The sequence below is a fragment of the Methylobacterium sp. TK26 genome (assembly GCF_055361565.1).
Window position 1 is genome coordinate 1707501 of sequence record NZ_CM143965.1, and the last position, 57103, is coordinate 1764603.

The 57103-nt window shown below is 70.8% G+C and carries 43 protein-coding genes (2 of these 43 only partly in view); 21 read left to right on the forward strand and 22 right to left on the reverse strand.

The genetic code is table 11. The features are described from left to right. Window positions 1-221: the start of a Crp/Fnr family transcriptional regulator gene (locus ACXJ1Y_RS08260; protein ID WP_463849571.1), read on the reverse strand. 517 nt of this gene lie to the left of the window's left edge; only the first 221 of its 738 coding nucleotides appear in the window; its start codon is at window positions 219-221; its stop codon lies beyond the left edge, outside the window. A gap of 251 nt (window positions 222-472) precedes the next feature. Between ACXJ1Y_RS08260 and ACXJ1Y_RS08265 the strand changes: the two genes are divergently transcribed. Both ACXJ1Y_RS08265 and ACXJ1Y_RS08270 read left to right on the forward strand, forming a co-directional pair. Further along, complete coding sequence (locus ACXJ1Y_RS08265; RefSeq protein ID WP_463849572.1) at window positions 473-1405, forward strand: AEC family transporter; 933 nt, start codon at window positions 473-475, stop codon at window positions 1403-1405. Between the two features lie 94 nt (window positions 1406-1499). Continuing rightward, window positions 1500-3404, forward strand: coding sequence for a TRAP transporter large permease (locus ACXJ1Y_RS08270; protein ID WP_463849573.1), 1905 nt, complete (start codon window positions 1500-1502; stop codon window positions 3402-3404). A 7-nt stretch (window positions 3405-3411) separates the two neighbouring features. Here ACXJ1Y_RS08270 and ACXJ1Y_RS08275 read toward each other — a convergent pair whose 3' ends face one another. Genes ACXJ1Y_RS08275 through ACXJ1Y_RS08285 form a run of 3 tightly spaced genes read right to left on the reverse strand, consistent with a single transcriptional unit; the run spans window position 3412 to window position 7219 of the window. Further along, window positions 3412-4173: a DUF1194 domain-containing protein gene (locus ACXJ1Y_RS08275; RefSeq protein WP_463849574.1), complete on the reverse strand. Its 762-nt coding sequence runs from the start codon at window positions 4171-4173 to the stop codon at window positions 3412-3414. Next, window positions 4170-5132 (reverse strand): FAD:protein FMN transferase, encoded by a 963-nt coding sequence (locus tag ACXJ1Y_RS08280; RefSeq protein WP_463849575.1) that lies wholly within the window; start codon window positions 5130-5132, stop codon window positions 4170-4172. The genes ACXJ1Y_RS08275 and ACXJ1Y_RS08280 overlap by 4 nt, the downstream gene beginning before the upstream one ends. Continuing rightward, window positions 5129-7219, reverse strand: coding sequence for a 4Fe-4S binding protein (locus tag ACXJ1Y_RS08285; RefSeq protein WP_463849576.1), 2091 nt, complete (start codon window positions 7217-7219; stop codon window positions 5129-5131). The genes ACXJ1Y_RS08280 and ACXJ1Y_RS08285 overlap by 4 nt, the downstream gene beginning before the upstream one ends. Before the next feature lie 544 nt (window positions 7220-7763). Between ACXJ1Y_RS08285 and ACXJ1Y_RS08290 the strand changes: the two genes are divergently transcribed. Further along, window positions 7764-9446 (forward strand): porin, encoded by a 1683-nt coding sequence (locus ACXJ1Y_RS08290; RefSeq protein ID WP_463849577.1) that lies wholly within the window; start codon window positions 7764-7766, stop codon window positions 9444-9446. A gap of 133 nt (window positions 9447-9579) precedes the next feature. On the opposite strand, the gene ACXJ1Y_RS08295 is transcribed toward ACXJ1Y_RS08290, so the two are convergent. From ACXJ1Y_RS08295 to pedF, 4 genes are all read right to left on the reverse strand, one after another. Beyond that, window positions 9580-10239, reverse strand: coding sequence for a response regulator (locus ACXJ1Y_RS08295; RefSeq protein ID WP_463850067.1), 660 nt, complete (start codon window positions 10237-10239; stop codon window positions 9580-9582). Window positions 10240-10471: 232 nt separating this feature from the next. After that, window positions 10472-12277, reverse strand: coding sequence for a PQQ-dependent methanol/ethanol family dehydrogenase (locus ACXJ1Y_RS08300; protein ID WP_463849578.1), 1806 nt, complete (start codon window positions 12275-12277; stop codon window positions 10472-10474). 222 nt (window positions 12278-12499) lie between these two features. After that, window positions 12500-13360: a substrate-binding periplasmic protein gene (locus ACXJ1Y_RS08305; protein ID WP_463849579.1), complete on the reverse strand. Its 861-nt coding sequence runs from the start codon at window positions 13358-13360 to the stop codon at window positions 12500-12502. Between the two features lie 10 nt (window positions 13361-13370). Continuing rightward, window positions 13371-13796 carry a cytochrome c-550 PedF gene (gene pedF, locus ACXJ1Y_RS08310; RefSeq protein ID WP_463849580.1) on the reverse strand — a complete coding sequence of 142 codons (426 nt, stop codon included), beginning with the start codon at window positions 13794-13796 and terminating at the stop codon, window positions 13371-13373. 230 nt (window positions 13797-14026) lie between these two features. On the opposite strand from pedF, the gene ACXJ1Y_RS08315 reads away from it, so the two are divergent. The 5 genes from ACXJ1Y_RS08315 to ACXJ1Y_RS08335 all read left to right on the forward strand — a co-directional run bounded on the left by ACXJ1Y_RS08315 (window position 14027) and on the right by ACXJ1Y_RS08335 (window position 19232). Then, window positions 14027-15244, forward strand: coding sequence for an ABC transporter substrate-binding protein (locus ACXJ1Y_RS08315; RefSeq protein WP_463849581.1), 1218 nt, complete (start codon window positions 14027-14029; stop codon window positions 15242-15244). 1 nt (window position 15245) lies between these two features. Continuing rightward, window positions 15246-16247: a PQQ-dependent catabolism-associated beta-propeller protein gene (locus tag ACXJ1Y_RS08320; protein WP_463849582.1), complete on the forward strand. Its 1002-nt coding sequence runs from the start codon at window positions 15246-15248 to the stop codon at window positions 16245-16247. Between the two features lie 120 nt (window positions 16248-16367). After that, window positions 16368-17537, forward strand: coding sequence for an FIST N-terminal domain-containing protein (locus ACXJ1Y_RS08325; RefSeq protein WP_463849583.1), 1170 nt, complete (start codon window positions 16368-16370; stop codon window positions 17535-17537). A gap of 11 nt (window positions 17538-17548) precedes the next feature. After that, on the forward strand, window positions 17549-18895 hold the full coding sequence (locus ACXJ1Y_RS08330; RefSeq protein ID WP_463850068.1) for an ATP-binding response regulator: 1347 nt from the start codon (window positions 17549-17551) through the stop codon (window positions 18893-18895). An 88-nt stretch (window positions 18896-18983) separates the two neighbouring features. After that, a complete protein-coding gene (locus ACXJ1Y_RS08335) occupies window positions 18984-19232 on the forward strand; it encodes a PilZ domain-containing protein (protein ID WP_463849584.1) in 249 nt (82 codons plus the stop codon). An 8-nt stretch (window positions 19233-19240) separates the two neighbouring features. On the opposite strand, the gene ACXJ1Y_RS08340 is transcribed toward ACXJ1Y_RS08335, so the two are convergent. Next, window positions 19241-22531 (reverse strand): TRCF domain-containing protein, encoded by a 3291-nt coding sequence (locus ACXJ1Y_RS08340; protein ID WP_463849585.1) that lies wholly within the window; start codon window positions 22529-22531, stop codon window positions 19241-19243. A gap of 152 nt (window positions 22532-22683) precedes the next feature. Between ACXJ1Y_RS08340 and pepN the strand changes: the two genes are divergently transcribed. Further along, window positions 22684-25293: an aminopeptidase N gene (gene pepN / locus ACXJ1Y_RS08345; protein ID WP_463849586.1), complete on the forward strand. Its 2610-nt coding sequence runs from the start codon at window positions 22684-22686 to the stop codon at window positions 25291-25293. 178 nt (window positions 25294-25471) lie between these two features. Further along, window positions 25472-27793: a PAS domain-containing sensor histidine kinase gene (locus ACXJ1Y_RS08350; RefSeq protein WP_463849587.1), complete on the forward strand. Its 2322-nt coding sequence runs from the start codon at window positions 25472-25474 to the stop codon at window positions 27791-27793. A gap of 114 nt (window positions 27794-27907) precedes the next feature. Here ACXJ1Y_RS08350 and ACXJ1Y_RS08355 read toward each other — a convergent pair whose 3' ends face one another. Then, window positions 27908-28708, reverse strand: a complete 801-nt coding sequence (locus ACXJ1Y_RS08355; RefSeq protein WP_463849588.1) for an SGNH/GDSL hydrolase family protein — start codon at window positions 28706-28708, stop codon at window positions 27908-27910. Beyond that, the gene (locus ACXJ1Y_RS08360) at window positions 28705-29799 is read right to left on the reverse strand and encodes an OpgC family protein (RefSeq protein ID WP_463849589.1); all 1095 of its coding nucleotides are present in this window, start codon (window positions 29797-29799) and stop codon (window positions 28705-28707) included. The genes ACXJ1Y_RS08355 and ACXJ1Y_RS08360 overlap by 4 nt, the downstream gene beginning before the upstream one ends. Before the next feature lie 172 nt (window positions 29800-29971). Between ACXJ1Y_RS08360 and ACXJ1Y_RS08365 the strand changes: the two genes are divergently transcribed. Next, complete coding sequence (locus ACXJ1Y_RS08365; RefSeq protein WP_463849590.1) at window positions 29972-30235, forward strand: hypothetical protein; 264 nt, start codon at window positions 29972-29974, stop codon at window positions 30233-30235. A gap of 9 nt (window positions 30236-30244) precedes the next feature. Here the strand turns inward: ACXJ1Y_RS08365 and rfbA are convergent, their stop codons facing one another. The 5 genes from rfbA to queE all read right to left on the reverse strand — a co-directional run bounded on the left by rfbA (window position 30245) and on the right by queE (window position 34463). Next, complete coding sequence (gene rfbA / locus ACXJ1Y_RS08370) at window positions 30245-31144, reverse strand: glucose-1-phosphate thymidylyltransferase RfbA (protein WP_463849591.1); 900 nt, start codon at window positions 31142-31144, stop codon at window positions 30245-30247. 26 nt (window positions 31145-31170) lie between these two features. Then, a complete protein-coding gene (gene rfbD / locus ACXJ1Y_RS08375) occupies window positions 31171-32061 on the reverse strand; it encodes a dTDP-4-dehydrorhamnose reductase (protein WP_463849592.1) in 891 nt (296 codons plus the stop codon). Beyond that, the gene (gene rfbB, locus ACXJ1Y_RS08380; protein ID WP_463849593.1) at window positions 32061-33110 is read right to left on the reverse strand and encodes a dTDP-glucose 4,6-dehydratase; all 1050 of its coding nucleotides are present in this window, start codon (window positions 33108-33110) and stop codon (window positions 32061-32063) included. The genes rfbD and rfbB overlap by 1 nt, the downstream gene beginning before the upstream one ends. Window positions 33111-33179: 69 nt before the next feature. Next, window positions 33180-33731 carry a dTDP-4-dehydrorhamnose 3,5-epimerase gene (rfbC, locus tag ACXJ1Y_RS08385; RefSeq protein WP_463850069.1) on the reverse strand — a complete coding sequence of 184 codons (552 nt, stop codon included), beginning with the start codon at window positions 33729-33731 and terminating at the stop codon, window positions 33180-33182. Window positions 33732-33830: 99 nt separating this feature from the next. Then, entirely contained in the window at window positions 33831-34463 is a 633-nt protein-coding gene (queE, locus tag ACXJ1Y_RS08390; protein ID WP_463849594.1) for a 7-carboxy-7-deazaguanine synthase, read from the reverse strand. Between the two features lie 269 nt (window positions 34464-34732). Between queE and ACXJ1Y_RS08395 the strand changes: the two genes are divergently transcribed. The 4 genes from ACXJ1Y_RS08395 to ACXJ1Y_RS08410 all read left to right on the forward strand — a co-directional run bounded on the left by ACXJ1Y_RS08395 (window position 34733) and on the right by ACXJ1Y_RS08410 (window position 38392). Next, window positions 34733-36211: a D-alanyl-D-alanine carboxypeptidase family protein gene (locus ACXJ1Y_RS08395; protein ID WP_463849595.1), complete on the forward strand. Its 1479-nt coding sequence runs from the start codon at window positions 34733-34735 to the stop codon at window positions 36209-36211. An 18-nt stretch (window positions 36212-36229) separates the two neighbouring features. Further along, complete coding sequence (locus ACXJ1Y_RS08400) at window positions 36230-37324, forward strand: CobW family GTP-binding protein (protein WP_463849596.1); 1095 nt, start codon at window positions 36230-36232, stop codon at window positions 37322-37324. Between the two features lie 96 nt (window positions 37325-37420). Then, window positions 37421-37657: a hypothetical protein gene (locus tag ACXJ1Y_RS08405; RefSeq protein ID WP_463849597.1), complete on the forward strand. Its 237-nt coding sequence runs from the start codon at window positions 37421-37423 to the stop codon at window positions 37655-37657. 33 nt (window positions 37658-37690) lie between these two features. Beyond that, entirely contained in the window at window positions 37691-38392 is a 702-nt protein-coding gene (locus tag ACXJ1Y_RS08410; RefSeq protein WP_463849598.1) for an endonuclease III domain-containing protein, read from the forward strand. Between the two features lie 198 nt (window positions 38393-38590). On the opposite strand, the gene ACXJ1Y_RS08415 is transcribed toward ACXJ1Y_RS08410, so the two are convergent. From ACXJ1Y_RS08415 to ACXJ1Y_RS08435, 5 genes are all read right to left on the reverse strand, one after another. Continuing rightward, the gene (locus ACXJ1Y_RS08415) at window positions 38591-38908 is read right to left on the reverse strand and encodes an HPr family phosphocarrier protein (RefSeq protein ID WP_463849599.1); all 318 of its coding nucleotides are present in this window, start codon (window positions 38906-38908) and stop codon (window positions 38591-38593) included. 90 nt (window positions 38909-38998) lie between these two features. Further along, the gene (locus ACXJ1Y_RS08420; RefSeq protein WP_463849600.1) at window positions 38999-43324 is read right to left on the reverse strand and encodes a translocation/assembly module TamB domain-containing protein; all 4326 of its coding nucleotides are present in this window, start codon (window positions 43322-43324) and stop codon (window positions 38999-39001) included. Continuing rightward, window positions 43324-45264: an autotransporter assembly complex protein TamA gene (locus tag ACXJ1Y_RS08425; protein WP_463850070.1), complete on the reverse strand. Its 1941-nt coding sequence runs from the start codon at window positions 45262-45264 to the stop codon at window positions 43324-43326. Before ACXJ1Y_RS08425 ends, ACXJ1Y_RS08420 begins: the two co-directional genes overlap by 1 nt. A gap of 245 nt (window positions 45265-45509) precedes the next feature. After that, window positions 45510-47567, reverse strand: a complete 2058-nt coding sequence (locus ACXJ1Y_RS08430; protein ID WP_463849601.1) for a methyl-accepting chemotaxis protein — start codon at window positions 47565-47567, stop codon at window positions 45510-45512. A 97-nt stretch (window positions 47568-47664) separates the two neighbouring features. After that, the gene (locus tag ACXJ1Y_RS08435; RefSeq protein ID WP_463849602.1) at window positions 47665-48024 is read right to left on the reverse strand and encodes a winged helix-turn-helix transcriptional regulator; all 360 of its coding nucleotides are present in this window, start codon (window positions 48022-48024) and stop codon (window positions 47665-47667) included. A 97-nt stretch (window positions 48025-48121) separates the two neighbouring features. Between ACXJ1Y_RS08435 and ACXJ1Y_RS08440 the strand changes: the two genes are divergently transcribed. Beyond that, window positions 48122-49141 carry a zinc-binding alcohol dehydrogenase family protein gene (locus ACXJ1Y_RS08440; RefSeq protein ID WP_463849603.1) on the forward strand — a complete coding sequence of 340 codons (1020 nt, stop codon included), beginning with the start codon at window positions 48122-48124 and terminating at the stop codon, window positions 49139-49141. 17 nt (window positions 49142-49158) lie between these two features. Here the strand turns inward: ACXJ1Y_RS08440 and ACXJ1Y_RS08445 are convergent, their stop codons facing one another. Further along, window positions 49159-50313, reverse strand: a complete 1155-nt coding sequence (locus ACXJ1Y_RS08445) for an MFS transporter (protein ID WP_463849604.1) — start codon at window positions 50311-50313, stop codon at window positions 49159-49161. Between the two features lie 265 nt (window positions 50314-50578). On the opposite strand from ACXJ1Y_RS08445, the gene uvrA reads away from it, so the two are divergent. The 5 genes from uvrA to ACXJ1Y_RS08470 all read left to right on the forward strand — a co-directional run. Beyond that, a complete protein-coding gene (uvrA, locus tag ACXJ1Y_RS08450) occupies window positions 50579-53665 on the forward strand; it encodes an excinuclease ABC subunit UvrA (protein WP_463849605.1) in 3087 nt (1028 codons plus the stop codon). A gap of 476 nt (window positions 53666-54141) precedes the next feature. Continuing rightward, window positions 54142-55125 (forward strand): transporter family protein, encoded by a 984-nt coding sequence (locus tag ACXJ1Y_RS08455; RefSeq protein WP_463849606.1) that lies wholly within the window; start codon window positions 54142-54144, stop codon window positions 55123-55125. Window positions 55126-55342: 217 nt separating this feature from the next. Further along, entirely contained in the window at window positions 55343-56311 is a 969-nt protein-coding gene (locus tag ACXJ1Y_RS08460) for a S1C family serine protease (protein WP_243951748.1), read from the forward strand. A 138-nt stretch (window positions 56312-56449) separates the two neighbouring features. Further along, window positions 56450-56737 carry a GCG_CRPN prefix-to-repeats domain-containing protein gene (locus ACXJ1Y_RS08465; protein WP_463849607.1) on the forward strand — a complete coding sequence of 96 codons (288 nt, stop codon included), beginning with the start codon at window positions 56450-56452 and terminating at the stop codon, window positions 56735-56737. Window positions 56738-57006: 269 nt separating this feature from the next. Further along, a protein-coding gene (locus tag ACXJ1Y_RS08470) for a DUF1127 domain-containing protein (RefSeq protein ID WP_243928606.1) crosses the window boundary here: on the forward strand, window positions 57007-57103 show its 5' portion. Its footprint extends 50 nt past the window's final position; the window shows 97 of its 147 coding nt (coding positions 1-97); its start codon is at window positions 57007-57009; its stop codon lies beyond the right edge, outside the window.

Below are 57103 nucleotides of genomic sequence, written 5' to 3' on the forward strand. Positions count from 1 at the left end.
AGCAGCGAGACGATCTGGCGGCGGCCGTCGGCCAATTGCCGCGAGCGGCAGGCCCAGCCTTCCAGGATGACGTTGACCGCATGCGGGTCGTCGCCCTCGCCGATGATGTCGGCGCGGGCCGCGATGCTCCGGGCGGGGCCGAGCGCCTCCGCCAACCACATCCGGTCGGCCACCGAAAGCGGTACATAGCGTGAAAGTTTTCCCGCTAGAGGATCGTGCATCGAACCCTATTGCGCCCGGATTTCAAACCCGGCCTACAGGATTCGCGGAACGCCGCACTCAAGTAGATCAGTCCTGCGCGGCCGGATTTTGAACGATTCTACTTTGCGCGCGCGAGAGGCGATTGGCCGCCGCGCGGTTTCCAGATCCCCTAGTAAGAAGGGCCGAAGCCTGACAGATCCGCGCCTCACGGTTTCCGGGGGCGGGAGGGTCGTGTAGGGGTCGGGGCTCCTCCTTCCTCCCCGGACAAGGCATGCAGGCGGTCCTGAACGCGGCGCTGCCGATCTTCGCGCTGATCCTGATCGGCTTCCTGTGCGGGCGCTTCGGCGTGTTCACCCGCGAGGCGACCGACAACATCAACCGCTTCGCCATCTACCTCGCCCTGCCGGCGCTGATCTTCACCACCATGGCGCGGATCACCCCGGCCGAGATCGGGCAGTTCGGCTTCTCGGCGGCCTTCGCCCTCGGCATCGCGGCGACATTCCTCCTCGCCTACGGGCTCGGGCGGCGGCGGGGCAGCTCCGTCGCCGATGCCAGCATCGAGGGGCTGGATGCGGGCTACAGCAATGTCGGCTTCATGGGCATTCCGCTCTGCCTGCTGGTCTTCGGGCCGGAGGGGCTGCCGGCGGCGGTGATCGCCACCCTGTTCACCGCCTGCGTCCTGTTCCTCACCGCCATCGTCATGGTGGAGTTCGACCTGCGGCGGGGCGTCGACCGGGGGAGCACCGTCAAGCGGGTGCTGCTCTCGCTGCTGCGCAACCCGCTCTTCCTCGCGCCCATCGCCGGGCTCGCGGTGGGGCTGACCGGCTTGGCCTTGCCCCTGCCCCTCGACACCTCCGCCAAGCTCCTCGGCGGCGCGGCCTCGCCCTGCGCGCTGATCTGCATCGGCCTGTTCCTGGCGCAGGAGAGCGGCGTGGCGGGCGACCGCAGGCTGATCTGGCTCCTCGTCGGGCTGAAGCTCGTCGTGCATCCAGCGCTGACGGCCCTCCTCGTCTATTACGTGTTCCCCGTGCCGCCCCTCTGGGCCCGGGCGGCGGTGCTGCTCAGCGCCCTGCCCATCGGCTCCGGGCCCTTCACCCTCGCCAAGCTCTACGGGCTGCAGGCGGGCGTCACCTCGGGAGCGATCCTCGTCTCGCACCTCGTTTCGGTCTTCACCGTGTCGGCCCTGGTGGCGTGGCTCGGCTGAGGCCGGTTCACTGGCCGGGCCGGCGCAAGTATGGGATGTGTTCGTACGGAGACCGGGACAACCCGGCTCCGGCCCCGCACAGGGCATTGGGAGGATGGCGATGGATATCGCGGCGGTGGAAGCTGCGGGCGCGGGCGGTCATGGGATCGGCCTGGACGGCCCGCCCCTGCGGGCCCGGGGCTGGCTGAAGAGCCTCGACACTGCCATTGGCTGGCTCGTCGAGATTCCCGCCGCCCTCCTCGTGCTCGCCGAGATCGGCGTGCTGCTCTCGGGCGTCGTCAGCCGCTACGTCTTCCACGAGCCGCTGATCTGGTCCGACGAACTCGCCGGCATCCTGTTCCTGTGGCTCGCCATGCTCGGCGCCGTCGTCGCCTTCCGCAGGGCCGAGCACATGCGCATGACGGCGCTGGTCGCCATGGCCGGGCCGCGCACCCGCGCCTTCCTCGAAACCCTCGCCCTCGTCGCGGGCCTCGTCTTCGTCAGCCTCGTCCTGCACCCGGCCTATGAGTTCGCCAGCGAGGAGGTCTTCGTCCAGACGCCGGCGCTGGAACTCAACAACGCGTGGCGGGCCGCCGCCCTGCCCGTCGGCTTCGGGCTGATGCTCCTCATCGCCCTGATCCGCCTCGCCGAGACCGCCGACTGGAAGGTGACGTTGGCGGCCCTCGCCACGGGCGCCGTCCTGGCCGGGGCGCTGGTGGCCGCGCAGCCGTTCCTGATGGACCTCGGCAACCTCAACCTGCTGCTGTTCTTCGTGCTCGGCGTCGGCGCGCTGGTCTTCTCCGGCGTGCCCATCGCCTTCGCCTTCGGCCTCTCGACCTTCGCCTATGTGACGCTGACCACCAACGCCCCGTCCATGGTGGTAGTCGGGCGGATGGACGAGGGCATGAGCCATCTCATCCTGCTCGCCGTGCCGCTGTTCGTGTTCCTCGGGCTGCTGATCGAGATGACCGGCATGGCCAAGGCGATGGTCGGCTTCCTGGCGAGCCTGCTCGGGCACGTGCGCGGCGGCCTGCACTTCGTGCTGGTGGGGGCGATGTACCTCGTCTCCGGCATCTCCGGCTCGAAGGCCGCCGACATGGCCGCCGTCGCCCCCGTGCTGTTCCCGGAGATGAAGGCGCGCGGCGCCAAGGAGGGCGACCTCGTGGCGCTCCTGGCCGCGACCGGCGCGCAGACCGAGACGATCCCGCCCTCCATCGTGCTGATCACCATCGGCTCGGTGACGGGCGTCTCGATCACCGCCCTGTTCACGGGCGGGCTGATGCCCGGCGTGGTGCTGGCGGTGACGCTGTGCGCGCTGGTCTGGTGGCGCTACCGGGGGGAGGATCTGAGCCATGTCGCCCGGCCCTCGGGTGCGGTGATCGGGCGCTCGTTCCTCGTGGCGCTGCCGGCGCTCGCCCTGCCCTTCGTGATCCGCTTCGCGGTGGTGGAGGGCATCGCCACGGCGACCGAAGTCTCGACCATCGGCATCGTCTACGCGGCGCTGGCGGGGCTCCTGATCTACCGGCAGTTCTCGTGGAGCCGCCTGTATCCGATGCTGGTGACGACGGCGGCCCTGTCGGGGGCGATCCTGCTCATCATCGGCGCGGCCACCGGCATGGCCTGGGCGCTGACGCAATCGGGCTTCTCGCAGACGCTGGCGGTGGCGATGAAGAGCCTGCCGGGCGGCCCGCTCGGCTTCCTCCTGGTCTCGGCGGTCGCGTTCATCATCCTGGGCTCGGTGCTGGAAGGCATCCCGGCGGTGGTGCTGTTCGGGCCTCTGCTGTTCCCCATCGCCCGGTCGGTGGGGGTGCACGAGGTGCATTACGCGATGGTGGTGATCCTCGCGATGGGCGTCGGGCTGTTCGCGCCGCCCTTCGGGGTCGGCTACTACGCCGCCTGCGCGATCAGCCGGATCCACCCGGACGCGGGGATGCGGCCCATCGTCGGCTACATTCTGGCGCTGCTGGCGGGCCTGCTCGCGGTGATCCTCGTGCCGTGGTTCTCCATCGGGTTCCTGTGAGGCTCCCTCAGGGGGCCTCCAGCGCGCTGATCTCGATCACGAACTTGCGCCGCATGGCGCGCGAGAAATCGCCGTAGCCCGCCGCCGCCAGGAGGAACGAGGTCGGCCCGCCGACCACATGGGCACGGTACCATTGTTCGAGGCTCGTCCGGTCCTGCGGTAGCGGGGTCGGGCGCAGGCCGTAGCCGGGGGCCCGGTAGGCGCCCGCGCCGACCACGTCGTTCTCCCCCGGCACGAGGATCGGCAGCCCGTTGATCGTCGCGCCGAGCGCCAGGACGTCCCTGCGCTCGGCTTCCATCGCGTCGGGGTCGGTGCAATTGTCGATCCCGTCCCCGGACACGTCCACGACGATCCGGTCGGCCGGTATCGGCATGGCCGGGATGACGCTGCCCGCCACGGTACGGAACATCTGCCCGATGCAGGTGAACTCCCCCGCCTGACGGGGCGTCGCGCGTACCGCCGCCGCGGCGGCGGCGGCTTCCTCCTTGTTGGTGATGCGCCGCCACGGCACCGGCATCCCCGCCCGGTCGGCCCACGTTACCATGGCGAAGAGGATGCCGCCGGCATTGCCGGTGATCGCCGCCAGAACGCCCGGATCCTCCAGCGCCTCGGCGATGCCCTCCATCTGCAGCGTGAAGCGGGCATCGTCCACCGATTGCGACACGTCCACCGAGACGATGAGCGCGGTGGCGACGGACTCGGCCGCCCGCGCCGGGGCGGCCCCTACGAGGAGGGCGGCGAGGGCCGCGCAGGCGATCCGCCGGCTCATGTCTTCTCCGTCATGCGCACGGTGCAGCCGGGATGCCCCGCGACGAGGGCGCGTCCGCGCTCCCGCCCGAGCACCATGCAGGCGGTCGACAACCCGTCCGCCAACAGCCCCGTCGGCGCCGTCACCGTGACCGAGGCGAGGCCGCGCGGCGAGAAGCCGGTGGCGGGATCGAAGATGTGGTGGTCCCTGAAATCGGCCGAGAAGGCCATGTTGTAATCGCCCGAGGTCGCCGCGAAGCCGGTGAACGGCGCGATCACCGCCGCGACCTCGCCCTTCCGGCGCGGGTCGGCGAGGCCGAGGCGCCAGGGCGAACCGTCCGCATGCGTCCCCACGGCGCCGAACTCGCCCGTATCGACGAAGGCATCCGCGACGCCCCGCGCGCGCAGCGCCGCCATCACGACATCGGCCGCGTAGCCCTGCACCACGGCGTTGAGCGTCACTCCGGTGCCCGTCTCCAGCACGATCGCCTCCGGCGCCAGGTTCACCCGCCGCCACCCGACCCGCGCGAGGCAGTGGCGCAGGGCCCCCGGGTCGGGCCGCCCTCCCCCCTCCGCCGCCCGCGACCAGAGCGGCCAGAGCGGCTGCACGGTGGGATCGAAGGCACCGCCGGTCGTCTCGGCGAGCGTCAGGGCGAAGCCGAGCATCGTCGCGAGATGATGGGGCGGCGCGTCGAGCCGGCCCTCACGGTTGAGGCGGGACAGGGCGCTGTCCGGCCGGAACAGGCTCGCCTCGTGCTCCACCGCGCGCATCGCGGCGATGCCCTCCGTGAGGGCCGCGTCCAGCGCGTCCGGATCGGGGCCGGCGGCGGTGAGGGAGATGGTGGTGCCGAAGGCGAGCCCGGCGCGGCTGCGCGCGGCGAGCCCCCGCGCGGCGGCATGGGCACGGAACCCCGCGATTCCGGCGGCGGCGAGGCCGCAGGCCCCGAGCACGGCCCGGCGGCGTGTGAGGCGGGCGCTCACCGGACCACCGCCACCGGGCGCGGGACGATCCGCTTGGCGTGGCGGCGGGCCACCACCTGCGGCACGCACTGCCCGGGATCGTGGATGATCGTCACGCAATCCATGCACTGGAAGCACTCGGGATAGTCGATCCGCCCGTCCTGGGCGATGGCGCCGTAGCGGCAGCGGACCTTGCAGAGCTGGCAGGGCGTGCCGCATTCCGCGCGGCGGGGGATCCAGTCCAGGATCCGCAGGCGCCCCACCACCGCGAGCCCCGCGCCCAGCGGGCAGAGATAGCGGCAGAAGCCCTTGTAGACGAACAGGTTGAATGCCAGCAGCCCGACCGCGTAGGCCACGAAGGGCCAGCTTCGCAGGAAGGACAGGGTGATCGCCGTCTTGAACGGCTCGACCTCGGCCATGGCGTCGGCGGCGGGCGAGTTCAGGGCGGTCGCGGCGAGGAGGCCGGCGAGCACGACGTATTTCACCTTGCGCAAATGCCGGTCGAGGCGCGGCGGCACGGTGAGTTGGCGGACCTTCAGGGGCCGCGCCATCCACGCGGCGAGTTCCTGCATCGCCCCGAACGGGCAGAGCCAGCCGCAGAAGGTGCCCCGGCCCCACAGGACGAGGCTCGCCAGCACGAAGGCCCAGAGCACCAGCGAGGGCGGATCGTAGAGCAGGAAGGCGAAATCGTGGGTGCGGAGCGCGGCCCGCACCAGCCCCATCAGGGTGACGATGGAGAGCTGCGCCTGCGCCGCGTAGCCCACGAAGCCCACCGTGACCGCGAGGAACGCGAGGCGGAAGGCGGGGAAGCGCCTCGCATCGGCCACCAGCGCCTTCTGCCGCGCCAGGACCGGCACGAGGAGCGCCAGCATCGCGCCGAGGCCGACCAGGGTGGGGACGCGGGCGCGCCAGGATTCCGTCCAGTCCGGCCCGTCCTGCGCGGCGACGCGCAGGAACAGGTCGGCGGGCAGCTTGGTCTCCACGCTGAAGTCGCGGGCGATTTTCTCGGAGAGGATCTGCCCGCGTTCGCGCACGATCTTCTCGGTGACGGTGAAGGGCGTGGACGGATCGAACCCGGCGGCGGCGTCGATCCGCAGGATCGTCCAGTCGCCGGCCGGCAAGCCCCGGTCGAGGCCGGCGCCGCGCCGTTCCACCGCCATGTCGCGGGCGTTGACCACGAGGCCCCCCTGCGAGACCGTCAGCCGCTCCGGCACCGCGCCGAGGACGAAGGTCTCGCCCAGCGGGTTCTCGGCGGCGTCGGCCGGGCCGGCGTTCAGCACCATCACCGCGTGGTTGCCGGGGCCGAGTTCGCGCATCAGCGCCTCGAACCGGGCGGGCCCGAGGAGGTTGCGGCCGATCGTCGGCACGTCGAGCAAGGCTGCATAGAGGTCGGTGATCACGTCCTCCGGCGCGCCCTCCCCCGCCTCCTCGACGCCCGTGCCCCGGAAGGCCTGGCTGGCCTGCGCCCGCGTGAGCGTCAGCCGCGTCACGAGGCCCCGCGCCAGGAGCGCGTCGAGGGTCAGGGGCTCGAACAGATCGGGTTTCGCCTCGACGCTCAGGCCGACATTGGCCGCACCGAAGCCGAGCTTGCCCCGCGCCACCGCCAGGGCGGAGGCGAGGATGGATTGGTTGATCGTCCGGGTCGAGGCCGTCGCCATGGCGATGCCGTCCACCGTGCTCTGCGGCGCGGCGCCGGAGCCCCGGGCGTTCGGCCGCCCGACGCGGATCGGCTGGCGGGCGGACAGGCCGACATATTGCTCCACGAAGGCGAAGAGCGGCTCCGAGCCGAGCCCTTCGAGGAAGACCGGCTCCTTGTGCGAGAGCACCGCCACGTCGCGAAAGGTGCCGTCCGGGGCGAGGGCGATCAGCAGGTCCGGGGGCGTGCCGCCGAAGCCGGGGATCGGCGCGAAATCGACGGATTCGAAGGCGTAGGCGAAGACCTCGTAGGAGCCCGCCTGCTGCTTGAGGATCGGCCAGACCGGGAGCGTGTCGTCCTTCTCGCCGACCACCAGCGGCGGCGGGAAATGGCGGGCGATCCCCGTGCGGTCGAGTTCGCCGGCCGAGGCGACGCCGCAGAGGCGCGCGACGACGAGGATCGCCACGAGCATGGCTATCCATCCGGTGCGCCGAACGCCGGACACTCGCATCCGCTGCCGTCTCCGGGACGGCGCCGCGCCGCCCCCCGCGTTTCCTCGATCGTTGCCGCCACGATAGGGCGCGCGCGCCTCGCCCCGATATTGGACCAAAGGCCAGAGCGGCCGATCCGGTCTTGGGCCTCGCCACGCGGCCGAAACTTGCGCATCAGGGGTCGTGAAACAATCGAAGGTTGTTTTTGCGTAGATCATCCAACTAATGATCTGTATTTGCATGTTTTAATTTTGCAACAACTGGCTTTTTCACGCTGATGGGCCGGGATTTTAGTTTTAGAATCGGATGTCGGTGCGCTTAGCTCTCTGACGTCGGATGCGTGCCGGACGTTCGGAGTTCCGAACACGGAGGCAGGCCGGCGACCGCATTCGCATGGCGCCGCTCGTGAAGGAGCACAGGCGTCGATGCCTTTGGCAGCCATGGTCGTGACCGAATGAGTTCTTCGCATTCCGGGACCAACAGCGGAATTCGAAGACTTCAGCGGCCGAAAAATTGGAGAAAGTGATGAGTCATCTGAAGACTTGGCTGCTCGGCTCGGCCGCAGCCTTGGCCTCTGTCGGCGCCGCCCAGGCCGCCGACCTGCCGGTGAAGAAGGCGGCACCGATCGAGTTCGTGCGCGTCTGCTCGGCTTACGGCGCCGGCTTCTTCTACATCCCCGGCACCGACACCTGCCTGCGCCTCTCGGGCCGCGCCCGCTTCGAATACGGCTACCAGGCCCCCCTCAGCCGGAACCAGGGCAACGGTGACTACAGCGGCTACCGTGGTCTTGCCCGCATCAACCTCGATGCCCGCACCCAGACCGGTTACGGCACCCTGCGCGCCTTCCTCCGCATCGAGGCCGCCAGCCGCACCGGCATCCCGACCCTGCATTCCGGCACGCAGATCCGTGGCGCTAACGCCTTCCCCGGCACCGGCATCGACCAGTACGGCCGCGTCGAGCAGTACTTCAACACCGACAAGGCCTTCGTGCAGTTCGCCGGCCTGACCGCCGGTCGCGCGTCCTCCTTCTTCGACTTCTACGCCCACGACTTCGAGTATGTCGGCGCGACGTCGGGCTCGGACGTGTCCTCCACGAACCTGCTCGCCTACACCGCCACGGCCGGCAACGGCTTCTCCGCGACGCTCTCGGTCGAAGACCCGAGCTTCCGCCGCACCCCGATCTACTCGCCGACTGCGGCTGCGGGCGCGTCCGTCGGCAACACGTCGACGCAGATCTTCGGCCAGTCGAACTCGCTGATCCCGGTCGTCCTCGGCGTCAACGCCGCCGGCCATCCGGTGGGCTTCGGCTTCACCGACGGCATCCAGCGCAACCGCATGCCCGACTTCGTCGGCGTGCTGCGCTTCGACCAGCCCTGGGGTTCGGCCCAGGTCTCCGGTGCCGTCCACGAGCTGAACACCGGCAACGTCATCCCGCAGGGCGGCTTCCTCGGCTTCAACAGCGCCGGCACCCCCCTCACCGCGACGACCGCCAGCGCCCAGCGCACCAAGAGCGAGTACGGCTGGGCCGTGCAGGGCGGCCTGAAGATCAACGCCCCGTTCATCGCGCCGGGCGACGTCTTCTACCTCCAGGGCGCCTATGCCGAGGGCGCTCAGTCCTACACCGGCAACTCGTCCTATCCGGGCGGCTATGTGAGCAACGCGACCTCGATCCAGGGCGCGTCGTTCAACCAGTACTTCGCCGACGCGACGATCAACCCGTTCACCAACCAGCTGCAGCTGTCGAAGAGCTTCTCGGTGGTGGGCTCGTACCTGCACTACTGGACGCCGGAATGGCGTTCGGCGGTGTTCGCCTCCTACGGCGAGAACACCTTCGGTGCCGGCGCCCGCGCCGCCCAGGGGGCCTATTACGGCTTCGTTCCCGCCGCCGGCGGCACCAATGCCGGCAGCACCGTCATCTCCGGCGCCGGCGTCGGCGTTCCGGGCACGCGGTATTACTCCCTTAACGGCGTCCTGCGGGACACCTACTCGGTCTATGCCGGCGCGAACCTGATCTGGTCGCCGGTCAAGGACCTCGATATCGGCGTCGAGGGTCTGTACGCCCAGTACGGCGTGAAGAGCGGCCGGGTGCTCGACACCCAGAAGTTCAACTACAGCGCGGCCTACGTGAACAATCCCGCGAACGCCGTGAAGACGGTCTCCAGCACCGACGTGTTCCAGGCGCGCTTCCGCGTGCAGCGCGACTTCTGATCGCGAACCGCCGCGCCCTCCGGCTCATCCGCCGGAGGGCGCGGCACAGCCGGCCTTTCCTTGCGACGAGACCGACTGGGACATTTCCCGCGATCCCAGGATCACAGGAAATGTCCCTTTTGCGTTCCGGGGGTCAGGCGGCGGGGAAGCCGTTCTGGCTCTTGTCGAAGTCGAGATAGGCGGTCTCGATCACGATCTGCGTCCGGCTGATCACTTCGAGCTTGCGCAGGATCTCGGAGACATGCGCCTTCACAGTGGAATCGCCGACCTGCAATTCGTGGGCGATCTGCTTGTTCAGCTTGCCCTGGCGGATCATCATCAGCACCCGCATCTGCTGCGGCGTCAGCCGGGCGATGCGTTCGGCGAGGGGCGACTTGCGGTTCGCCGCCGGTTCAGGCGCCACCGCGAGGTCGGGGGGCGTGAACAGCGCGCCGTTCATCACCTCGGAGATGGCCCGCGTCAGGGTCGCCTTGTCGACCGCCTTGGGCACGAAGCCGGAGGCCCCGCGCTGCAGCGCCTCGCGCATGATGCGCGGGTCCTCGATGCCGGAGACGATCAGCACGGGCACGCGGGGGAAGCGGGCGCGGATCGTCACGAGGCCGTCGAAACCGGAGACGCCCTGCATCGAGAGGTCGAGGAGGATCAGGTCGATGCCGGTCTCGCGGCCCAGCACCTCGCAGGCGCCGCGGATCCCGTCGGCCTCGTGCAGGGCGGCATCGGGAAAGGCGAGGGTGATGGCGCTGGCCAGCGCCTCGCGGAAGAGCGGATGGTCATCGACGATCAGCAACTGCATCCCAGCCACCCCATTCTGCGCCCCCTCGCCCTGGGAGGCGAGAACCATAGCGCCGGTCGCGGCGCGGACAGAAGCGGCAGGCGTATCGGCTTCCGGCGAGGGCGTCAGCATGGGTCTCGTCGCGATCATGCCGGGGGTGGAGGTCGTCGGATCTCGTCCCCGGCCGGCGTGAGAGCCGGCCGGGGCGCTGAGTCGGACGGGACCGGGGAGCGGTCCCGCCGCTGGCGTCGTCTTACCGCGACGCGACCTTCTTCGGCAGCTTGAACGCCCAGAAGCTGCCGCCCTGGTTGATGCCGGCCGTGGTCTTGGCGACTTCGCCGCCCCAGAGCGGCACCGCGCCGCCCCAGCCGGCGGTGACGCCGACCCACTGCTCGCCATCCTGCTCCCAGGTGATCGGGGAGGACACGACGCCCGTGCCGACCTGGAACTTCCACAGTTCCTCGCCGGTCTTGGCGTCGAACGCCTTCAGGAAGCCTTCGGGGGTGCCGGTGAAGACCAGCCCGCCACCCGTGGTGAGAATGCCGGCCCAGAGCGGGGCCTTGTTCTTGTATTCCCAGGCGACCTTGCCGGTGGCCGGGTCGATGGCCTTGAGGGAGCCGATATGGTCCTCGAAGGTCGGCTTGATGGTGAAGCCGGCGCCGAGATAGGCCGCGCCCTTCTTGTAGTTCACCGGCTCGTTCCAGATATCCATGCCCCATTCGTTGGAGGGGATGTAGAACAGCTTGGTCTCGGGGCTGTAGCCGATCGGGTTCCAGTTCTTGCCGCCGAGGAAGCCCGGCACGGCGAAGACGGGCTTGCCCTTCTTCTCGTCGCCGGTCGCCTGGCTCGGGTCGCCCGGCCGGTTCTCCGGGTTGTAGATCGGGCGGCCGTCCTTATCGATGCCGCTCGCCCAGTTGATCTTGTTCACGAAGGGCGTGGCCGAGATGAACTTCCCGTTGGTCCGGTCGAGGACGTAGAAGAACCCGTTCCGGTCGGCGGTGGCGCCGGCCTTCACGGTCTTGCCGTCCTTCTGCATGTCGAACGGCACGAACTCGTTCACGCCGTCGAAGTCCCAGCCGTCATGCGGCGTGGTCTGGAAGCCCCACACGATCTCGCCGTTGTCGGGGTTGATGGCGAGGCGCGAGGCCGACCACTTGTTGTCGCCCGGCCGCAGCCAGGAGTTCCACGGGCCCGGGTTGCCGGTGCCGACATAGATCATGTTCAGTTCGGGATCGTAGGTGCCGCCGAGCCAGGTGGCGCCGCCGCCGAACTTCCACATGTCGCCGGGCCAGGTCTCGTTGGTCTTGCCCGTCATGGTGGAGGGCTTGCCGTTCAGCTCGCCCATGTGGCCCTCGATGACGGGGCGCTTCCACACGATCTCGCCGGTCTCGGCATCACGGGCCTCGATGCGGCCGACCACGCCGAACTCGCCGCCCGACACGCCTGTGATGATCTTGCCCTTCACGATCATCGGCGCGGCGGTGTAGCTGTAGCCGGACTTGAAGTCGTCGATGTCCTTGCGCCACGCGACCTTGCCGGTCTTGGCGTTCAGCGCCACCAGCTTGGCGTCGAGGGTGCCGAAATAGATGTTGTCCTTGTAGAGGGCGGCGCCGCGGTTCACCACGTCACAGCAGGGCAGGATGCCTTCCGGCAGGCGGGCATTGTATTCCCACTTCTTCTCGCCGGTCCGGGAGTCGATCGCGTAGAGGCGCGAGTAGGAGCCGGTCACGTAGAGCGTGCCGTCCTTCACCAGCGCCTGGCTCTCCTGGCCGCGCTGCTTCTCGCCGCCGAAGGAGAACGACCACGCCGGGACGAGGGTCTTCACGGTCTCCTTGTCGATGGCCTTGAGCGGGCTGAAGCGCTGGCCCTGCGGCCCGAGCCCGTAGGTGACGACGTCGCCGGGGGTCTTGGCGTCGTTGATGATATCCTGCTCGCTCACCCCGCCACCCGAGGCGGCGGCGGCCTTCTCCGGCTCCTTGGCCGAGGCCGACAGGCTCGCCGCGCCGGCGGCGAGGGCGGCGAGCCCCACCGCCGCGAGAAACTGCGTGCGCATTCTCATGACATCTCCTCCGGTGAATTCCGATGGCCGATGGGGTTCGGACCCCTTTTGACGTGCGGCCTTTCGCGACGATCAGCGTAAGATGAGTCTCGGCGCCGGGTTATTGGCCATAAGTCTAATCTGAGAACCAATATTCCGAGCGCGGCTTCGGTCTGAAATGAATACGGTTTTCCCGCCGCCTCGCGGCGGTGGGTCGAAGCTTTCAGGCCGGGGTGGCGCCGGTCAGTAGCCGGCGGGCGGCTCGTAGCTCACGCCGTGCTTGCCGAAGATTGCCTTCATCGTGCCGTTGTCGATCATCGCGGTCATCGCATCGCCGACGGCGTAGCCGAGATCGCGCGAATCGCTTTTCACCGCGCCGCAGAGGTCCCACGACGTCTTGATCGGCCCGGCGAGCTTCACCTGCGTGAGGCCGATCCCCTCCTTCGCCGTGCCCGAGGCGGCGAGCGCCCCCTCGATCTCGGCGCGGGTGCCGGCCAGGATCGGGGCGTCCCCGGCGAGGAAGGCCTTCGCCGCCTCCTCGAAGCTCTTGAAGTGTTTCAGGTTCTTGCGAAGCTGCCCGCCGTTGGCGGTGAGCAGCATCGCGTCCGAGGCGCTGTTGCCCTCCACGTCGATGGGCGTCTCGCCGACATCGCCGAGGGTCTCGAAATCCTCCGTCGCGCCCTTGCGCCACGCCAGGGCGAGGCGCTGCTGCAGGTAGGGGCGCGTGGTGAAGATCTGCTCGTTGCGCTGGGCGAAGATGCGGTCCGCCGGCACGTGCAGCATCACGTCCGAGAGGGCCGAGCCCGCGAGGTCGCCGCGCCACAGGGCGAGGCGCAGGTCGCCGTCGGAATTCTCGCCCGCATCCACGAAGCGCAGGTCGAGCTTCAGCTTCAGTGCATCCGCCAGCGCCTGGGCGATGTCCACCTCGATGCCGGTGGGCTTGCCGTCCTTGCGGGCCGAGAACGGGGCGTTGTCGTCGTAGAGCGCGACCCGCAACGTCCCGTCCGTGCGCACGTCGTCGAGGGGGCGGGAGAGGGCCGGGCCGGCCGCCAGCAGCCAGGAGGCGGCCAGGAGCAGGGAGCGCCGTCGCAGCGAGGGGGTCATCCTGCCGCGCTCAATTGTCGACGTGCTGGGCTTCGATGTAGCTGCGGATCGCCCACAGCCCCTCCTGCGAGATCACCCCCGCGAAGACCGGCATCTTGGTCATGCCGTCGATGATCGCGCCGTGGGTGACGCGCTCCTTGAACCACTCGTCGCCCTCCTTGCCCTTCTCCAGGTAGCGGAGATCGGGGGCGAGGCCGCCGGAGATCACCTCCAGGCCGTGGCAGCGGGCGCAATTCTGGTTGTAGGCGGAGGAGCCGACCTTCACCGCGTGCTCGTTGCCGCGATAGGGGTTCTCGTCGCGCCACGTCTCGCCGAGGGGGGGCAGGCCGTCCGTGTTGACCGGCTGGGGCTGCACGTCCCCGTGACCGAGGACGGCGCCGCCCGACACCAGGAGCGCGGCCAGCATGCCGCCCGCGAGCGCAAGCCTTCTCGACATCGTTTCCCTCCGTAGCGGCCATCGGCCGTCATCCGCCGTCCATTCGGGCGGCTGTTTGAAGGAAGGCTATCAAGGCAGAGGACATGAACCCATTGTGCTTTGGTCCAAGGGCCGTCTTCCGGGCCTGGAAACCGTGTCGAGCCCACACCTTGGTCCTATTTCCCCAGGCGAATGCCGGCTCTATGCCAGGATTCAACAACGAACCGACGGGTGGAAACGAGAACAGCCGGATGCGGACGGCGACCGAGGCATGGGGCCGGGGACGGAGACTTGCGCGCTGGAGCGTGGGGTTCCTGGCGGCCGGCCTTCTTGCCACGTCGGCGGCGCTTGCGGCCGACCCTTTGGGCGTCGCCTATCTCGAACGGCGGATCGAGCGGCCGAACCCCCTGAACAACGAGGATCCGGTTCCCGCCGACGAGGGGCTGAAGGGCGCGGAACTCGGCCTGCGCGACTCGAACGCCACCGGGCGCTTCGTCGGCCTCTCCCTCACCCTGGCGAGCAGGGTGGTGGAGCCCGGCGGCGACATCCGCGCCGCCCTGGCCGAACTGCTCGCCGGCAAGGACCGGCCGAGATTCGTGGTCGTCAACGCCCCCGCCGCCGACCTTCTGGCCCTGGCCGACGCCCCCGAGGCGAAGGACCTCGTGCTCCTCAATGTCGGCGCCACCGACACCGCCCTGCGCGATGCCGAGTGCCGCAAGCGGGTGCTGCACGTCATCCCCTCGCGGGCGATGCTGACGGACGCCCTCGTCCAGTTGCTGGTGTTCAAGCGCTGGACACGCATCCTCCTCGTCTCCGGGCCGGACAAGGCGGACGGGCTCTACGCGGACTCCCTGAAGCGCAGCGCGCGGAAGTTCGGGGCACGGGTCGTCGCGGAGACCAAGTTCGACGCGCGGGGTGCGGATCTGCGCGACAGCGCGCTCCGGGAATTCGCCCTCGCCACGCGCGGGCCCGAGCACGACGTGGTCGCGGTGGCCGACGAGGCGGGCGAGTTCGGTACGAACCTCGTCTACAACACCGAATCCCCGCGCCCGGTGGTGGGCACGCAGGGCCTCTCCCCCGCCGCCTGGGGCCGGGCGGTGGAGGCTTGGGCCGCCGCACAATTGCAGCAGCGGTTCCGCAAGCTCGCCGGGCGAACCATGGGCCCCGTCGATTGGGCGGGCTGGATGGCCGTCCACGCGGTGGGCGAGGCGGCGGTGAAGCTCAAATCCGCCGATCCGGCCGCCATCGCCAAGCTGATGCTCGATCCCGCCTTCGAGGTCGGCGGCTTCAAGGGGCGGGCGCTCAGCTTCCGCGCCTGGAACGGGCAGTTGCGCCAACCCCTGTACCTGCTCTGGCCCGGGGCGGTGGTCGGCGCGGCGCCGGTCGAGGGCTTCCTCCACCGCGCCACCGAACTCGACACGCTGGGTCTCGACCGGCCCGAGAGCGCCTGCAAGGCCTTCGGAGGATGACATGACGCGCGGTCTTCCCGCCCTCGCCGCCCTGATGGCCCTCCTCGGTGCCGTGCCCGCGCGGGCCGCCGAGATCTACGTGACCAACGAGCGCGACAACACGGTCTCGGTGATCGACACCGGGACCTACGCGGTAACGCGCACCTTCCCCGTGGGCCGGCGCCCGCGCGGGGTGGTGTTCTCGAAGGACGGCACGCGCCTCTTCGTCTGCGCCAGCGATTCCGATTCCGTGCAGGTCATCGACCCCGACAGCGGCAAGCTCCTCGCCGACCTGCCCTCCGGCGAGGACCCGGAGCAATTCGCCCTCGCCCCCGATGGGCGCACACTGTTCATCGCCAACGAGAACAACGCCACGACGACGGTGGTCGATGTCGATTCCAAGCATGTGAAGGCGCAGATCGACGTCGGCATCGAACCCGAGGGCATGGCCGTCAGCCCGGACGGCAGGATCGCGGTGACGACCTCCGAGACCACGAACATGGTCCACTGGATCGACGTGGCGACGCTGACCGCCATCGACGCGACGCAGGTGGACCAGCGCCCGCGCCACGCGGAATTCTCGAAGGACGGCAAGACCCTGTGGGTGTCCTCCGAGATCGGCGGCACCGTCGCGGTGATCGACGTGGCGACCCGCAAGGTGGAGAAGACGATCTCCTTCGAGATCAAGGGGGTCGCTTCCGACCGGATCCAGCCGGTGGGGATCAGCCTCACCGACGACGGGCGCCTCGCCTTCGTGGCGCTCGGCCCCTCCGACCGGGTGGCGGTGGTGGATGCCAGGACCTTCGAGGTGAAGAGCTACATCCTCGTCGGGCGGCGGGTCTGGCACATCGCGATCACCCCGGAGCAGGACAGGCTCGTCACCACCAACGGCGTCTCGGGGGACGTGACGGTGATCGACGTGCCGTCGCTCAAGGCGATCAAGACCGTGAAGGTCGGGCGCTTCCCATGGGGGGCCGCCATCCGCCCCGCCCCCGCGCGCGGCGAGGCCGCCGCCGGCAAGTGAGCGGGTGTCGAAGGGGTGAAACGGCAAGGATGATGCGGTTTGCAACAATCCCCGTTGCGGACATATAGTTCCTCCCACGAGGGCCGCCGGGCGAGAGCGGCCCCGAGCGGGAGTGGCGCCGTGATCGATGGAACGCGGATGCGTTCGCATCTCTGCGGGATCCAGTCTGCCTGGACCGAGGCCTCCGACGTGCGCGAGGCCGTGGCCTCCGTCGCCGCGCTCCTCGACCGTGAGCCGATCGGCCATCTGCTCGTCTTCTTCTCGCCCGCCTACGACTCGCGGGATCTCGTCGCGGCGGTGGGCGCGCATTTCCCCGGCGTGACGCTGCTCGGCTGCAGCTCGTCGGGCGGGATCAGCCCGGCCGGCGCCATCGACCGGGGCCTCGTCGCCATCGCCTTTCCCCGCCGGGGCTTCCGCATCGTCAGCGACGTGCTCACCCGGATCGACTGCCTGGACGTCGCCCGCACCGCGACCGCCGTGCGCAGCCTGCGCCGGCAGCTCGACCAGATCCGGGTCGAGCCGGTGCCCGGCAGCCAGTTCGCGCTCTCGCTCATCGACGCGCTCTCCAACGCGGAGGAGACGGTGGTCTCCGCCGTGGCCTGGGCCCTCGACGGCATCCCCCTGGTCGGCGGCTCGGCGGGGGACGACCTCGCCTTCGCCGGCACGGTGCTCATCCATGATGGGGCGATCCACACCAACGCGGCGGTGCTGATCCTCGTGGAGACGGATTTCCCGATCCGCATCTTCAAGAGCGACAACTTCGCCCCGACCCAGCGCAAGTTCGTCGTGACCGCCGCCTCCGAGGAGCATCGGCGGGTCCACGAACTGAACGCCGAGCCGGCGGCGCGGGAATACGCCAAGGCGGTGGGGCTCGATCCCGAGCACCTGACGCCGATGAGCTTTGCCGCCTATCCCCTCGCGGTGAAGGTCGGGGGTGAATATTATTGCCGGTCGATCAGCCGGGTGGAGCCGGACGGGTCGCTCACCCTGTTCTGCGCCATCAGCGAGGGCGCGGTGCTGACGCTGGCCCAGCCGCACGACATCGTGGAGGCGACGCGGGCGGAACTCTCCGACCTCGACGAGACCCTGGGCGGCCTCGACCTCGTGATCGGCTTCGATTGCGTGCTGCGCCGCCTCGACGCCGAGAGCCGGCAATGCCGCCACCGCATCTCGGACCTCTACAGCCGCTACGGCGTGGTCGGGTTCGAGACCTATGGCGAGCAGTACCGCTCGATGCACCTGAACCAGACCTTCACCGGCATCGCCATCGGCCGGAACCATCCGGCGTGAGCGGGACGGCGATGGTCGCGGAGGCGGAGGGCGAGAGCCGCGAGGCCCTGGCGCGCCGGATCGAGAAGCTGGAGCGCATCAACGCCGCCCTCATGGCCCATGTCGAGCGGACCATGGACCAGCAGGGCGGGGCCTACGCCCTGTTCCAGACGGCGATCATGCTCGAAGGCCGCGTCCGCTCGCGCACGGAGGAACTGACCTCCCTGATGAAGAGCCTGGAGACCTCGAACTCGGCCCTCCAGGCGGCCAAGGACGAGGCCGAGACGGCCAACCGCTCGAAGACGCGCTTCCTCGCCGCCGCGAGCCACGACCTGCTCCAGCCGCTCAACGCGGCCCGGCTCTCCCTCTCGGCGCTGTCGGACCTCGCGCCCGGCCCGGAGGCGCAGACCGTCGCGAGGCAGGTGGAGCGCGGTCTCCAGACCATCGAGGACCTGATCAAGGCCCTCATCGACATCTCGAAGCTCGATGCGGGCGCCGTGCGGCCGGTGATCAAGCCGGTGCGGCTCGCGGACCTCGTGGCGCATATCGAGGCGAGCTTCCGGCCCTTCGCCGAGCGCAAGGGCCTGCGCCTCCTCACCCGCACCTGCGACGTGGTGGTGGCCACCGACGTGGCGCTGATGCAGCGGATCCTCCAGAACCTCGTCTCCAACGCCGTGCGCTACACGGAATCGGGCGGGGTGCTGATCGGCGTGCGCCGCCGGGGCGGCCTGTGCCGCATCGACGTGGTCGATTCCGGCCGGGGCATCCCGGAGGAGGAGCGCGACCTCGTCTTCGAGGAATTCTACCGGGGCACGGGCGACGGCGAGGATGCCGGCGGGCCGGGGCTGGGGCTGGGCCTCTCCATCGTCCAGCGCATGGCCTCGGCCCTGGGCCACCCGATCCAGCTCCATTCCCGGGTCGGGCGCGGCACGCGGATGAGCGTCGAGATCCCCCTCGCGCCCTCGGCGCCGGACGCGCCCGCGCATCCGGTGCCCGTGGCCACGACCCTGACCGGCGCGCGGGTCCTCGTGATCGAGAACGACGCCTCCACCGCCGAGGCGCTGGAACGGCTGCTGCGCGGCTGGGACGCCGAGGTGGAGAGCCACCGCGCCCTCTCCGGCGTGGTCGACTCCCTGCGCGCCGGGATGAGGCGACCGGACGTGATGATCATCGATTACCACCTGTCCGACGGCGCCACCGGCCTCGACGTGGTCGAGCACCTGCGTGAGGCACGGGGCTGGGTGACGCCGGTCATCGTCGCGACCGCCGATTACAGTGTCGAGGTCGGCCGCCGCGTCGCGGAGGCCCAGGCCGAGCTGATGCTGAAGCCGGTGAAGCCGGCGCAGTTGCGCGCGCTCCTGGCCTACCTGCTGGCCTGATCCGGCCCGATGCGGACAATTTGAACGAAGGGTCTTACGCGGCCTGTACGCGTCCGTGGGAGAGTGTGCTCCTCTGTCGAGGCTCGCAATGATCGAACGCCGCGCTCTTCCCCGTACCCGGCTCGATGTCCCGGGGCGCATCTGCCTGGACGAACACCGCTCCGTCTCCTGCCTCGTCTACGACCGGTCGGAACGCGGCGTCCGCGTCACCCTGCCGGAGGCGGACCTGATCCCCGACACGTTCCTGCTGGAGATCGAACAGGCGCCGACCTTCTACGTCTGCCGCCTCGTGTGGCGGAAGGGCGAGGAGATCGGCGCACAGTTGGAAGCGGCCTGAGCCGCCGTTCAGCGGCCCCTCTCCCGCGCCTCGCGGATCCGGTCCAGCAACTCGGCGGCCGACTCGGCACGCCGGGCCGCGTCCCCGCAGGCCCGCCGCAGGACGATCCGGTTCTCCTTGAGCACGAGGTCGTCGGCCGCCGCCATCGGCCCCGGCCGGCAACCGGGCCGGAACTCGGCGGCGATCCCCTGTGGGCCGCCGTTCAGCCGGGCGATGCCGAGCTGGCGGCAGGTGGCCCGCAGCCGGCCCAGGGCGAACAGGGCGGCGACCGGCTCCGGCGGTGCGCCGAACCGGTCCTCCACCTCCGCCGCCAGGGCCTCGATCGCCTCCGCATCCCGCAGCCGCAGGACGCGGGTGTAGAGATCGAGGCGGATCTCCGGCTCCGGCACGTAGGAATCCGGGATCGTCGCGGCGAGGCCGAGGACGAGGTCCGGCGTCCAATCCTCGGCCGGCTGACCCTTGGCCTGCATCAGCGCCAGTTCCAGCAGGTGCCGGTAGAGGCCGAGCCCGACGAGCTTGGCATGCCCGGCCTGATCCTCGCCGACGAGGTCGCCCGCCCCGCGCAGGTCGAGGTCGCGGGCGCTGATGGCGAAGCCGGCGCCGAGGCGGTCCATGGCCTCCAAGGCGCGCAGGCGCTGCTCGGCGGCCGGGTTCGGCGGCGCGGCCGGATCGCTGAGGAGATAGACCACGCCGCGGCGCTGGCCGCGCCCGACCCGCCCGCGCAACTGGTGCAATTGCGCGAGGCCGAACCGGGCGGCATCCCACACGAGCATCGTGTTGGCGCGGGGCACGTCGAGGCCGCTCTCGATGATCGCCGTGGCGAGGAGCACGTCCCCCGAGCCCTCCGCGAACCGGACCATGGTCTCGTCCATCGCGGCGGCCTTCAGGTCGCCGTGCGCGATGGCGATGTCGAGGTCGGGCACGAGCTTGGCGAGGCGGTCGCGCAAGGGCGCGATGTCCTCGATGCGCGGGCAGACGACGAAGCTCTGGCCGCCCCTCCGGTGCTCGCGCACCAGCGCCTCGCGCAGGGTCTCGTCCTCGAAGGCGGTGACGACGGTGCGCACCGGCTGGCGCAGGGCCGGCGGCGTCGCCAGCACGCTGAGGCTCTGCAGGCCGACCAAAGCCGATTGCAGGGTGCGCGGGATCGGCGTCGCCGTCAGGGTCAGGACATGGCCGCCGGCCGCGAGGCGGCGCAGGTCGGCCTTCATCTTGGCGCCGAAGCGCTGCTCCTCGTCGATCACCGTCAGCCCGAGATCGGCATAGGCGACGCTCTTGGCGGCCAGGGCATGGGTGCCGACCGCGAGGCGGATCGAGCCGTCCGCCAAGCCCTGCTTCACCCGCTTCGCCTCGGCGGGCGAGACGAGGCGCGAGAGATGCCCGACCTCGATGCCGAACCGGCTGAAGCGGCGCTCCAGCGTGGCGGCGTGCTGGCGTGCGAGCACGGTGGTCGGGGCGATCAGCACCGCCTGCTTGCCGGCGAAGATCGCGGCGGCGAGGGCGCGGAGGGCGACCTCGGTCTTGCCGAAGCCGACATCGCCGCAGACCAGCCGGTCCATCGGCTCGCCGGAGGCGAGGTCGGCGAGGATCGCCTCAACGGATTGCGCCTGATCCGGGGTCGGCGAGAAGCCGAAGCCCGCCGCGAAGCGCTCGAGTTCGCGCGCCGGGGGCACGAGCTTGGCCGCGCCGGCCTCCTTCCGCGCCTTGGCGGCTTCGAGCAGGGTGCGGGCGGTGCGGGCGAGGGTCGCCTCGGCCTCCAGGCGGCGGCGCGCCCAGGTGTTGCCGTCGAGCTTGTCGAGGGTGACGGCCTCCGGCTCCGAGCCGTAGCGCCAGATCCGCTCGGCCTGATCCACCGGCACCATCAGCACCGCGTCGTCCGCGAAGCGCAGGCGCAGGGCCTCCGTCGCGTCCGTGGCCGAGACCGGTTCCAGCCCCTCGAACACGCAGAGCCCCCGGTCGCGGTCGACGGCCACGTCGCCCGGCCGCAACTCGACATCGCCCAGCGGCAGGACCGGACCCGCCGTGCCGACCGGCGCCGCCGAAGGCCCGAGGAAATCCGCCGCCGCGACGACGGTGGTGCCGTCGAGGCGGAAGCCCGCCGAGAGGGGCGCCTCGAAGGCCAGCACCGCGCCGGGCTCGGCCTCCCCGGCCTCGGCCCAGGCGTCGATGAGGCGGATCGGCCGCTCGGCGGCCTCTGAGGCGCGGCGCACGAGGCGGCGCAGGGGCGATTTCGGGCCGGCGAGGACGATGCGGTCGCCCGCCTTAAGCCGCTCGCGCAGGAACTTCGCCAGGGCCGTGCCGGGGCGCTTGTCGCGGGCAAAGACCGGGACCATCACGTCCTGGGCGGCCTCCTCTGTCGCGCCGGCCAGCGCATGGCCCTTGGCGAGGGCCTTCCACTCCTTGGGCGTGAGATAGAGACCGTCCACGGCCTTGGCCGAGCGGCGCCCCCGGCTCGCGGCCTCCCGCCCCTCCTCGACCTGCTCGAAGAAGGCGCCGAGGCGGCTTTCCGTCCCCTCCTCCACCACGAGGCGGGCCTCGGGGAGGTAATCGATCAAGGTCACGAGGGATTTGTAGAAACGCGGAAGGCCGTGCTCCTGGCTCGTGAAGGGCACCAGCCGGTCCTGCGCGCCGGCCGTCAACAGGATCTCCGTGGCGGGGTCCACGAGGAGGTCGGGGACCTCGGCCACGGAGCGCTGCGAGACCGGATCGTAGGAGCGGATCGCGGTGACGCGGCCCTTGTCGTGCTCCACCCGGCAGGGGCGCGGGGCGGCGGCGGGGAAGACTTCGAGGGTCCGGCCACGCATGGCGACCTCGCCCGGCTCGTCCACCCGCTCGTCGAGGACGTAGCCGAGGCGCTGCAATTCGGCGGTGACGGCGGCGACGTCGATCGTGTCGCCCACGGCGAAGGTGACGCGCGCGCCGTCCCAGGTGTCCGGCGGCGGCACCCGCTGGACCATGGCCGGGCCGGTGGTGAGGATGATCGAGGGCCGCGCCCGCGCGTCGGTCAGCCAGCGCAGCAGCGCGGTGCGGGCGCCCATCGTGGCCCGCGACGGCGAGGCGTGGTCGAAGGGCAGGCAATCCCATTCGGGAAAGAGGCCGACCGCGAGGCCGGGCTGAAGCACGCGCAGCGTCGCGGCGAGTTCATCGAGGCGCCGCCCGTCGCGGGCGACATGGACGATGGGACCGCCCTCCTCCGCGAGTCCGAGGAGCGACACGGCGAGGGCCCCCGTGGGGACCAGCGGCACATCCTCCGGGCTCCGTTCCGCCGCCTTCGCCTGACGCCGCACCCCTGAACCTGCCATTCCGGACCCGCACTCATCACCCTTGTGCCCGGCAACGCGGCTGGGGCCCGCCGGGTCCCCTCCATCCACAGCGGGCGTGCCGTCGCAGGCGCGTTGCGCTTGGGCCACCGAGGCGCCAGAACGGGGGCCTGTCGATGCCGGGAGTGCTTCGTATGCGAACAGAGACGCCGCCGCTGATCCGCCTGGAGGATTACCGCCCGAGCGCCTTCCTGATCGACCGCGTCGACCTCGACATCCGGCTCGATCCGCACGCCACGCGGATCACGGCGGAACTCGCCCTGCGGCCAAATCCCGCCGGAGACCCGGAGGCGCCGCTCCATCTCGACGGCGACGACCTGACGCTCGTGGCCCTCGACCTCGACGGGGCGGGCGTGGCGCCGGAGGCCATGAGCGTCGGCCCGGCGGGCCTGACCCTGCACCGGCCGCCCCGGCGGCCCTTCGTCCTGCGGATCGTCACGCAGGTCGATCCCACCGCCAACACCAAGCTGATGGGCCTCTACCGGACGGACGGCGTCTACTGCACCCAGTGCGAGGCGGACGGGTTCCGGCGCATCACCTACTTCCTCGACCGCCCCGACGTGATGGCGGTCTACACCACGCGGATCGAGGCGAACCGCGCGGAGGCCCCGGTGCTGCTCGGCAACGGCAACCCGGTCGAATCCGGCCCGGTCGGCGAGGACCGGCACTACGCCGTCTGGCACGATCCGCACCTGAAGCCGGCCTATCTCTTCGCCATCGTCGGCGGGCGCCTCGGCAAGGTCGAGACCGCGTTCCGCACGATGGACGGGCGCGACGTCACCTGCGCCGTCTATGTCGAGCCCGGCAGGGAGGACCGCGCGGGCTACGCCCTCGATGCGGTCATCCGCTCGATGGAATGGGACGAGCGCGCCTTCGGCCGCGCCTACGACCTCGACGTCTTCAACGTGGTCGCCGTCTCCGCCTTCAACATGGGGGCGATGGAGAACAAGGGCCTCAACATCTTCAACGACAAGTACGTGCTCGCCGTCCCCGAGACGGCGACCGACGCGGACTATGCCAACATCGAGGCGATCATCGCCCATGAGTATTTCCACAATTGGTCCGGCAACAGAGTGACTTGCCGAGATTGGTTCCAGCTCTGCCTGAAGGAGGGCCTGACCGTCTTCCGCGATCAGGAATTCTCCTCCGACATGCGCTCCCGGCCGGTCCACCGGATCGGCGAGGTGCGCTCGCTGCGCGCCCGGCAATTCCCCGAGGATGCCGGCCCGCTGCGCCACCCCGTGCGGCCGAACGCCTATGCGGAGATCAACAACTTCTACACGGCGACGGTCTACGACAAGGGTGCCGAGATCGTGCGGATGCTGCGCACCCTGATCGGCGGCGATGCCTTCCGCGCCGGCATGGACCGCTACTTCGCGGACAATGACGGGCGCGCGGCCACCGTCGAGGATTTCCTCGCCGCCTTCGCCACCGTGACCGGGCGCGACCTCTCGGCCTTCGCCCGCTGGTACGAGCGCCCCGGCACGCCCCGCCTCGCAGCGAGCGGCACCTACGATGCCGCCGCCCGCACCTACACCCTGCGCCTCGCCCAGCACCTGCCGGAGGAGGGCCCGCCCCTCGTCATCCCCGTGGCCCTCGGCCTCGTCGGCGCCTCCGGCCCCCTGACCGGGGCGACCTGCAAGGCGGTGAAGGACGGCGTGTTCGTCCTCGACACCCGCGAGGCGGACCTCGTGTTCGAGGCGGTCGCCGAGGCGCCGGTGCCGTCGCTGCTGCGGGACTTCTCGGCGCCGGTGCGCCTCGACCTCGCCCTCACCGACGAGGAGCGCCTGCGGCTGCTCGCCCGCGACAGCGATCCGTTCAACCGCTGGCAGGCGGCGCAGGACGTCGCGATGCGGCTGATCCTCGACCCCGATCCCGCCCGCGCGGAGGCCTTCGCGGAAGCGCTGGGCACCTTCCTCGACGGAGAGGCGCTGTCCGATCCGGCCTTCGCCGCCCTCGTCCTCGCCCTGCCGACCGAGGGTGAGGCGGCCGACCAGCTCGCCGCCGACGTCGATCCCGATGCGATCCACACGGCCCGGCACGCCCTGCGCGCCCATCTCGGCCGGGTGCTGCGCCCGCGCCTCGACCGGATCGACGCGGCCCTCGCCCCGGCGGACGGGGCCGCCTACAGCCCCGACGCCGCCTCGGCGGGCCGTCGGTCGCTCCGCAACGCCGCCCTCGACCTGATCGCGGCGGGCGATCCGCAAACCGGCGCCGCCCTCGCCACGCGCCGCCTCGACGAGGCCGGCAACATGACCGACCGGCTCGCCGCCCTCGCCATCCTCGCGCAGATCCCCGGCCCGGCGCGGGAGGCCGCCCTCGACGGGTTCGGGGCGCGCTACGCCCACGAACCCCTCGTCCTCGACAAGTGGTTCGCCATCCAGGCGACCATCCCCGAACCCGAGACCCTGGCGCGAATCGAACGGCTGAAGGGCCACCCGGCCTTCTCCATGACCAACCCGAATCGGGTCCGCGCGCTGGTCGGCAGCTTCAGCATGGCGAACCCGACGCAGTTCGCCCGGGCCGACGGAGCGGGTTTCGCTCTCGTTGCGGACACCGTGAAGTCGCTCGATTCCGCCAATCCTCAGGTTGCAGCCAGGCTTCTGACGGCCTTCGGATCGTGGCGTCGGCTGGAAAAAAACCGCCGTGTTGCAGCCGCCGAAATGCTGAACCGGATCAAGGCCGTTCCCGGTTTGTCCAGGGATGTCGCGGACATCCTGAGCCGGACTCTGAAAGACGGCTAACCACTTGTTAAGATTGTACAAAACCGATTCTATCGGCCACCGTCCGGGGGGATTCGCGTCAAGGTGGAATGGTAAAAAAGCGGTGGACAAACACCCTGCGCAGGTGATTGTATTCACTCAGATTCGCAGGGCGCCAGCGCCCCGGCCGGATCGATTCTCCGAGGGGTGAGGTTCGGCCATGCCGGAGGCGGTTTCCGCTTCCCTCTCCGCGCGTGCGGACTCGACTCTGTCGGCGGTTTGGCCCGTCCGCAGCCGGGATCCGCGTTTGCAGAGAGCGGAGCGCTGGTTGCGCTATGCCGTGCCCGGCGCGCTCTCGATCTTCCTCGCCTGCCTCGTCGCCCTGGCCGCGATCCACATCCGCGGCCAGCGGGCCGAGATCCTGTCCGGCGCCGAGGCCGAGGTGGAGAGCTTCGCCCGCCTCGCCGCCCATGCCCTGCGCTCGGTCGAGGGCGGCCGCGCCGACCTCCATGCCCTGCTCCCCGAGGACGGGCGCCATCCCGGCCGCCGCCTCGTGCTCCTCACACCCAATTCCCGGATCGCCGTCGCCCATCCGCCGCTGCCGGCGGACATGCAGACGCTGCCAGACATCCTCGGGCCCAGCGAACCGCTCTCGGCGCTGGGCGAGCGCGCCGGGGCGGTGCTGCTCGACCTGCCCGGCGGCGAGCGGGTGCTCGCGGCCGTGCACAACCTCCCCACGGGGAAGGGGCAGGTCGCGGTGCTCCAACCCGTCGACCCGCTGATGGTTGGCTGGGGCGCGCGGACCCGCGACCAGATCGTCCTCGTCGGCGCGGCGATCCTCGTGATCGTCGGGGTCGGCGTCGCCTACGGGTTGCAGACGCGGCAGGCGACCCTCGCCGACCGGGCCTGCGAGCAGATCCGCCTCCGGCTGGAGACGGCGCTCCGCCGCAGCGATTGCGGCCTGTGGGACTGGGACATCGCCAGGGGGCGGATCTACTGGTCCGACTCGATGTACACGCTGCTCGGCTACCGCCGGGAGCAGCCCTACCTCGCCTTCGGCACGGTCAACGGCCTCGTCCACCCGGATGACGGGGACCTCTACAGCCTCGCCCGCGCGGTCGCCGCCAACCAGACCCATGTGGACCACGCCTTCCGCGTGCGCGGTGCGGACGGGGCCTATGTCTGGCTGCGCGCCCGCGCCGAGGTGGTGACGGACGGGTTCGATGGCGGGCGCCATCTCGTCGGCATCGCCGTCGACATCAGCCACCAGCGCGCCCTTGAAGAAACCAACGCCGCCAACGACATGCGCCTGCGCGACGCGGTGGAGGCGATCTCCGAGGCCTTCGTCGTGTGGGACCAGGGCAACCGCCTCGTCCTGTGCAATTCGAAGTTCCGCCATCTCCATGCGCTCAGCGCCGAGGATGCGCAGCCGGGTCGTCGCTACATCGACGTGATGAGCCGGGGCGCCCTGCCCCAGATCCGCCGGGAGACGCCGGAGATCGGCATGGCGACCGCCCGCACCTTCGAGGCGGAACTGGCCGACGGGCGATGGCTGCAGATCAGCGAGCGCCGCACGCGAGACGGGGGCTACGTCTCCGTCGGCACCGACATCACCAGCCTCAAGCGCCAGCAGGAACAGCTCGTCGCCTCGGAGCGCGAGTTGATCGACACCGTCACCGACCTCAAGCGGTCGCGACGGACCCTCGAGGTGCAGACGCAGCAGCTCGCCGACCTCGCCGAGCGCTACCTCGACCAGAAGGCGGTGGCCGAATCGGCCAACCAGTCGAAATCCGAGTTCCTGGCCAACATGAGCCACGAACTGCGCACCCCGCTCAACGCCATCATCGGCTTCGCGGATGTGATGGAGAACGAGGTTCTCGGACCCGTCGGTGTGCCGCGCTACAGCGAATATGCCCGCGACATCCGCCTGAGCGGCGGCCATCTGCTCGCGATGATCGACGACATCCTCGACATGGCCCGCCTGGAGGCCCGCCGCGTGCGGCTCCAGCCCCGCGCCCTACCCGCCGAACGGGCCCTGGCCGACGCCGTCGAGGCGATCGCCCCCGAGGCCGAGCGCAAGGACCTGCAGATCCACGTCGATGTCCGGGCCGGCACGGACCTGCTCGCCGACGTGCGCGGCATCCACCGCATCCTCGTCGGCATCCTCGAGAACGCGGTGAAGTTCACCGGCTCCGGCGGGCGGATCGAGGTCCGCGTCCGCCCGGCGGGCGAGCATGTCCACGTCTTCGTGGCCGATAGCGGCATGGGCATCCCCCGCGCCGCGCTGCCCCGGCTCGGCCAGCCCTTCACCAAGGTCGAGACGCAGATCACCAGCCGCCACAAGGGCTCGGGCCTCGGCCTCGCCATCGCCCGCTCCACCGCCGAACTCCACGGCGGCGGCCTGCGGATCCGGTCGGAGGAGAATGTCGGCACGGTGGTGCTGCTGCGTCTCCCGGCCCCGACCCCGCAGCGGTTGGAAAAGGTCGCCGAGACGGCGGGCCGCGAGGCCGCCGCCAAGACCCTCCGGCGGAACGCGGCCTGAGCCGCCCCGCTTCGGCAGTGACGCACTTGCGCCGTTCATGCGCGTCTGCCCTAGCTTCTTGTTATTGCACCAATTTTTCCAGACACGGCTGACGCCTTCGTCTGGATCGATGCCCTAGCCCGGCGCGCGCTGCGGCTCGGTGAGGGCGGGTGTCTCCTTCGGCGGAACGGGTGTCGGCGGCGGGGACGGCGTCCGGGCGAGGGAGGCCGAGATCGTCAGGGCGACATGCTCGGCCATGCAGCGCAGGCCGAGGTCGTTCAGGCGGAACTGCCGCCCCAGGATATGCCCCTCGCCCTTCTCGGTACGGCCCGCGAGATAGCGCAGGGCCTCGAAGCGGCGCACCAGCGGGACGCCCTCGCGGGTGGCGACGTCGCGCACCCCATCCACGATCCGGTTGTAATCCGTGTCGGTCGCAACGCTCGCCGTGTAGAGCGGATCGACCAGCACCACGTCGATCCCGTGGGATTTGAGCCACGCCACGGACTCGTCCAGGGCCTCGGCGAAGGCGGTGGGATCGACCCGCGCGATGGCATCGTGGGTGCCGACCTGCCACACGACGAGGTCCGGCTCGGCATCGGCCACGAGGCTGCGCAGCCGCTCGGCGGCGCCGGAGGCGATCTCGCCGGGCAGGCCGCGATGGTCGATCACCACGTCGACATGCGGCATGGCCTGTTCGAGCGCCGCCTCGAGCTTGACGGGATAGGAGGCGGAGGCGCCGGGGGCCGACGAGCCGCCGATGGCCAGGATGCGCAGCACATGCCGCGCCTCCAGCGCCGCCTTCGCGGCCGCGAGGCCCGCGACGCTGTAGAGTTGCGAGCCCGGCACCCGGCATTCGAGCGAGGGCGCCGGCATGCCCGCTTCCTGCGCGGCGGCAGGGACGATGCCCAGGCAGAGGGCGACGACGATGCCCCTCATGCGCGCGGCTTCGGAGGTCTGCGGGAACGCCATTCGACGAACCATGCGGTGATTCCCAACGCGACGAGACCGCAGCCGGCAACTGTCATGTCGACCAGCAATCCGCCTCCGGTCTGGAAACGGACGAGCTGGCCGATCAGGCTCAACAGCGACCCCATCGAGAAGACGGCCAGGGAGTTCCTGCCCAGGCCCGACAGGAATCCGACGATCCAGCCGATTCGCGGCGCGATCAATGCGTAGATCGGCGAAAACGCCAACAATACCCCGAGGAAATGTACGAGCCGGGCCGGGGTCAGGTAGCTTTTCTCGAACGTGAACAACAAACGCGGTTCAGGGACCATGAGCGGGTCGGGCCGGATGTCGAGCACCGACAGGGTGATGCCGACGATCACGATGACGACGCCCACCGGCATTAGCCTCCGCGTCCAGCGCCCGAAGGCGGGGGAGGTCCGGTTCCAGTCCTGCAGCACGAAGCCCAGCGTCAGCAGCAATTGCCAGCAATACGGGTCGAAGAACCACGTCCCCTCCCCCGGCCATGAGGGCAGGTTCCAATCGAGGATCAGGCTCGCGAGATAGAGCGCGAAGGACAGGCCGAGCGCCAGGACGCGGCTGACCCGGGCGATCACCACGATGATTGGGGCGATGCCGATCAGTACCACGTAGAGCGGCAGGATGTTGAAGAAGCCGAGCTGGTAGGTGAGCAGCGCCATGCCGCAGACCGACTGGATCGGGTCCGCGAAGAAGTTGCCCGCGTTGTGCCATTCGAGGATCAGCGGGTTGTCGAGGAGCAGCGCCGCCCCGGCGATGATCGAGAGGGCGAGCAGCATCACCGTGATCTGCGCCCGGTAGACCTCGACGGTGCGCGCCAGCATCCGCACGACACTGCGCCAGCGCGGCTCCGGCGCCCCGTCGCGGGTGCGCGTGGCGATCCCGATCGACCACCCCGCCAGGAACACGAACAGCTCGGCCGCGTCCGAGATGCCGTATTGCGAGAAGGTGTAGCGCTCGAACGTGTTGCCGGGGATGTGGTTGATGAAGATCGTGATCAGGGCGAAGCCACGCCAGAAATCGATCGCATTGGGCTCCCGCATGGGGGCGGCGGCTCCGGGGCTGGTCGGCGAACCGGGTCTCTGTAAGGCGCGCGAGCGCCGCTGGAAACCCGGACCTGAGGGGGGATGGGCGTGAATTCCGGCGGCGAATTTCCATCGCGCGCCATCGAACCGGGGGGCAAACGTCGCGTTACAGACGCGAAGGAGCCTCCCCATGCGTCACGCTGTTTTGATCTCTCTCGCGCTCTGGGCGGGTGGCTCGGCCGCCGCCCTCGCTCAGGCGACGACCGGCACGGGCGGCGGGCCGACGAGCACCGTGACCGCCCCGCACACGAGCGCGGTCGGACGGACCATGCCCCCGGCCGGCGGCGATGCCGGCGCGGCGACCGCCGGGGACGACCGCGAGCGGCGGACCAAGGTGCAGAAGACCGACGACAAGATCACCGACGGCATCTGCATCGGCTGCGGACCCAAGTGAGGTCGAGGATCACAGGTTGAGGGTCGCGTCGTCCCGCGCCTGCGGCTCGTCGGCGAGGCGCAGCAGGTTCCGGCCATAGGCGGTCTTGGAGAAGAGTTGGCCGCGGGCGACCAGTTGCTCGCGGTCGATGAAGCCCTGCACGTAGGCAATCTCCTCCAGGCAGGCGACCTGGAGCCCCTGCCGGTGCTGGATCGTGCGCACGAATTCCGACGCTTCGAGCAGGCTGTCGTGGGTACCCGTGTCGAGCCACGCATAGCCCCGGCTCATCTTCTCCACGTAGAGCTCGCCGCGTTCGAGATACGCTTCGTTCACGCTGGTGATCTCCAGTTCGCCGCGCGGTGAGGGCTTCACGGCGGCGGCGATGTCCAGCACCTGATTGTCGTAGAAGTAGAGGCCCGTCACGGCCCAGGTCGATTCCGGGTGCTCCGGCTTCTCGACGATCTTCGTCGCCTTGCCCTGCGCGTCGAGGCTCACCACACCGTAGGCCTGCGGATTCTCCACGTGGTAGGCGAAGACCGTCGCGCCCTCTTTACGCGCCACGGCGCTCTTCAGCAGGTCGGCCATGCCGGCGCCGAAGAACAGGTTGTCGCCGAGGATCAGCGCCACGTCGTCGTCGCCGACGAAGTCGCGCCCGATGACGAAGGCCTGGGCGAGGCCCTCGGGTCGCGGCTGCACCGCGTAGGAGAACGACAGGCCGAACTGCTCGCCGGTTCCGAACAGGCGCTTGTAATTGTCCAGGTGCTCCGGCGACGAGATGATCAGGATCTCGCGGATGCCGGCCAGCATCAGCACCGAGACCGGGTAGTAGATCATCGGCTTGTCGTAGACGGGCAGCAGCTGCTTGTTGATCGACAGGGTCGCCGGGTGGAGCCGTGTGCCGGAGCCTCCGGCGAGGATGATGCCCTTCATCGGGTGGTTCCTTGCTCTCTGGCGGCTCAGGCCCGGACGGTTCCGGCCAGCCTGTCCAGGATGTCGTCGAGGGCATCCTGCCACGGACGGGGGAGGATGCCGTAGGCCTCGCGCAGGCTGTCGGTGGACAGGCGCGAATTGGACGGGCGCCGGGCCGGTGTCGGGTAGGCGGCGGTCGGAATGCCCTCCACCGGCACCGCGCGTCCGCCGCGCTTGGCGCCGCCGGCCACGATGGCCCGCGCGAAGCCGCACCATGTGGTCGAGCCGTCGTTGACGCAGTGGAACGTGCCCGTCGGCGCGGCGGGGTCTTCCGCCATGCGCAGGGCCACGGTCGCCAGGGCGGCGGCGAGGTCGGTGGCGCTGGTCGGGCAGCCGTGCTGGTCGTCCACCACGGTGAGCCTGTCGCGTTCGGCCGCGAGGCGCAGCATCGTCTTCACGAAGTTGCCCCGGTGCGGGCTCACCACCCAGGCGGTGCGCAGGATCGCGTGGCGCGGGTTGCCCGTGCGCACCGCGATCTCGCCCGCCGCCTTGCTGGCCCCGTAGACGCTGCGCGGATCGACCGGCTCTTCCGGGCCATAGGCGCCCTCGGCCTTGGTGCCCGCGAAGACGTAATCGGTCGAGACGTGGACGAGGGGGATGCCGCGTGCCTTCGTCGCCGCCGCGAGGATCGCCGGGGCGAGCGCGTTCAGCCGCCACGCGGCGGCCACGTCGGCTTCGGCCTTGTCCACCGCGGTGTAGGCGGCGGTGTTGATCACCGCCGCGTAGCCGCGCCCGTCGAGGGCGGCCTCGATCGCGGCCGGGTCGGTGATGTCGAGGGCATCGCGGGCCGGAGCATGGACCCGCACGCCCTCCGGCCAGGAATGGGCCTGAAGCTCCGTGCCGACCTGGCCGGCGCCGCCGAGGACGAGGATGTCCATCAGCCGGCGAGCCCGAGGCGTTCGCCCTGGTAGCGGCCCTCGCGGATCGGGCGCCACCATGCCTCGTTGGCGAGGTACCACGCCACGGTCTCTTCCAGGGCCGCCTCGAAGGTCTTTTGCGGAGCCCAGCCAAGTTCGGCCTCGGCCTTGGTGCAGTCGATGGCGTAGCGCCGGTCATGGCCGGGCCGGTCGGCGACGAAGGTGATCAGCCGCTCGTGCGGCCCGGCCTCGGGGCGCAGCCGGTCGAAGGCGGCGCACAAGCCCTTCACCACGGCGAGGTTGTTGCGCACGGCGCGGCCGCCGAGGAGGTAGGTCTCCCCGATCCGCCCCCGCTCCAGCACGGCGACGAGGCCCTTGGCGTGGTCCTCGACATGGATCCAGTCGCGCTCGTTCATGCCGTCGCCGTAGACGGGCAGGCTCCTGCCCTCCAATGCGTTGAGGATCATCAACGGGATCAGCTTCTCGGGGAAGTGACGCGGCCCGTAATTGTTCGAGCAGTTCGTCACCAGCACCGGCAGGCCGTAGGTCTCGTGCCACGCGCGGGCGAGGTGGTCGGAGGCGGCCTTCGAGGCCGAGTAGGGCGAGCGCGGGTCGTAGCGGCTCTCCTCGGTGAAGAAGCCGCCCGGCGGCAGGGAGCCGTAGACCTCGTCGGTGGAGACGTGGAGGAAGCGGAAACCCTCGCGCTCCGTGCCGGTCAGGCCCTCGTAGAGCTCGCGCGCCGCGTCGAGCATGGTCTGCGTGCCGAGGACGTTGGTGCGCACGAAGGCGCCGGGATCGGTGATCGAGCGGTCGACATGGCTCTCGGCGGCCAGATGCATCACCGCCTGCGGCTTGAACTCCGCGAAGGCGGCCCGCACCGCGTCACGGTCGCAGATGTCGGCCTCCACCAGCCGGTGGCGTCCGCTGCTCTCCAGGGGCTTCAGGGAGATCGGGTTGGCCGCGTAGGTCAGGGCGTCGAGGGTGACGACCTCGTGCCCGAGATCCTGCACGAGGTGCAGGACGAGGGCGGACCCGATGAAGCCGCAGCCGCCGGTGACTAGGATCCGCATCACATATCCCCTTCGGATCGACTCCGCGCCGGACCCAATCCACATTGCATGGCAAAACGGCGGCGACGGTCAGAAGAGCTTGCCGGCCTCGCCAAGAGTTGGGGCCTTCCGGTCCTTGTCCGAGAGCACCGCCTCGGCCTCGCCGACCGGCCAGTCGATCCCGATCTCGGGGTCGTTCCACCGGATGGCCCGGTCATGGGCCGGGCTGTAGTAGGAATCCACCTTGTAGGCGACCATCACGTCCGGCGTGAGGGTGCAGAAGCCGTGCGCGAAGCCGTGCGGGATGAACAATTGCTCCCCGCCCTCGGCGTCCAGGCGCACCGCGACGTATTGCCGGTAGGTCGGCGAATCCGGCCGGATGTCGACGGCGACGTCGAGGATCGCGCCCGACAGTACGCGGACCAGTTTGACCTGGGGCTGGGGCGGGATCTGGAAATGCAGCCCGCGCACCGTGCCCTTAGGCGCGGAGAAGGACTGGTTGTCCTGGACGAACGAGACCGCGATGCCGGCGCGTTCCAAAGCATCCGCCCTGAACGTCTCCGAGAACCAGCCGCGCGCGTCGCCAAACCGTTTCGGAACGATGCGCTTCACGTCCGGAATATGCGTGTCGATCACGTCCACGGAGAGCCTCGGCATGGAAAATGTCGTCTGGGCCGGGCGATGCCGTCCATTGTCCGCCCGTGTCAAGCCTCTGGCGGCCTGCAAGCAGATAATGACCCTTCAAGGGATCCCGATCATCTTGTGGGTCTGGAGGGACAGGCGCCAGCGCGCGTCGGCCCGGCAATAGGCGATGGCCGCTTGCGTGTTCGCGGCGGCGTCCGGCCCGTCCATCGGCTGCAAGAACCGGTGACGGAACGGCAGGTCCGCGAAGGTCTCCGGCCGGGCATCGGCCTGGGGAAAGACCAGCTTCAATTCGTCGCCCCCGGCCTGGGCGAGGGCGTTCCCGCCCTTGGGGCTGACGCAGATCCAGTCGATCCCCGCCGGGGCGGGCAGGGTGCCGTTGGTCTCGATGGCGATCTCGAACCCATGCCCGTGGACCGCCGCGATCAGGGCGGCGTCGAGCTGGAGTAGGGGCTCGCCGCCCGTGAACACCACGTAGCGGTTGTGCGGGCCGCCCTCCCACGTCGCGGCGATGGCGGCGGCGAGCGCCGCCGCATCGGGGAAGCGTCCGCCGCCCTCCCCGTCCATGCCGACGAAATCCGTGTCGCAGAAGCGGCAGGCGGCGGCGGCGCGGTCCTCTTCGCGCCCCGACCAGAGATTGCACCCGCTGAAACGGCAGAAGACCGAGGCGCGCCCGGCCTGGGCGCCCTCCCCCTGCAGCGTGTGGAAGATTTCCTTGACCGCGTAAGACACCCGCGTCCCCGAACCCTGCCGATTGCCGAATGTTTGACAGGCGCCGATCCGGCGCCAGATCCGTGTTGCGCCACGGCGACGGGCGCGCGCAACCCCGCGCCCCGCGCGGCAGCGTTTCCTTCACCCTACGCCTGCTTCGACCTTCCCCCGGTTCACACAGGTGAGTCCGCCGCCATCGTATCGCCATGGAGCGTGCGTTGAAGGCATGTTCGACGCGCGTTTTCCTCCGGTGTGAGCGGCCAAGGCCGCCTCACGACGAGACAGGTCCGATGCTCAATCACACAATTGGCCGTCTCCTGGCCCGCGCCGCCGGCACCGTCGCCCTCCTCGCCGGTCTCGGCGGGGCGGCGGGGGCCGTGACGGTGCCGATCCTGGTGGCGGATGTCGATTCCGGTCGGGTGATCTACGCCCAGGCGCCGACCGATCCCTGGTATCCCGCCTCGATCACCAAGCTGATGACGACCTATGTGGCCCTCGACCTCGTCCGCCAGGGGCGGGCCTCGATGGACACGCTGATCACCATCTCGCCGAACGCGGCGGCCGAGCCTCCCTCCAAGATGGGCTTCAAGCCTGGCACGCAGCTGACCCTGGGCAACGCCCTCAAGATCATCATGGTGAAGTCGGCCAACGACGTGGCCTATGCCGTCGGCGAGAGCCTCGGCGGCTCGGTCGACGGCTTCTCCTCGATGATGAACGACACCGCCCGCCGGATCGGGATGTCGGACAGTCGCTGGACCAATCCGAACGGCCTGCCCGATCCGCGCCAATGGACCTCGGCCCGCGACATGGCGGTGCTCGCCCGCGCCCTGATCCGCGATTTCCCCGACGACCACGACCTGTTCTCGATCTCGGCCATCCAGTTCGGCGGGGCGGTGATCCCGAACCATAACGGCCTGCTCGGCCGCTATCCCGGCACGGATGGAATGAAGACCGGCTTCATCTGCTCCGGCGGCTTCAACGTGGTGGCCACCGCGACGCGGGGCGGACGGCGCATCGTCGCCATCGTCATGGGCCAGCCGAGCGCCCGCGAGCGCGACGTGAAGACCGCCGACCTGTTCGATTACGGCTTCGCCCAGGATGGCGGCGGCGGGCCGGGGCTCGACGCCCTGCCGGCCTCGGGGGTCGGCGCCCCGCCGGACATGCGGCCCTACGTCTGCGGCGGCAAGAAGGTGCCGGCGATCGACGAGGGCCCCGGCGCGGTGACGGCCTCCCCCGGCGCCACCACCGCCGCCCAGCTCGTCGGCGGTTCGGCAGCCTCCTCGCCGTCCCTGGCGCTGGCGGCCTTCTCCAGCCCCGCCATGCGCGCCCGCACCCTGCCGCCCCGCGCGCCGTTGCAGCCCGTCGCCGTCTGGATCGGCCGCGATCCGGCCGAGGGCCAGCAGATCCTCGCCCAGCAGGCTGCCGAGGCCCAGGCCGCCGCCGCGAATGTCCGCGCCGCGCGGCTCGAAGCCGCCAAGGCCAAGCGCGAGGCGGCACTCGCCAAGCGCCAGGCCGCCAAGGAGGCCGCCGCTCAGGCCCGCGCCGCCAAGGGTACGACCAAGGCCGCGTCGGGCGCCTCGCTCCCGCATGCGGCGAGCGCCTACACCGCCTCCGAGTCGGCGGGGATGCCGGAGGCCAAGCCCGGCAAGGGGCTCGTGAAGGCGAAGGGCGCCGGCAAGCCAGCCGCCCATAAGCCGGTCCCGGCCAAGCCCGCCGCCAAGCCGGCCGGCAAACCCGCCAAGAAAGCCTCCGCCAAAGCCGACGAGTAGGCCCGAAACCCACCCACCATGTCGCTACCCGCCCCGCCGCCGCCCGATCCTCGGCGCCCCGAGCCGATCCCGCTCACGGTGCTCACAGGCTTCCTCGGGGCGGGGAAGACGACCCTGCTCAACCGCTGGCTTGGCGATCCGTCGCTCGCCGACACGGTGGTGATCGTCAACGAGTTCGGCGAGATCGGCCTCGACCACCTGCTCATCGAGACGGTGGACGAGGACATGGTGCTCCTCGGCGCGGGCTGCCTGTGCTGCACCGTGCGCGGCGACCTGATCGCGACCCTCGAAGACCTGCTGCGCCAGCGCGACAACGGCCGCATCACGCCGTTCCGCCGGGTGGTGATCGAAACCACCGGCCTCGCCGACCCCGCGCCGATCCTGCACGCGCTGATCTACCACCCATATCTGGTGATGCGGTACCGGCTGCAGGCGGTGGTGACGGTGGTGGATGCCGTCCACGGCACTGCGACCCTCGACGCCCACCCCGAGGCCATGCGGCAGGCGGCGGTGGCCGACCGGCTGGTGCTCACCAAGGAAGACCTTGCCCCCGATACGGCGGACTTGCGCGCCCGGCTCGCCGCACTCAACCCGGCCGCGCCGGTCCTGCCGGCCGACACGCCCCCCGACGACCTGCTCGGCGGCCTGTTCGGGCTCGACGGCAAGAATGAGGACGTGAAGGTGTGGCTCGGCGCGGCGGCGCTGGCGGACGAGCCGGAATCCGGCCTCGACGTGAACCGGCACGACGCCGCGATCCGCGCGATCTGCCTCACGAGCGAGAAGCCGATACCGCGCCCGGCCTTCGAGATGTTCCTCGACCTGCTGCGCTCGGGCCACGGGCCGAAGATCCTGCGCATGAAGGGCCTCGTCGCGCTGGCCGACGATCCCGAGCGGCCCCTCGTCGTGCACGGGGTGCAGCACGTGGTCCACGCCCCCGTGACCCTGCCCGCCTGGCCCGATCCCGACCGGACCTCGCGGCTCGTCCTGATCCTCGCCGATCTCGACCCGGCCTTCGTCCAGCGCCTGTGGGACGCCTTCCTCGGGCGGCCCCGCCTCGATGCCCCGGACGCCGCCGCCCTGACCGACAACCCCCTCGCCATCCCCGGCGGCTGAGCGCGGCACCGTCCTTGAACCGCGCGGGGCACGAGGCGCCCCGCGGGCGCCGGCTCGTCCCGAACCGGGACGGAACGCTTCAGAGCGGGACAGACGATGGCGCGACGTTTCACCGTGATCCAGGGCGGCCTCGGCGAGCTGGCCCCCCGTGCCAAGCCCGGCCGGGCGCGGCTGGAAGCGGTCGGCGCGGTCCTGCGGCGCCGTCTCGCCGCCCTGCGGGACGCGAGTGCGCCGGAGCGTCCCACGGCGAGCACGCCCACCCGCCGCCCGATTCCCGATGGCGCCTTCCTCGGCGTGCGCCCGGAGGGCTGGAGCCCCGACGTCGCAGCCTGAGCGGCCCGCGCCAGGGCGCCCTACCTCCGCCCCATGGCGAGCGACATCATCCATGGCCTCAAGCGGGCCCGCGCCCCGCGTTCCCACGAGACGGGGCCGGCCGGCGAGGCCGGGCGCGTCGAGGCGGTGATGGCCCGCCTCGCGCGGGCCGATCCCGACCCGAAGGCCGGTCTCGCGGTCGAGGACCCGTTCCGCCTGCTGGTGAGCGTGCTGCTTTCGGCGCAATCCACCGGCCCGACCGTCGCCCGCGTCTCGGACGAGTTGTTCGCGAAGGCCGCCACGCCAGACGCGCTCCTGGCGCTCGGTGAGGATGCGATCCTGACGATCGTCCGCCCGGTCGGCCTCGGGCCGTCGAAGACACGAGCGATCCTGAAGTTCTGCGCGGCGCTTGCCGCCGAGTTCGGCGGGCAGGTGCCCCGCAACGCCGCCGACCTGCAGCGCCTGCCGGGGATCGGCCGGAAATCCGCCGAGGTCACGGCCAACTTCGCCTTCGGGGAGAAGGTGATCGCCGTCGACACCCATGTCTTCCGGGTTTCGAACCGCATCCCCCTGGCGCCCGGCCGCACCGTCGATGCGGTGGCGGACGGCCTCGCCGCCCTGGTCCCCGACGCCTACAAGGACGGCGCCCACATCTGGTTGTTCCGCCACGGACGCGACACCTGCACGGCGCGCAAACCCGCCTGCCCGCGCTGCCCGGTCGCCGAGATCTGCACTTGGCCGGAGAAGACGGCCTGAGCGGCGAACCGGAAAGTCGTTTCTATCCCACTCGAAGCCTCATCCTGAGGTGCCCGCGTCAGTGGGCCTCGAAGGAGGGCTCCAGAAGTCTCCGCGATCCCTGGAGCCCTCCTTCGAGGCCGCCGCTGCGCGCCGGCACCTCAGGATGAGGGGGGCGAAAGGGACGAGTGCCGCTGTCCAGCCGGGCTCTGACGGGCGCTACTCGTCCTCGCCGAACTTGTTGGCGAGAAGCGCCTCGATGGCGTCCAGGCATTCCTGCGCGTCCTCGCCCACGGCGGTGACGGCGATGCGGGTGCCCATGGCCGCGCCCAGCGTCAGCAGCCCCATGATCGAGCGCCCGCCCACGGTCTCGCCCGCGCGGGTGACGGTGACGATGGAATCGTACCGCTCGACCGTCTGCACGAATTTCGCGGAGGCCCGCGCATGCAGGCCGCGCCGGTTGATGATCGGCAGCTTCCGCAGGAAGCCGCCCTCCGGCACCGGAGGGTTGTCGTCGCTCTCGTAGAGGTCGTCCATCGGTCTCGCTGGGGTGGTCCGGCCGGGGAGAAGACTAGATCATGAGCCGACCAAGTCGATCCCGGCGCCCGCAAAACACCGGGGGAAGGGCTACCATTCGTATTCCGCGCCGACCCCGAGGCTGGTCCGGCCGTCGCTGCCCGCCTCGCCCTTGAGCTTGATCCGGCGGGTGACGTCGACATCGACGCCCACGGCGGTGTCGGCGGGCTTGGCGCCGGCCTTCACGCCGATGCTCACCCGGTCGGAGATGTAGCGCGAGGCGCCGAGCGCCGGGCCGCCGCTCGCCCCCGTCGAGACGTCGAGGCTGTCGAGGCCGAGCCCCTTGCGGGCCTGCTCGAACACGTCGGGCCCGGCCGAGCCGCCGGAGAGCTGCGCCACGGCCTGGGCGAGCTGCAGCGCCTGGAATGGCGAGAGCCCGCCCGCCGCCTTCTTGAACAGCAGGCGCGACAGGATCTCGTCCTGCGGCAGGGACGGGTCCGAGGTCAGGGCGAATTGCGGGGCGTCGGCCGGGCCGGAGACGGCCACGCGGGCGGTGACGTCGCCAGCCTTGGTCTGGGCCGAGAAGTCGAGATCGGGGGTCGTCAGGCTCCCGGCGAAGGTGATCCGCCCCCGGTCGAAATCGAGACGCTGGCCCACGAGGTCGAACCGGCCCCGGCGCATGGAGAATTCGCCGTTGGCGCGGGGATCGCGCGAGGAGCCCGTCACCCGCAGCGAGCCGCCGAGTTCGGCATCGATGCCCCGGCCGCGCACGAAGATGTGGCTCGGTGCATCGACCGAGACGTCGAGGGTGGCGTCGAAGGGCGCGGCCGCCTTGCCGCGCCCCCGTCCCCGGACGGCCTTCGCCTCGGCGCGCTTGGCGAGGCGGGCGCGCAGCTCCGGCGGGGTGTTGACGTGGCGCACGCCCGGAAGCGGCCGGGCCGTGGCGGGCAGCCGGTCGGGCACCGCGACGTCGATGGAGGCGACATCGACCCGGCCGGTGATCTTCGGCGTGCGGGCGAGCGGGCCGGAGAGCGACAGGTCGAGCCCGGCCACCGCCGTCATGAGGGAACTCGAGACCAGTTCCGCCCGCTCGGCGGTGAGGCGGAAGGCGCCGGGGAAGCCGCCGGCCGGGTCGAGGTTGACCTTGCCCGAGGTGGCGACCCGCCCGCCGTTGCGGGTCGAGGCGGTGAGGCGTTCCACCACGAGGCTGTCGCCCCGCCCGGTCACGCGGCCCTCGATGGCGGTGAAGCGGATGCCGTTCAGCGGATCGGTGAAGCTGCCCCCCGACAGGGTGGCGCTGCCCTCGGCGCGGGGCGCGGCGAGGGTGCCGGTGACGCCGCCGTCGATGGCGACCCGGCCGCCGACGCTCTGGCCGGTGGCGCTGAGCACGGAGTTCGCCAGCGCCGCGTCCAGGGTGCCCTTGCCGCGCAGGTTGAGGGGGCCGCCGGGCTCGACGGGGAGCGAGCCCGACAGGGTCAGCGCCATGCCCCGCCCGGCGCTCACCCGCCCGTCGAGGCTGGCCTGTCCGTCCGAGAGCGTGCCGCGCGCCTCGGCCTCGATGGGCGGCAGGCCGGCGCTGCGGGTCTGCGGTGCGACGAGGCGCGCGACCTTGAGGGCGTAGCGCCCCTCCGGCCGGCTCGCCGGGCCATGCACGTCCGCCTCGCCGTCGAGGGTGCCCGACAGGGCGAAGTCGGGCGAGGCGATCCGGGCGAGGGACAGGGGCAGCGCGCGGATCGCGACCTTCAGGTCGAGGTTCTGTCCGGCCCGGCCGGAGACCTGCACCCGGCCCGAACCGGCGGCGATGGAGAGGCCGTCGATCACCGCCCCGCCCTCGGCGAGGGTGATCGTGGCCGGACCCGTCAGGGCGAAGCGGTCGGCGCCGCGCGCGGCCGAGAGCCGGGCGATCTCGATCCGCGTCGCCTCGGCGGGGATCAGCCAGGCGGCGCCGTCGAGGGCGAAGCCCCGGGCGCGGGCGGTGAGCACCACGTCGCTGGCGCTCGCGGTGCCGGTGGCGGCGAGGCGCAGCGTGTCGATGATCTGGCCGGCGGCCACGATCCGGTCGGCGTCGAGATGCCCGTCCAGGACCGGCCGGGCGCGGATGTCGGCGCCGCGCAGGTCGGCATCGAGCCGGGCCAGCGCCGTGTCGCCGTAGCGGAGGTTCGCGCCGGTCGCGCGGATCACCGCGCCCTGGCGCCCGCCGTCGCGGGTGAGCGTGACGGTGGCGTCGAGGCGCCCGGCGAGGGCTTCCGGGCTCAGCGGCGAGAGGTCGTCGAGGTTTCCCGCCCGCACGGCGAGGGTCCCGGCGGCGAGCTGCGTCGCCTCGGCGAGCGCCGCGTTGCCCTCGATCGCCACCGAGCCGAGGGTGAGGGCGAGCCGGTCGAGCACCCAGTCGGTGCCGGCCGGCAGCGCGGCGCGGGCGACATGCGCCCCGCCGGAGAGGGGCTTGCCGCCGACGTCGCCTGAGAGCTTCACGGTGCCGTCCGCCGCGCCGGTCGCGTCTTGCAGGGCGGCCTCGACGGCGAGGTTACGGATCGGCCGCCCGTCGGCGGTCGCCGAGGGGGCGGTGAGCGTCGCGGCGAGGTCGGGCTTTTCCAGGGAGCCGGTCAGCCGCGCGTCGAGGGCGGCGCGGCCGGTGAAGCGCGCATCGAGGTCGGTGAGGCTCTTGAGGTCGACGCGGGCGGCGACGTCGGCGGCGGCGGCCGTCGCCTGCCCCTGCAGCGTGGCGAGCAGGCCCGCGCCTTCGAGGCGCAGATGATCGAAGCCGTAGCCGTCATAGGTCCGCGAGACCCGGCCGGTGAGGGTCGGCCCCCGGCCGAGGAGGCGGTCGGCCGGGCCGCTGCCGGTGGCGAGGCCGGAGCCGGTGACGGTGAGGTCGGCGGCGAGCGCCTTGCGCGCCGGATCGCCCGAGAGCCGCGCCTTGGCCTCGACGCTCCCCGAGAGGCCCCGCCCGGCGAGGCCGGAGAAGGCGGCGAGGTCGGGCAGCGAGGCCTGGAGAGTCCCGGCCAGCACGTTCTGGCCGAGCCGCCCGACATAAGACGCCTGCGCGGTGTCGGAGATGGCGGAAAGGCGCGACACGTCGATCACCCCGTCCGGGCCGGCGCTGGCGCGCAGGGTGAGCTTCGCCGCCGAGCCGATGGCGCGGCGCAGCGCCGGATCGGCGAGGCGCAGCCCCTCGGCGTCGCCGTCCGCCATGATGGCGAAGCGCCCCGCCTTCGGGTCGCCCTCCGGCTCGACGGAGAGGGTCGCGGCGACCTTGCCAAGGTCGGAATCGCGGCTGCGGATGCCGGCGGCATCGAGCTTGCCGCGCACGGTCGGGGTGGTGAGCGGACCCCTGAGGCTGCCGTCGAAGACGAGCTTGGCGATCTCGGATTCACCCGCCTTCGTCACCTCGCCCTCGGTCGGCAGGGCACGGGCCTGAAGGGTCAGGTCGGCGACCCGGTCGGCAGTGATGCCGCCGGCGGCCGACAGCCGCGCCGTGCGGGAGGCCAGTTCCAGCCGGTCGATGCGGAAGGCGCCGCTGTCGGCGAAGGAGAGTCCGCCGTCGAGCTTGGTCGTGCCGGCAAAGATCGACGCGGCCGGGCCGGGCACCAAACCTTCGATCCGCGCGGCGAGATCGAGGGAGAGCCGCCGCTCGGCGCCGATGCGGGAGATCTTCGCGCCGCCCTTGGCGCCGATCTCCGGGCCGGCGGTGAAATCGAGGGTGGCGTTCCAGGCGTCCAGGGTGCCCTTGCCGTCGAGGTCGAAGGCGATGGGCGGCGCGCCGGGGATCGAGGCGGCCTTCGAGAGCAGGCCGCCCGCCTCCTCAAGCAGGTTGGCCTTCAGTTCGAGCTTGTCGCCTTTCGGCACATAGGCGAGCGTCAGGCGGAAGAACCCGGCCGCGTCGAGGCGCTTGGCCTCGGCGCGCAGGTCCAGGCCCTCGCTCGCCGCGCCGAGCTTGGCGCTGCCCTGGGCCGAGAGCCGGGCCGGCTGGCCGGCGATCTCCTCGCCGAGCACCAGCTCCGCGAGCTTGAAGCCCTTGATCTCGACCTTCACCGGAAGGTCCGGCAGCAACTTGCCGTCGGGCTTGGCTTCCTCCGGCGTCGGGCCGGGCAGCGGGCGCCGCAGCACCTCCAGCCGGCCGACCTCCAGGGTGTCGACCTCCAGCCGGCCTGACAGGAGCGCGAGGCGCCGCCACGAGATCCGCGCCTTGTCGAGCTTCAGCCAGATGCCCGCGCGGTCGCTCACGGCCACGTCGCGGATGGTCGCGTCCGCGGAGAGGGCACCGTCCACGGCGCCGATGGTGACACGGGAGGCGGGGGTGGAGAGCGCCTTCGACAGGAGCCCGCCGAGGACGGATTTGTCGCCGTCCTCCGCGCGGGGCGCGAGCGGCGCGAGGGTGACGAGGCAGAGGAGCGCGGCGAGCAGGGCCGCCCCGGTCTTGTGCGTGAAGAAGGCCATCAGAACGCCTGCCCGAGGCTGAGATACAGGACGGCGGGGCGGACATGGCCGCCCTTGTAGGCGTCGAGGGGGAAGGCGAGGTCGGCGCGGATCGGGCCGATGCCGGTATAGTAGCGCAGGCCGATGCCCACCGACTTGCGGATGGTCTCATCGAAGTTCGGCAGGGACGAGGCGAAGGCCGTGCCCGCGTCGAAGAACGGCACCACGCCGATCGTGTCCGTCACCTTGATCCGCGCCTCGATGGAGGCTTCGAGCAGGCTGCGCCCGCCGATGGGCAGGTTGAACGGACCGATGGGGCCGAGCGTCCGGTAGGGGTAGCCGCGCACCGAGCCGCCGCCGCCCGCGAAGAAGCGGAAATTGTCCGGGATCTCGCCGAGCTTCGCCCCCGAGACCGAGCCGAAGCCGACGCGGCCGGCGAGGATGAAGCGGGATTCGTCGTCCAGCGAATAATAGGTCGAGCCTTGCGCCTTCGCGACGACGATGCCGGGATCGGAGAGGCCGCCGGGATAGGCGGCGAGCGACGCGATGGCGCGGAAGCCCTTGGTGGGGTCGAGGAGGCTGTCGGTGGAATCGTAGGTGACGGAGGCCGGCACGCCGATCAGCCGGTAGTTCACCGTGCCCAGCGCGTCCTGCGAGCGGCCCGCCTGCGCGTCGAGACCGATCTGCGCCGAGAACGTGTCCGAGAAGCGATGGCGGATCGCGCCGGAGATGCCGCCGCCGTCCACGAGGTAGCTCTGCTGCACCTCGCGGGTGATGAAGGCGTTCGCCAGGAAGTCGTTGCGGGTACCCCAGAGGGCGGGCTGCACGTAGGTCGCCGAGAGGCGCCCGCCGAGGCCGTTGGTGCCGATGCCCGCCTGCTTGCGCTGCTGGGCGAAGGGATCGTAGCCGAGGCCGAGATAGTAGAGATCGGCGTCGAGGCGGAAGGTCTCGCCGCCGCCGAACAGGTTGCGGTTGGCGTAGTAGGCCCGCACCCCCGGCCCATCGACCGTCGAGTAGCGCGCCGAGACGCCGATCAGGTTCTTCTCGCGCTCGCTCACCTCCACGAAGAGCGGCAGGTTGCCGTCCGCGTCGAGTTCGGTCCCCTCGCGCACCCGCACGGCGCCGATGCCTTCCAGGCGCGCCACCGAGCGGCGGATCGCCGACACCGCCTGCGGCGAGTACGGATCGCCCGGCTCCGCATAGATGAAGGAGCGGATCGTGGCCGGGTCCATGCCCTCCGCGCCCCGGACGCTCACCGCGCCGATCCCGGCCTTCGGCCCCGGATCGAGGGTGAAGGTCACGTCCATGACGTGGGCGGAATCGTCCACGACGGGGTCGCGGTCCACAACCTTGGCGAAGGGGTGCCCCTGCGCGCGGAAATTATCGACGATGGCCGCCTCGCGGGCGAGCACCGTCGCGGAGCGGGCCGGCACGTCGTCATCGACGCGGGTGAGGCGCGGCGGCAGCACGTCGTCCGGGAAGGGCCGCCCGGCCCGGTCGCGCACCGCGATCCGGCGCAGGGTGTAGAGCGGCCCGAGATCGACGGCGACCTTCACCGGCACGAGGCCCCGGTTGCGCCAGCGTTCGGCGGCGCGCACCGCCGCCTCGGTCCGGCCGGGGGTGACGGGCACGCCATCGACGCGCACCTCCGCCCGGCCCTGATAATAGCCGTAGCCGGACAGCACGTCCGCGAGCTTCAGCATGTCCGCCTCGGCGCGGCGCACCAGCCCCTCCCCGTCCGGGGGCGCCTCCTGGCGCAGGCGGTACAGGGCGGAGGCGTCCTGCACGGCGGTCAGGACGTCGGAATCGTCGGTGCCGGTGATCTTGGCCGCATAGGGCAGAGCGGTCGGGCTCGGGGCCGGCGGCTCCGGCTCGGAGTCGAACAGGCCGAACAGATCGAAGGCGCGGGCGGGCTCCGGCAGGGCCAAGCCGGCGGCACCGGCCGCCCAGGCGATCAGCACCGCGCGGGCAACCCCCTGCGGCAGGGAGAACGGACGTCGAAGGAACACCAAGCGGGCTGCAGCCGTCAGGCCTGAAAGCAGTCGGTTTGGCCGTACGCGTTCCGATTCATGCTCGACGCCCCCACGTCTCGCTCAGCGCCTCGCCGGGGGCGCACACTCACCTCTGCCCGATGGCCGCACGATGGCGCGGCCCCGGCCTGTCACGTCACGCCGCAAATGAGACGACTCTGTGGCGAAGCTGCGATTCAGGCCGCTCTGACCTGTGAAAGGAAGCCTGCGACCGCTCCGCGCAGCGCCCCCGCCTGACGGGACAGATCGCTCGCGGCGGTGAGCACCTGATCCGATCCGTGGCTCGCCGTGGCGGCGGCTTCATCGACCCCCGCTACATGGCCGGAGACGGCGCGGGTGTCCTGCGAGGTCTGCACGGTGGTGCGGGCGATCTCGGCGGTGGCGGCGCCCTGCTCCTCGACCATGGCGGCGATGTCGGAGCCGATCCGCGCGAGATCGCGGACCATGGTGGCGATCCCGCCGATGGACCGCACCGAGGCGTCCGTCGCCCCGGCGATCTCGCCGACCTTGGCCGCGATGTCCTCGGTGGCGCGGGTGGTCTGGGCCGCGAGCTCCTTCACCTCCGCTGCGACCACCGCGAAGCCCCGCCCCGCCTCGCCCGCGCGGGCGGCCTCGATGGTGGCGTTGAGGGCGAGAAGGTTGGTCTGCGCGGCGACGCTGGAGATCATGCCGACGATCTCGCCGATGCTCGCGGCGGCCTCCGCGAGGCGGCGCACCTCGTCGGCCGCGCCGTCCGCGTCGCGCTGGGCGGTGGCGGCCAGGTTGGCCGAGGCGCCGACCTGCGAGGCGATCTCGCGCACCGAGACCGAGAGTTCCTCCGTCGCGGCGGCGACCGCGTCGGCTGAGCCCGCCGCCGAGTGCGAGGCGCTGGCGACCGCCCGGCTCAGGCCGGTCGTGTCGCGGGCCGCCTTGGCCATGCCGAGGGCCGAGGATTCGAGCTGGTTCGCGGCCGCCGAGACCGCCTCCACGATGCTGCCGACCTGTCCCTCGAAATCGTCGGCGAGGAGCTTGGCCGCTTGGCGCTGGGCGGCGGCGTGGTCCAGCGCCATGCGCTCCTGCGCCGCCTGCGCGGCCCGGCGTTCGGTGACGCTCTCGCGGAAGGTGACGGCGGCGTCGGTGATCGCCCGCAACTCGCGCGGGCCGCCGGCCGGCAGCACCACCGTCTCGGCCTCCGCGTCGCCCCGGCCGATGAGGGTGAGCGCCCGGGCCACCCGCGTGAGCGGACGGCTGATGGCGGTGCCGAGCGCCGCCGCGATGCCGACCGAGGCCGTAAGCAGTGCGAGCGCCCCGCCGATCCAGAGCCAGAGCAGCCGTTCGGCCTCCGCGTGCAGGGAGCGCGCCTGCCCGACCAACTCGCCGGTCAACTGGTCCTCGACGCCCTTGAGGCCGTCGATGCGCTGCGTGGCGAGCTTGAACCAGCCCGGCGCGTCGCGGAAGGAGGGAGCCTCGCCGGGGGTGAGGGCGAGCAGCGACTCGCGCAGCCGTGCGACCTCGCGGGCGGGCGCGCTCCCCTCCGCCGCATCGAGGGCGGCGGCCTGCGCGGGCGACGCGCTGGCGCGGAACAGCTTGGTGTAGGTCCCCTGGTCCGCCGTCAGGGTCGCGAGGCGGCGGGCGGCGGAAAGGTCGTACTGGCCGGAGGCGAAGACGGCCGAGGCGGCGGCCCGCTCCTGGCCGGCGGCCTCCTTCATCATCAGGAAGGCGGCATAGGATTGGGCGTGGGCGGCGATGGACGCCTCGTCCATGGCCCCGCCCATGGCGCGCACGAGGCCGAGGCCGGCGCCGATCATGCCCGTATAGAAGGCGCCGGCCTGCGGCGCGGGGATGGACAGGCCGTCGATCACCTTGCGCTGCGCCGCGAGGCCGTCGAGCTTGTCCGCGAAATCCTTGGCCGAGGCGGCGGCCGCGCCGCCCATGGCGGCGAAGCCCCCCGCCGCGACGGCCTCCTTCAGGCCCGAGAGCGCCGCGTCGGTGCGCACCCGCTGCGCGCTCAGTTCGGGGCCGAACTGCGCGCCCTTGGCCGCCAGGAACAGGCTGGAGGCGCCCCGCTCCCGCTGCGCCTCGTGGACGAAGGCGCTGATCCGCGAGGACAGCCCCACGAGATCCTCCACCTGGACCATCTCGGCGCGGCGCGTCCATTGATCCGAGATCGACACGCCCGCCGCGCCCGCGAAGGCGAGGCAGGGTGCGAACGCGACGGCCAGGATGCGGGAATGGAGCGTCGCGAGGAGGGTCATGATTCAGCCAGAAGTAGTGTTTGCGAGGTCAATACTCATGTAAGTTGATAAAATTATCGTTGCCGGGGCCGGACAGTGATCGCGGTGGCTTGCTCGTTTAAGCCGCAGATTGGGTCGAATCTGCTTGTCCGGTGTGCAGGTCTCCCCAAGTTTTCAGCGCGAAGATGACAGGTTGCAGCGAGCGGCCGCGCTCGGTCAGGCTGTACTCCACCTTGGGCGGGACTTCGGCGTAGACCCGTCGCGCGATCAGCCCGTCGGCTTCCATTTCCCGGAGCTGATTGGTGAGCATCCGCTGGGTGACGCTCGTCAGCCGGCGCCGGAGTTCGCTGAAGCGCAGCGTCCCCTCCATCAGGTGGTAGAGGATCACGCCCTTCCACTTGCCGTCGATGAGCCGGAGCGTGGCCTCGACGGCGCAGCCGGGGCTGCAATCGCCGCTGTGATGGCGGGTGCGGGCCATGGCGGTATCCTTTTCGACACTAGTGGCCTTTTATGTGCGTACTTGCGCGCTTGGAAGAGCGGCGGCATCACGCGGGCCTCGATGCGAGGAGGTCGCGATGCGCGCCGTCGGATACCGGAAGTCCCTGCCGATCACCCAGGACGAGGCGCTGGTCGACCTCGATCTGCCGCAGCCCGAGCCGGGACCGCGCGACCTGCTCGTGAAGGTCGAGGCGATCTCGGTGAACCCGGTGGACACCAAGGTCCGGCGCCGGGCCGAGCCGGAGGCCGGCGGCACCAAGGTGCTCGGATGGGACGCCGCCGGCACCGTCGTCGCCAGCGGCGCCGAGGTGACGGAGTTCGCCGTCGGTGACGCGGTGTTCTATGCCGGCGATCTCGGCCGCCCCGGGACGAACGCGCAGTTTCATTGCGTCGATGCGCGGATCGTCGGGCGCAAGCCCGAGAGCCTCGATTGGGCGCAGGCCGCCGCCCTGCCGCTTACGGCGATCACCGCCTGGGAGACCCTGTTCGACCGGCTCGACACGGGCCGGCCCGTGCCCGGTGCGGCCCCTGCGCTGCTCATCGTCGGCGGGGCGGGCGGTGTCGGGTCCATCGCGATCCAGCTCGCCCGGCAGCTCACCGACCTCACGGTGATCGCCACCGCCTCGCGGCCCGAGACGGCGCAATGGTGCCGGGATCTCGGCGCCCACCACGTCGTGGACCACGGGAAGCCGCTGGCCGCCGAGGTGGCGGCCCTCGGGATCGGCGCGCCGGGCCTCGTGTTCTCGACCACCAACACCGACCTGCATCTCGCCGCCATCGCCGAACTGATCGCGCCGCAGGGGCGCTTCGCCCTGATCGACGACCCCGAGAGCCTGGACATCTCCGTCCTCAAGCGGAAGAGCCTGTCCCTGCACTGGGAGTTCATGTTCACCCGCTCGATGTTCGCCACCGCCGACATCGCCGAGCAGGGGCGGCTCCTGAACGAGGTCGCGCGGCTCGTGGACGGGGGACGCCTGCGCACGACGCTCGGCGAGAATTACGGGCGCATCGATGCGGAAAACCTCCGGCGGGCCCACGCCCTGATCGAGTCCGGCCGGGCCAAGGGCAAGATCGTCCTCGAAGGCTTCGCGGATTAGGCTGGGGCGCGGGGGCCCTACAGGCGCAGCACCCGCCCCGCCCCCGCGACGCCCACCAGCAGCACCGCGACCGTCAGGAAGGCGGTCGGCAGGCTCGTGCCCTGGGCGACGAAACCGATCAGTGCCGGGCCTGCGAGCACCCCGGCATAGCCGAAGGTCGTGACCGCCGGCACGGCGACGCTCGGGGGCATCGCCGTCTGTCGTCCGGCGGCGGTGAACAGCACCGGTACGATGTTGGCGCAGCCCGCCCCGACCAGGGCGTAGCCGGCCAGCGCCGCCTCCCAGGCCGGCACGAGGACCGTGAGGGCGAGGCCGGCGGCGGCGCAGAGCCCGCCGAGGACGAGGACGCGCCTCCGCCCGAGCCACGCGACGATCCCGTCCCCCGCGAGCCGGCCCGCCGTCATCGTCACCGAGAAGGCGGCGTAGCCGAGGGTCGCCCGCGCGGCATCGACCCCCCGGTCCTGCGACAGGAACACGGCGCTCCAATCGAGCACCGAGCCTTCCGTCAGGAAGGTGATGCAGCACAGGATGCCGATGACGAGGACGATCCCGCGCGGGAGGGCGAAGGCCGGGCCGCCCGCCGTGGCGGCTCGCGCCAGGATGCCGGGCCAGGAGGCCGCCAACATCACGGCGATGGCGGCGACCGCGAGCAGGGTCGTGGTGCCGATCCCGAGGCCGGCGAAGAGCAAAGCCCCCGCCGCCAGCGCCCCGACGAGGCTCCCCAGGCTGTAGAGCCCGTGGAAGCCCGACATCATCGGGCGTCCCCTCGCCTTCTCCACGGCGACGGCCTGGAGGTTCATGGCGCAATCGACCGCGCCCATCCCCGCGCCGAACAGGAGCAGGCAGGGCGCGAGCAGCCACGCCGAATCGGCGTTCGCGAGGATCGGCAGGGGCAGGGCGACCGCGCCCGTGCCGAACAGCACCACCGGGCGCAGGCCGAAGCGGGCCGCCGCACCACCCGCGAGAGGCATCGCCGCGATGGAGCCGATGCCGAGGCAGAGCAGCAGGAGGCCGAGTTGCGCCTCGCTCAAGCCGGCCTGCGCCTTCACATGCGGGACCAGCGGCGCCCAGGCGGCGGTGCCGATTCCGACGATGAGGAACAGGAGGCGGGTGGACCATGCGCCGTCGCGGGAATGGGCGGCGCGCGGCTCGGTCGCGGCGAGGATCTGCATCGGCAGGCGTCGGCAATCGGGTGGCGGAGCCACACCTCTGGGGCGGCCCGCGCGTGGCCGCAAGACAGCCCGGCGCCAATCTGCCCTGCGTGGGGCCGGTTGCCCGCGTACTCATTTCGTTCTAGCAAGCTCACGCGGGGGCGGGTCCGCGAATGGACCGTCGCACCTTGCCATCGGCCAGCGGGGATCGACATGAGCCGGTGCCGCGGCCGGTTCACCGGACGCCTCCCCATCCGCGTCGACGCCTCGAAAGACCGCCGCCCTCATGGCCAGAGCCCGTGCCGGAGCCCAGAAGCAGGCCGCCGAACCCGCGAGCCCCCGTCCCGCCGCCGGCAAGGCCGGCGCCAAGACGACGGCTAAGACGACGGCGAAGGCGGCCGTGAAGGCGCCTCCGCGCGCCTCTGCCAAGGCCGAGGCGTCCATCGACGCCAAGCTGGAGAAGCTGTTCGATTCGGCCGGTCCTGCGGCCCGTGACCAGCGCGTCATCTCCGTGCGGGGCGCCCGCGAGCACAATCTGAAGAGCGTCGACCTGACGATCCCCCGCGACCGGCTGGTGGTGTTCACCGGCCTCTCGGGCTCGGGCAAGTCGTCGCTCGCCTTCGACACGATCTACGCCGAGGGGCAGCGCCGCTACGTCGAATCGCTTTCGGCCTATGCCCGCCAGTTCCTGGAGATGATGTCGAAGCCCGATGTCGATCAGATCGACGGGCTCTCGCCGGCCATCTCCATCGAGCAGAAGACCACCTCGAAGAACCCGCGCTCGACGGTCGGCACCGTCACCGAGATCTACGACTACATGCGCCTGCTCTGGGCGCGGGTCGGCATCCCTTACTCGCCGGCCACCGGTCTGCCCATCGAGAGCCAGACCGTCCAGCAGATGGTCGACCGGGTGCTGACCCTGCCGGAGAAGACCCGCCTGTACCTGCTCGCTCCCGTGGTGCGGGGCCGCAAGGGCGAGTACCGCAAGGAGATCGCCGAGTTCCAGAAGAAGGGCTTCCAGCGCCTGCGGATCGACGGCGAGTTCTACGCCATCGACGATGCACCGAAGCTCGACAAGAAGCTCAAGCACGACATCGACGTGGTGGTCGACCGGATCGTGGTGCGCGACGACATCGCCTCACGCCTGGCCGATTCCTTCGAGACCGCCCTCGACCTCGCCGACGGCATCGCCGAGATCGTGTTCGCCGACGTGGCCGAGGGAGAGGAGGCCCCGTCGATCACCTTCTCGTCGCGCTTCGCCTGCCCGGTCTCCGGCTTCACCATCGCCGAGATCGAGCCGCGCCTGTTCTCGTTCAACAACCCGTTCGGCGCCTGCCCGACCTGCGGCGGCATCGGCCACGAGATGCGGATCGACCCCGAACTCGTCATCGCCGACCCGGCCCTCAGCCTGAAGCGCGGGACGGTGGCGCCCTGGGCGAAATCCACCTCCCCCTATTACGGCCAGACCCTGGACGCGCTCTCCGCGCATTTCGGGTTCGAGACCACCACCCCCTGGGCCAAGCTGAGGGACGCCGACCGCGCCGTGGTGCTCTACGGGTCCGGCCGCGAGTCGATCCGCTTCTATTATGACGACGGCCTGCGCCGGTATTCGGTCAACAAGCCCTTCGAGGGCGTGATCCCGAACCTGGAGCGCCGCTACAAGGAGAGCGATTCCGACGCCGTGCGCGAGGAGATCGGGCGCTTCATGAGCGAGACGCCCTGCGCCGCCTGCCTCGGCAAGCGCCTCAAGCCCGAGGCGCTGGCGGTGAAGGTGGCGATGCACGACATCGGCGACGTCACCGACCTGTCGGTGAGCAAGGCGCACCGATGGTTCGCCGACCTGCCCGAGAAGCTGACCGCGAAGCAGAACGAGATCGCCATCCGCATCCTCAAGGAGATCAGCGACCGGCTGAGCTTCCTGATGGATGTCGGCCTCGAATACCTGACCCTGGCGCGGGGCTCCGGCTCCCTCTCCGGCGGTGAGAGCCAGCGCATCCGCCTCGCCAGCCAGATCGGCTCCGGCCTGACCGGCGTGCTCTACGTCCTCGACGAGCCCTCCATCGGCCTGCACCAGCGGGACAACGAGCGGCTGCTCGGCACGCTGAAGCGCCTGCGCGACCTCGGCAATTCGGTGATCGTCGTGGAGCACGACGAGGACGCCATCCTCCAGGCCGATTACGTGGTCGATGTCGGCCCCGGCGCCGGCATCCATGGCGGCGAGATCATCGCCCAGGGCACGCCCGCCGAGGTGCTGGCGAACCCCGCCTCCCTCACCGCCAAGTACCTGACCGGCGAGCTGGCGGTGCGGATGCCCGCCGCCCGGCGGAAGGGCCGCAAGGGCACGCTTCAGGTGTTCGGCGCACGCGGCAACAATTTGAAGGACGTGGACATCGCCGTCCCCCTCGGCACCTTCACCTGCGTGACGGGCGTCTCGGGCGGCGGCAAGTCGACCCTCGTGATCGACACGCTCTACAAGGCGGTGGCCAAGAAGCTGAACGGGGCGGTGGAGCACCCGGCGCCCTACGACCGGATCGAGGGGCTGGAGCATCTCGACAAGGTCATCGACATCGACCAGTCGCCCATCGGGCGGACCCCGCGTTCGAACCCCGCCACCTATATCGGCGCCTTCACCCCGATCCGTGACTGGTTCGCCGGCCTGCCGGAGGCCAAGGCGCGCGGCTACCAGCCGGGGCGCTTCTCCTTCAACGTGAAGGGCGGGCGCTGCGAGGCCTGCTCCGGCGACGGCGTCATCAAGATCGAGATGCACTTCCTGCCGGACGTCTACGTCACCTGCGATGTCTGCAAGGGCAAGCGCTACGACCGCGAGACGCTGGAGGTGAAGTACCGCGAGAAGTCCATCGCCGACGTCCTCGACATGACGGTCGAGGAGGCGGCGGAGCTGTTCAAGGCGGTGCCCTCGATCCGCGACAAGATGGAGACGCTGAAGCGCGTCGGCCTGCATTACGTCCGCGTCGGCCAGCAGGCGACCACCCTGTCGGGCGGCGAGGCCCAGCGGGTCAAGCTGTCGAAGGAATTGTCGAAGCGCGCCACCGGGCGCACGCTGTATATCCTCGATGAGCCGACGACAGGACTTCACTTCCATGATGTCGCGAAGCTGATGGAAGTGCTTCACGAGCTTGTCGACCAGGGGAATACCGTCGTCGTCATCGAGCACAACCTGGAGGTCATCAAGACCGCCGATTGGGTGATCGACATGGGCCCCGAGGGCGGCGACGGCGGCGGCAAGGTCGTGGCCGTGGGCGTGCCGGAGGAGATCGCCGCGTCGAAGGCGAGCCATACCGGGCGGTTCCTGCGCGAGGTGCTGGAGCGGCGCGCGGCCAAGCCCGCCCCCCGCCGAAAGGCCGCCGGCTAGGCGAGTCGGCAGTTTCTGCCGGTTCGGTGGGCGAAGCGCCTGCCGAAGCGGCATGATTCGACCCCGGGAACGGTCGTCCGGGGCTTATGCAACCCAAAGATTCGCCTGTCGGGCGCCCCGACGGGGCCTCGCGCCGCCCCGGGGCGGGGGCGGGGGCCTTGCCGGTTCGTCCCGTCTCTGACTGGGACAACAGCTTGACCGTTCAACGATATTTTGCCGAACGGGCCGTCTTAGGCATGTGTTGCAACGCGGCAAAAATGCGGCTTTTGCGCAACGGTTTGCTCCAACCTGCCAAACCGGCAAGCATTGCTCTGTCTTTCCGAGGTCCTTTGTAGAATAGTCCGAGACGTTGAGACGGGGCGGCTCCGTGGGGGCGCTCGGCATTGAATCGGACGGCCACCGCAGAAGCGGATGTGACCGGCACGGTAATGCCGAATGCGGGACGGAAGCCAGAGACCTTGGGAAGGACCGATATAATGATGAAGAACTGGCTCGCGGCCGGCGCGGTCGCGCTCTCGGTCGGAATGACGTCGACGATCGCGCAAGCGCAGACCACTACTGTCCCGGGTGAGCAGGTCGGTCTCGCCATTGGCGCGCCGCTCCCCGAGGGCATCTACGCCCTGAACACCTTCACCTACCGCCGCACCGACGGCCGGAACGATCCCGATACGGCCGTCAACATCCCGGTCCTCGTGTGGTCGACCCCGCTGGTGCCGTTCGGCGGCCGCATCGAGCTCCTCGTGGCTCCCCCGACCGTGTTCGCCTTCACCCGTAACCCGGCCGGCGTCGCCAACAAGGACATCTCGATCAACGTCGGCACCTTCGTCGGCGGCATCTGGGCGTTCGACCTGGGCGGCAACTTCGGCGTCAGCTTGCTCGGCGGCGTGTACCTGAACGACCTGAACGGCGACCGCGGCTCGATCATCACCGCCAACGGTGCGACCGCCACCCCGGTTCTGCCGCAGCTCTCCTCCAACACCTACCGCTTCGGCGTCGCCGGCAGCTACACGGGTGACGGCTGGAACCTGACCGCCAACCTGACCGCCAACATCTACGACTCCCCCGGCCGGTTCGACGGTCGCGTGGGCGCCTTCATCGGCCCGCTGCGCCTCTCGGATGCCCTGAACTTCGACCTCACGGCCACGAAGACCTTCGGCAACTTCGAAATCGGCGCCGTCGGCTACGGCACCTACAACTTCGACATCAGCCCGCTCAGCGCGGCGGCCGGCAACCGTGGCCGCTTCGCCCTCGGCGGTCTCGTCGGCTACGACTTCAAGGTGTTCAAGGTTCAGGCCTACGTCGCCCGCGACGTCGTGACCGGCTCTACCATCCCGGCGACCGCCTTCCGCGCCGCCCGCGAGAACTACTCCACCGACGGCTGGATCCGCTTCATCATCCCGCTGTACAGCCCCGCCGCCGCCGTTTCCCCGGTCCCGGCTCCGCTGGTTCGCAAGTACTGAGAACGGCATCGGATGCGGCGCCCCAGGCGCCGCATCCCCCGCGCTCGCCGACGCCCGGTCTCCCCTGGAGGCCGGGCGTTCGTCGTTCGGGCAACCCGGCCCCGCCGCCGCACCGGGTGTCGGGCGGGCTCGGGTCGCCTACTTACGTCGAACTGACGATTCACGCGGACGGCCGACGAGGCGTCCGCAGGTTGTGCGAGGCCAAGAGGCGCCGACCATGCAGGGCGAACGCAAGATCCCGGTTCAGGTCCAGCCGAAGGCCGCCGATTACAGCTACGACCTCGACCGGGCGATCGGCGCGGTCGTCTCTCTGTCGAGCCGCGTGCCGGAAGACGGGTTCACGGCGGAGACCCTCGGCACCGAGCGCGCGGGCAACGCGGTGGTGATCGGCGAGGACGGGCTCGTCCTCACCGTCGGCTACCTCGTCATGGAGGCCGAGAGCGTCTGGCTGACGACCCGCGAGGGCCGGTCCGTGCCGGGGCACGTCCTCGGCTTCGATGCCGCCACCGGGTTTGGCCTCGTCCAGGCCCTGGGCGATCTCGGCACGTCCTCCTTAAGGCTCGGCCGCTCGTCCTCCCTCAAGATCGGGGACAAGGCGGTGCTGGCGGGGGGCGGTGGCCGCTCCCATTGCGTCGCCGTGGAGGTGATCGCTCGGCAGGAATTCGCGGGCTATTGGGAATACGTCCTCGACGAGGCGCTGTTCACCGCGCCCTCGCACCCGCATTGGGGCGGCACGGCGCTGATCGGGCCAAAGGGCGACCTTCTCGGCATCGGCTCCCTGCAATTGCAGCAGGGGGGCAGCGCGGCGGGCCGCGCGATCAACATGGTCGTGCCCATCGACCTGCTGCCGCCGATCCTCGATGACCTGCGCATGCGCGGCCGGGCCGACCAGGCCCCCCGCCCCTGGCTCGGCATCTACGCCACGGAGAGCGAGGAGGGCATCGTCATCATGGGCCTCGCCGACGGGGGCCCCGCCGAGGGCGCCGGCCTGCAGGGCGGGGACGTGATCGCGGCGGTGGCGGGCGAGCCCATCGCGGACCTCGCGGCCATGTTCCGCTCGATCTGGGCGCTGGGGACGGCCGGGGCCCGCATCCCGCTGACGATCCGGCGGGACGGGCGCACGCTGCTGCTCACCATCGTGTCCGGTGATCGCCACGCCTTCCTGCGGACGCCCTCGGTCCATTGAGGGCGCCACAACGCTGCCGCGAAAACGCCTGGACCCTGCACGTTCCACAACCGTAATCTCAGGGTCCGTTCAGGTCGCCGGCCCAATTCTCCCTCTCGAACCGGCGCCCTGGCGCCGGGAGACGATGGAGATCATCTCATGGCACTCGTGAGCACCCTTCGCGGAAAGGCTCTCGTCAAGCCGGCCCTGCTCGCCGCCGCGCTGGTGGCTGGCGGGCTTGGCCTCGCGGATTCGGCGCAGGCCGCCGGCGGCTGCGGCCCCGGCTTCCACCCGAACCCCTGGGGCGTCTGCCGCCCGAACTACGGCTACGGCCCCCGCCCCTATTGGCGGCGTCCGGTGCCGGTCTACGGCTACGGATACGGCTATGCCCGGCCCCGGCCGATCTATCGGCCCTACGGCTTTTACGGGCCTCGCCCGTTCTACTAGGCCGTTTCGCAGCCGCGAATTGGAAAGGCGTCCCGCCAGCCGGCGGGGCACCTTTTGCGTGTCCGGCTCCTGCCGATGCATGCGCCTATAGAATGACCACGGGGTAAAGTTGCACGAGTCTTAAGCTGGCTATGACATCGGCGCAGGGCAGGTGCTTGGCCTTGGCTCTGACGCTGCGCCGCAACCGGTCTATATGTGCAATGCATCAACAACAGGCAGCGGTGCCCCTGCTTTCGGCACCGTCTGCCTCATGAGAGGCCAAGAGTTCCATGTCTGCCGCCCGCAGCGTTCTGTCCCGTGTCCGCGCCTACCTCCGCTACCGCGATACGGTGTCCCAGCTCTCGCGCCTGTCGGATCGCGATCTTG

Bases quoted from the DNA above. Each gene is read 5' to 3' on its own strand.
- ACXJ1Y_RS08415 (WP_463849599.1), bottom strand. From the start codon at position 38,908: ATGGACGACCTCTACGAGAGCGACGACAACCCTCCGGTGCCGGAGGGC.
- ACXJ1Y_RS08270 (WP_463849573.1), top strand. From the start codon at position 1,500: ATGGCGATGGATATCGCGGCGGTGGAAGCTGCGGGCGCGGGCGGTCAT.
- ACXJ1Y_RS08315 (WP_463849581.1), top strand. From the start codon at position 14,027: ATGCGGACGGCGACCGAGGCATGGGGCCGGGGACGGAGACTTGCGCGC.
- ACXJ1Y_RS08265 (WP_463849572.1), top strand. From the start codon at position 473: ATGCAGGCGGTCCTGAACGCGGCGCTGCCGATCTTCGCGCTGATCCTG.
- ACXJ1Y_RS08395 (WP_463849595.1), top strand. From the start codon at position 34,733: ATGCTCAATCACACAATTGGCCGTCTCCTGGCCCGCGCCGCCGGCACC.
- ACXJ1Y_RS08435 (WP_463849602.1), bottom strand. From the start codon at position 48,024: ATGGCCCGCACCCGCCATCACAGCGGCGATTGCAGCCCCGGCTGCGCC.
- ACXJ1Y_RS08360 (WP_463849589.1), bottom strand. From the start codon at position 29,799: ATGCGGGAGCCCAATGCGATCGATTTCTGGCGTGGCTTCGCCCTGATC.
- ACXJ1Y_RS08465 (WP_463849607.1), top strand. From the start codon at position 56,450: ATGGCACTCGTGAGCACCCTTCGCGGAAAGGCTCTCGTCAAGCCGGCC.
- ACXJ1Y_RS08365 (WP_463849590.1), top strand. From the start codon at position 29,972: ATGCGTCACGCTGTTTTGATCTCTCTCGCGCTCTGGGCGGGTGGCTCG.
- rfbB (WP_463849593.1), bottom strand. From the start codon at position 33,110: ATGCGGATCCTAGTCACCGGCGGCTGCGGCTTCATCGGGTCCGCCCTC.
- ACXJ1Y_RS08440 (WP_463849603.1), top strand. From the start codon at position 48,122: ATGCGCGCCGTCGGATACCGGAAGTCCCTGCCGATCACCCAGGACGAG.
- ACXJ1Y_RS08400 (WP_463849596.1), top strand. From the start codon at position 36,230: ATGTCGCTACCCGCCCCGCCGCCGCCCGATCCTCGGCGCCCCGAGCCG.
- rfbA (WP_463849591.1), bottom strand. From the start codon at position 31,144: ATGAAGGGCATCATCCTCGCCGGAGGCTCCGGCACACGGCTCCACCCG.
- ACXJ1Y_RS08290 (WP_463849577.1), top strand. From the start codon at position 7,764: ATGAGTCATCTGAAGACTTGGCTGCTCGGCTCGGCCGCAGCCTTGGCC.
- pepN (WP_463849586.1), top strand. From the start codon at position 22,684: ATGCGAACAGAGACGCCGCCGCTGATCCGCCTGGAGGATTACCGCCCG.
- ACXJ1Y_RS08335 (WP_463849584.1), top strand. From the start codon at position 18,984: ATGATCGAACGCCGCGCTCTTCCCCGTACCCGGCTCGATGTCCCGGGG.
- ACXJ1Y_RS08350 (WP_463849587.1), top strand. From the start codon at position 25,472: ATGCCGGAGGCGGTTTCCGCTTCCCTCTCCGCGCGTGCGGACTCGACT.
- pedF (WP_463849580.1), bottom strand. From the start codon at position 13,796: ATGTCGAGAAGGCTTGCGCTCGCGGGCGGCATGCTGGCCGCGCTCCTG.
- ACXJ1Y_RS08300 (WP_463849578.1), bottom strand. From the start codon at position 12,277: ATGAGAATGCGCACGCAGTTTCTCGCGGCGGTGGGGCTCGCCGCCCTC.
- rfbD (WP_463849592.1), bottom strand. From the start codon at position 32,061: ATGGACATCCTCGTCCTCGGCGGCGCCGGCCAGGTCGGCACGGAGCTT.
- ACXJ1Y_RS08330 (WP_463850068.1), top strand. From the start codon at position 17,549: ATGGTCGCGGAGGCGGAGGGCGAGAGCCGCGAGGCCCTGGCGCGCCGG.
- ACXJ1Y_RS08305 (WP_463849579.1), bottom strand. From the start codon at position 13,360: ATGACCCCCTCGCTGCGACGGCGCTCCCTGCTCCTGGCCGCCTCCTGG.
- ACXJ1Y_RS08355 (WP_463849588.1), bottom strand. From the start codon at position 28,708: ATGAGGGGCATCGTCGTCGCCCTCTGCCTGGGCATCGTCCCTGCCGCC.
- ACXJ1Y_RS08445 (WP_463849604.1), bottom strand. From the start codon at position 50,313: ATGCAGATCCTCGCCGCGACCGAGCCGCGCGCCGCCCATTCCCGCGAC.
- ACXJ1Y_RS08275 (WP_463849574.1), bottom strand. From the start codon at position 4,173: ATGAGCCGGCGGATCGCCTGCGCGGCCCTCGCCGCCCTCCTCGTAGGG.
- ACXJ1Y_RS08405 (WP_463849597.1), top strand. From the start codon at position 37,421: ATGGCGCGACGTTTCACCGTGATCCAGGGCGGCCTCGGCGAGCTGGCC.
- uvrA (WP_463849605.1), top strand. From the start codon at position 50,579: ATGGCCAGAGCCCGTGCCGGAGCCCAGAAGCAGGCCGCCGAACCCGCG.
- ACXJ1Y_RS08420 (WP_463849600.1), bottom strand. From the start codon at position 43,324: ATGGCCTTCTTCACGCACAAGACCGGGGCGGCCCTGCTCGCCGCGCTC.
- ACXJ1Y_RS08285 (WP_463849576.1), bottom strand. From the start codon at position 7,219: ATGCTCGTGGCGATCCTCGTCGTCGCGCGCCTCTGCGGCGTCGCCTCG.
- ACXJ1Y_RS08430 (WP_463849601.1), bottom strand. From the start codon at position 47,567: ATGACCCTCCTCGCGACGCTCCATTCCCGCATCCTGGCCGTCGCGTTC.
- ACXJ1Y_RS08410 (WP_463849598.1), top strand. From the start codon at position 37,691: ATGGCGAGCGACATCATCCATGGCCTCAAGCGGGCCCGCGCCCCGCGT.
- ACXJ1Y_RS08460 (WP_243951748.1), top strand. From the start codon at position 55,343: ATGCAGGGCGAACGCAAGATCCCGGTTCAGGTCCAGCCGAAGGCCGCC.
- ACXJ1Y_RS08295 (WP_463850067.1), bottom strand. From the start codon at position 10,239: ATGCAGTTGCTGATCGTCGATGACCATCCGCTCTTCCGCGAGGCGCTG.
- ACXJ1Y_RS08340 (WP_463849585.1), bottom strand. From the start codon at position 22,531: ATGGCAGGTTCAGGGGTGCGGCGTCAGGCGAAGGCGGCGGAACGGAGC.
- ACXJ1Y_RS08455 (WP_463849606.1), top strand. From the start codon at position 54,142: ATGATGAAGAACTGGCTCGCGGCCGGCGCGGTCGCGCTCTCGGTCGGA.
- ACXJ1Y_RS08320 (WP_463849582.1), top strand. From the start codon at position 15,246: ATGACGCGCGGTCTTCCCGCCCTCGCCGCCCTGATGGCCCTCCTCGGT.